Consider the following 57,671-nt stretch of genomic DNA (forward strand, 5'->3'; position numbering starts at 1 on the left):
AAATCGCGCTGGCTTGGCTGCTGCAAAAGCCGCAAGTGGCTTCTCCCATTATCGGGGCCACGAATAACGTCCAGCTCGAAGAAGCGGTCGGCGCGCTTGCGATCGCGTTAACGCCGGATGAGATCCGATCGCTTGAGGAGCTGTATGTGCCGCATCCGGTCGTCGGCGCAACGTAGAACGCCGAGGATGACGAAAGTTGAATAGCTGCGCGAAGAGAGCCTGCGATGGCGAGATGATGCGAAGAAGCGATGACGCGATGGCGCGATGGCGGTTTGGTCAGACTGCATAGAACGCCTCTGAATTGGTTGGGGGTTTAGGTTCGGCGAACAGCGAGCGGCGGTAGCTGTCGATCATTCAACGTGACTGCAGACGGACTCCTAACGGCTGCCAGCGTCGTTATTCGGCTGAAAATACGTCTCGAGAAACGCTAACGTGCGTGACAGGCGTTAGTGATCGCAAACAAGCGATTTTGCAGGGGAAAACTTCGCCATAAGCCTCCTGACAACCGTTAGCGATCTAAAGTGGGCATTTTGAGCAGATTAACCCCTGTCACAATCGTTAGCTATTCTCGACATTCCGAAGAGACCGCGACGGCGGTCTCTTTTCTATGAGGCATGGAAAGAGATTAGGCATTGACTGCCTGCGATCGCCTGCTATATTTAGGAGAAAGAGATCCGCTGCTTGGATTTCATTCAACGGCGAAGAGAGTGCCGTGAATGCCGCGGCTTATGGGGATCCACTAGCAAGCAGAGGAGCGACAGCATGCAAAGCAGCTTGAAGCAAGACGGACAAGTACCGGACAGCCTTAAAGTCGTCTTCTTGGGCGACAGCATCACCGAGAACGGAACCTACATCACGATGATGCAGGACTATTTGACCCGGCAAATGCCTCATAAGCGGGTGGAGCTGATGAATCATGGTCTGAGCAGCGAAACGGTGTCCGGGCTTAGCGAACCGGATCACCCTTTTCCGCGTCCATGCGTATTGAACCGGGTGCGCCAAGCATTGGAGCAAAGCAAACCCGATTGGGTCGTTGCCTGTTACGGCATGAATGACGGCATCTATTATCCATTCTCTAATGAACGGTTCGATGCATACAAGCAAGGCATGCTGAAGCTTATTGAAACGATCGGATCCTATGGTGCCAAGGTGATTGTCATGACGCCGCCGCCGTTTGATTCTCGATCGATTAGCTCGGACAAGCTGCTGCCGGACGGGAAGGAAAACTACAGCTATATGGAGCCTTATCAAGATTATACGTCCGTCTTACGGCAGTATGGAACGTGGATCAAAGCCGAGCTCGTCGGAGCGGTCGATCAGGTGGTTGACGTCTACGCGCCTTTGTCTGCGTTTATCGCCGAACGAAGGAATCAACAGCCTGACTTCGTATACGGGGACGGCATTCATCCGGACGGCGAAGGACATGGCGTCATGGCGAAGACGCTTTTGGAGGAATTGTTCGATTGCTCCTTCGAGGATAGACCGACGAATGAATACGAGAGAGACCGCGCATAAGGGCGGTCTTTTTCTTTTTGTAAACATGGACACGATAAGCATTGACACTTAAATATCATCTGATATATTAGAGGAGAAGAGTCACCAATCATTCCCATCTGATTGCATCCAATCCCATCGCATTCAGTCCCATCTCATCTCGTTCCATTCCATCCAGTCTTATTCCATCCCGTCCATCCCGTCCATCCCGTCCAGTCCAACTCAACGCATCCAGTCGCATCGCATCCAGTCCTATCCCTAATTTTCCCCACCTTATTCCCATCTCTCAGAAAAGAGGCTATACAGATGCTTCAAGTGACGATCAAGGAACATTCTCCATACCTCGTAACCGTGGAGCCGGACCGTGTTTATTCCGATCGGCCTTACCAATATTCAATAACGGCCGGCGTTAACGGCCAAGCGCCCGCGGCATTTGATTTGTCGCGCTTGGCATGGACGGTTCGAATTGGCGCGGCGGAAGGAAGAGGCAGCTTCGGCGATTCCGGCATCACGATTTTGCAAACGTTTACAAGCGATGGCTTGGGCGTCGCGGAGCGTATCTCGATCACGAATACGAACGCGAGCGAAGTCGCGATCGACCAAGCGATGCTGGGGTTCACGGCAGCTTTGTCCGGCCGGGCGGCTTGGCGGCTAAGCGCGATTCCGTTCTTGATTGAGCTGGACGGCACCTGTCATGACTTTACGGTCGAACAGTTGTTGGCCGGGAAAGCGAAGAACAGCATGTACGTTGACGCTTCCAGAGAGATACTTCCTTTCGAAGAGATCGGTCTCCGTTCGGAGGCGTGGGCTTGGGGCGATGGCGACCGAGGGATCGTCGTGATCAAATACAACAACGAACAGATCGAATACGCCATGGCAAGAACGGATCTCGTCGATGGCGAAGGACTGCTGCGCTTCGGCGGAGCGGGACTCGCGCTGCTGGGCGAACCGTTCGGCGTCCGAAGGCTGGCGCCAGGACAAACGTTCCACTTCGGGCAGACGCACTATTATCCGTACGAAGGATCGATCCAGACGGCTTACGGGTTGTATCGTTCATTCCAAGAGTCCCGGGGGCATACGCACGGCGCGGATTACGATCCGCCGGTGAATTGGAACGAGCTGTACGACATCGGCTGGCATCACTCGGATGCGGAGCAGCTGAAGCTGCATTATCACAAGGAGGCCTTGCTGCGGGAGGCCGAGAAGGCGAAGGCATGCGGCTGCGAGCTGTTGTATCTGGACCCCGGCTGGGAGGTCGCGGAAGGGCTCACGTTGTGGGACGACTCGCGGCTCGGCGCCGTGTCCGATCTGGTCCGCGAATTAAAGGACGATTACGGCCTGGATCTCGGTTATCGGACGATTCTGCGCGCCTACAAGCCGCATTGGCCGGAACGTTATTTCGTCGAGCATTCGTACGGACCGATGCAGCCGGAGAAGATGGAACCCGTATGGGGCTATCATTTCTGGGAGATGTGCCTCTGCGATCCGCGATTCTATGAAGAGAAGCTGAATCGGATTCTCGCGATTTCCAAGCAGGGCATCCGCTTTATGATGTTCGACGAAATGGACTGGCGCGGTCCGTGCTATAACCCGAATCATGGACATCAGGTGCCATCGACGCCGCTCGATCACGTCGAAGCCGTCTACCGGCTGGCTCATGACGTGCGCGCCGCATGCCCGCAGGTGTTGACCGAGGTGCACGACCCCGTATCCCCGTGGGTAACCTCGCTCTACGTTCCGACGTATTTCCACCAAGGCGCTCCCGGAATCGGCAGCTACGACGAGAACTGGGGCTTCGAATACATGTGGAACTGCATCGAGGACTTGAAGACGGGCAAGGCGCTGGCGCTTTATTATTACAATCTGGGCTGCAGCATCCCGCTCTATCTGCACATCACGATGGCTGCCGACAATGACAACTCCGTATTCTTCTGGTGGTGCGCCTCGACGATTCGCCACCTCGGCATCGGCGGCAAGACCAGTCATCCGAGCGTGGAGATTGCAGGCGCGTTGGCGCCGTACGACAAGGAAGCGCGCTTCGCCAATTATTGCGGGCAAATGAGCGTCTATAAGCAGCTGAAGCCGTATTTCGTGCGCGGCGCGTTCCATGGCATCGCCGAGCATATCCATCTGCACGCGCTCGCGGATGAAGCCGGCGGCGTCATTAACGTCTTTAATCTGACGGAAGAGGACACGGAGTTGACCTTTGACGTGCCTGTCGCGCTGCTCGGCGGCGAAAGTGCGCCGATGCCCGTATCCGGAGCGGAAGCGCATTGGCATTCGGACGGCGTTACGTTCAGCCTGCGCCTGGGCGCGATGTCGCCAGGCGTAATCGCAGTAGGGGAAGCGGCTGATCGTCTAACGAGATAAGTGGAGGTGCACCATGACCGGCAAAAGCTTCGAATCGCTTAACAAGGCGGATCTGGAAGGCCAGCAGGACCGCAAGGAAGCAGTTTATCGAAAGTTGAAAGTGATGATGATGCGCAGGGAGTTTACGCCGAACGAACGGATCGACGCCGCGGATATCGCCGAGAAGCTCGGCGTCAGCCGCACGCCCGTTCGCGATGCGCTGAACATGCTGGATGCCGAAGGTTTCGTCACGACGGTGCCGCGGCAAGGGATTTACGTGAAAGGCGTCTATCGCGAGGATCTCATGCAAATCTTCGGCTATCGCGAAATGGTCGAGCTGTATGCGCTTGATGTCGGCTTCGAGGCGCTGAGCCGCGACTGGGCGCGGATCGCGGAGATCATTCGCGAATTCGACAGCCTGATCGGCCAAGAGAGCTGGGACGGATTCGAATTGATGGAAGCGGACATCAAGCTGCACAAGACGATCGTCTCGTATGCCGGCAACAAGCTGATCGGCGATTCTTACGATAAGCTGAACGGCCATGTGCAGATGGCGCGCGCCTATTACTTGCAGGATTTGCATCGCATGCGGCAGTCGCATGACGAGCACCAAGCTTTCCTCCAAGCGCTGAGGGACGGCGACAAGCCAGGCGCCATGCGGCTCCTGAAGCAGCATTTGGAGATGACCCTCCATAATATCTTGAAACTCATCGAAATCTATAAAGTGTTCTGATCGAGGAGGATCCTATGGGCAAATTAACGGGCAAAACGGCGATCGTAACGGGCGGCGCGGCGGGCATCGGAGCGGCCATCGCCAACGTGTTCGCGCAGGAAGGCGCGTCGGTCTGCATCGCGGACAAGAACGAAGATGGCGGGCGAAGGGTCGTGCAGGCGATCGAAGCGATCGGCGCCAACGCGATATTCGTCCAGGCGGACGCCGGTTCCGTCTCGGACGTGAAGCGCTATATCGGCGAGACACGGGCTGCTTTCGGCGCGATTCATATTATGGTGAACAACGCGGCCGTCATTCATCAAGCGAACGTCGTCGATACGGACGAAGGAGACTGGGATCGCATCCTCCGCAACAACCTGACCAGCGTATTCCTGGGCTGCAAATACGCGGCGCGTGAGATGATTATGCAGAACCAAGGCGGCCGAATCATCAACATCTCTTCGATTCACGCGACGCTGTCCGAACCCGCATGCGGCGCGTACACGGCAGCGAAGGGCGGCGTCGAATCGTTTACCCGAACGCTGGCCACCGAAGTCGCGCCGCACAAGATCACCGCGAATATTATCGCGCCTGGAGCCACGTATACCGAGCTTACGATCCCCATGTATACCCCGGCCGTGAAGGAAGCGCTGTTCAAGCGCGTTCCCCTCCAAGATATCGCGCAGCCGGAAGAAATCGCGCATGCGGCCTTATATCTCGCATCCGACGAGTCCAGGTATATGACGGGCTCCACGTTAACGATCGACGGCGGTTACGTCATGGACGGCAGCCTGCCGAACGCCGCATATTGGGAATCCTAAAGGAGATGCCGCATGCAGGAAGCGTTAGTTAAACACGCGCAGCTGCGCGAATGGTGCATACGGAAGTTCGTCGGCGCGGGCGTAAGCGAGCGGGATGCCGCGGTCGCGGCGGACGTGCTCGTCCACGCCAATCTTAGGGGCGTCGATTCGCATGGCGTCATGCGCATGCCGCATTATATCGATACGATCGCCGCGAACGGACTCAACGTGAACCCGCATATGCGGATCCGGGATACCGGTCCGGTGACCGCGATCGTCGACGGAGACGATGGACTCGGTCACGTCGTCGCGGAGAAAGCGATGTCCCATGCGATCGAAAAAGCGAAGCTGAACGGCGTCGGCGCGGTGAGCGCCGTGAACAGCAGCCACTGCGGCGCATTGTCCTACTTCGTGAACATGGCCGCGGATCAGGGGCTGATCGGCGTCATGATGACGAACACGGACAAGATGGTCGCGCCCTTCGGCGGCAGCGCCCCTTACTTCGGCACCAATCCGATGGCGTTCGCTTTCCCGGCAGGCGATCTTCCCCCGATTATCGTCGACATGGCCACGAGCTCGGTCGCGTACGGCAAAATATTGGACGCCATTCGCCAAGGCAAGCCGATACCGCCCGATTGGGCGGTCAACGAGGCGGGCGAACCGATAACCGACCCGGCGCTGTTCAGCGCGCTGCTCCCGTTCGGCGGGGCGAAAGGGTATGCGCTCGGCATGGTCGTCGATCTATTCTCGGGTATGCTGACAGGCTCGCCGGTCGGACCGTACGTCAGCCCCATGTACGCCGACGACCTGAGCGAGCGCCGCAAGCTCGGGCATTTCATGCTCGCGATCGATATCGGCAGATTTACGAATGCCGAGTCGTATGCGGCGAACATGAAGCGGATGGTGCAGGATCTCGGGGCGATGCCGCCCGCGCCGGGCTATGCGCAGGTGATGCTGCCGGGCGAACCGGAGAGACGCAGAGCGCAAATTCGTCTTGCGGACGGGATTCCGTTAACGGAAGATTTGATCGATTATTTACGGCCTTGATTAGACATGGATATCAGTCATAAATCCTGCGTTTCCACATCTTCGGGACCTCATGCAGCAGGAGGTCTCGAAGGTGTTTTCGTTGATGCTTTCCTTTCCGTACGGACAAGCTTGCATGCCAATCGTCACTTGAATTAGTTAAGCGCGGCTGTAATAGGTTATGATGGATGCATCCCTTACACATTCATACAGGGTAATTCCTGACCAGCAGAGAGGATGAGAAGCGATGGAGACATCACGACCGATTAAATTGACTTCCTATTCCACGAAAGGCGGCTGCGGCTGCAAGATCGGACCTGCGGATTTATCCGAAGTGATTAAGCAGCTGCCTCCGGCACGCCCGAATCCGAATCTTCTCGTCGGCATCGAAACGAGCGACGATGCCGGCGTCTATAAACTCAGCGACGAGCTCGCGCTCGTGCAGACGGTGGATTTCTTCACCCCGATCGTCGACGATCCGTATTCATTCGGACAAGTTGCCGCCGCCAATGCAATCAGCGATATCTACGCGATGGGGGGCAAGCCGCTAACCGCGCTGAATATCGTGGCCTTTCCGATTCGCACGCTGGACAAGCAGGTACTTGCCGAGATATTGCGAGGGGCCGGAGACAAAATGAACGAAGCCGGCATTACGCTCGTCGGCGGACATTCCATCGACGACAACGAACCGAAATTCGGGCTCGCCGTAACGGGACTCGTGCATCCGCGGCGAATCCGTACGAACGCGGGCGCGCAGCCGGGAGATAAATTGATTCTGACGAAGCCGATCGGAGTCGGCATCTTGACGACCTCGATCAAAAAGGATCGTTTGAACGAAGAGGAAGTGCAGCGCGTCACGCAGGTCATGGCGACGTTGAACAAGACGGCTGCCGAAACGATGGAGCCTTACGACGTGCATGCCTGCACGGATGTTACCGGCTTCGGCTTGATCGGCCATTCGCTTGAAATGGCGAAAGGCAGCGAGGTGGGCATTCGCATCATCGCAGCGGATGTCCCCGTGCTGCCAAGAGTCAGAGAGCTGGCCGAAGAAGGGTTCGTTCCCGGGGGCACGAAAAATAATTTCGCGCATGTGCAGGACTCGATATCCTTTGCCGATTCGATCGACCAGATCGGTCAGTGGATCTTATGCGACGCGGTTACGTCGGGCGGCCTGTTGATCGCGGTGGCTGGCGATCAAGCGGATGACCTGCTGGATAAGCTGAAGCTTGCCGGCGTCGAAGCCGGCATGATCGGAGAGACGACAGCGGACCATCCGGGACGGATTGCAGTCATTTAAAGGAGCGGGATCGATTGTTTCAAGATATCACCATCGAAGAATTGCTGGCGCTTAAGGATAAAAAAGAAATCATCATGATCGACGTTCGTTCGCCTTCCGAATATCGGGATGCTACCATTCCGGACAGCTTGAATATTCCCTTCTTCGACGACGAGGAACGGGCGGAAATCGGAACGCTCTATAAGCAAGTGAGCGTTCGGGCTGCGAAAGACAGAGGACTCGAGATCGTTGCCGCAAAATTACCGGACTTCGTGAAACGGTTCGAGCGGCTGCCGGGGCAAAAGGCCGTCTTCTGTTGGCGCGGCGGCATGCGCAGCCATACGACCGCGACCGTTCTTGCCTTGATGGGCATCCGGACGTATCGTCTTACTGGAGGCTTCCGTTCGTACCGCAAATGGGTCGTCGATATGCTCGAGCATATCGAATTCCAGCCTCGAGGCCTCGTCGTCTCGGGGAATACGGGATCCGGGAAAACGGCCATTCTTAGACGCCTCCAGGAGGAGGGATATCCGGCGTTGGACTTGGAAGCCATGGCCGGACACCGGGGATCGATATTCGGTCATGTCGGGCTGCGAGCCAACAACCAGAAGACCTTCGAGGCGCTTCTCGTAAGCAGATTGCTGGAGCTGAAGGAGTCGCCTTATTTTCTCGTCGAGGGAGAAAGCAAGCGAATCGGCAAAGCCGTCATTCCGGGGTTCATCATGGATAAGAAGGAGAACGGCTTGCAGCTGTTCATCGAAATGCCGATCGAGGTGCGTGCTCGTCATATCATGGAAGAGTATCGGCCCTCGGAACACAAACACGAGCTGCTCCAAGCCTTCGGCCGAATCAAGGAACGCATTCACACGCCGATCGCCAAAGAAATCGATACGCTGCTGCAGGAGGATCGATTCGAAGAGGCGATTATCCTCTTGCTGGCGCATTATTACGATCCGCGTTACGCGCATGCCATGAACCGACACCATCAAGAACGCTGCACGATTCGCGTGAATTCAGTCGAAGAAGCGATAGAAGAAGTGAAGCGTTTCTTGCAAGCGGAAGAGAAAGATGGCGCGTTTGCCGAAAAATCGAATGCATAAGCGAATAGAGGGAGCGCAGCCGCCGGAGCTGCGCTCTTTTTGTCGCGAGGCAAAAAAAAAAACGGGTTGACAGTTCGGCCGAAGGGCAATTAGAATCAAGGTGCACTAGTGAGATAGTGCACTGGTTCATTGAACCAAGGAGGTGGAACGTTGCAGCTGAATTTCAACAACCCCCAACCGATCTATTTGCAAATGGTGGACGAGACCAAGCGGGCGCTCGTCAGAGGGGAGATCGCTCCCGGAGACAAAATACCATCGTTGAAGGAAAGAGCTCAAATGTCCAACATTAATCCGAACACGGTACAAAGAGCCTATCAAGAGATGGAGCGGGAAGGACTGACCGAAACGCTGCGCGGCCAAGGGACTTTTATCAAGAACGATCCGGAGCTGCTGCTGCACCTGCGTTCGGAAATGGCGCATATAGCGGTGAAGCACTTCATCGAGGAGATGCACGGCTTGGGCATAGAAGCGGCAGAGATCGAGCGCATCCTGCGCGATCAATTATCGAAGGAGAAGAAGGAGGGGTAGGACGTGGACATGGAAGCATCGGGGAACATCGTGGAGTTGTCGGGTATACATAAGCGCTATATTCTGAAGCATGCGTTGACCGGCATCGACCTCGAGATCAAGAAGGGCAGAATCGTCGGGCTGCTCGGACCGAACGGAAGCGGGAAGTCGACGCTGCTTAAAATATTGGCCGGTCTGATTCATCCGACATCGGGCACGGTACGCATCGACGGCCGCGCGCCGGACGCCAATCGCAAGAAACAGATCGCTTACCTGCCCGAGATCGATCATCTGTACGGCTGGATGACGGTCGACGAGACGCTGCGATTCATCGCCGGGTTCTACGACGATTGGCAGGCGGACAAGGCAGACGAGCTGCTCGCGACGATGAATCTGGACGGTAGGCAGAAGGTGCGCAACCTGTCCAAAGGGCTGCGCGCGCGGCTCAAGCTGATCGTCGCTCTGTCCCGCAGCGTGCCGCTCGTGCTGCTTGACGAGCCGTTCTCGGGCATCGATCCTTCGTCGCGGGCGAAGATCATCCGTTCGATCGTCAGCGAGTTCCGGACGGGCGAGCAGACGATTATCTTGTCGACGCATTCCGTCAGCGAATCGGAGCCGATGTTCGACGACGTTATGTTTCTGCAGCAAGGCAGCGTCAGACTGTTCGATTCGGCGGATAATCTGAGGTCGGACTATGGCTGCTCGCTGGAGAACATTTGGGAGAAGGTGTACGCGTAGATGGGATTTCGTCGATTGGTTCGCAAGGAAATCAGGAGCCTGTTTCCGCTTTTTGCCGTCTACGGGGGCGCGGTAACGGCGCTTCATGCGATCGTGATGTTCAAAGGAGGCCCGTTGGGCAACGAAGCGGTGCAGATCGTCGCATTGCTCCTGCCGTTCCTGTTCGCATCCGCGATCGTCATCGGCATCGGTTACTTTCAGCTCAGCACGGAATGGAAGACGAACTCGATCTACCTGCTGCTGTCGCTGCCGATCAGGGGCTGGAAAGTGCTTCTGGCAAAGCTAGGCGCGCTGCTGCTCCTTCTCGGCGCCACGCTGCTGTGGATTGCCGCCAGCTACAGCTTATTCTTGCTTCGAAGCGCAGGAACCGCGCTTTTTACGGATCAGGAATGGGGGGATCACTCATTCAGGAGCACGCTGTCGAACCTGGCGGGGAACAGTCTGTGGATGTACCTGCTGAGCGTCGTGCTGCTGGTCATGCTCGTGCAGTTTGCGTTCTTGAGCGGACAGTTGGTCGCGCGCTTCCGCTGGGTCATGGCGCTGATCGCTTTCTTCGCCGGAACGTGGGTCATCTACCGCATCGCGCCGTTCTTGTCGGATGTCCTGTCCTGGCTGCCCGATTTTAGTTTCGGGGGCAGCTTGTCCGGCATCGTCTATCTCCATTCGGGTCTGTTCGCGGCGCTCGTGCTGCTGGGCGTCGGACTCGCCTGGTTGAACGGCTACTTATTCGAGAAAGTCGTGGAGGTGTAAGGATGATACTTCGAACGAATCGCATCGTCCTTCTCCTCGCCATCGTAGTCGCCTTCGCTTGCTCCATTCTCGACATGACGTTCCTGAAAGAAGACATGTTCGAGCATTTCGCCAGAAAGCTGGTCAACGAAGAGAAGACGAGCTCGTACGAGCATGCGCATCCGGACGTGACGACATTCGCGGAAGGCCAGTATGCCGTCGATCGCGGGAAGATCCGCGAAGTGAGCTTGGCGAACCGCGACGGAGCTATCGTCGTCCGACAGGCTGAAGGCAATCGGATCCAGCTGCGCTACAAGGTGAAAGTAACGTCACGGAATAAAGAAGGAACCGAGCGCAGGCAGACGGCCGTGAAAGCCGACAAGGATCCGGCCGGCGAACGGTTGACGCTGACGGCCACCGTGGACGGCAAGCCTGTCGAGGGCGGAAGGGTCTCGGTCGACTACGAATTGCTGGTGCCTTCCGGACTGAAGCTTGACATCAAGAGCGAACGAGGCTCCGTATCCGTGCTGGGTACGAAGGGAGATCTCGGCGTTCGGTCGGACAACGGCATGCTGGAGATCCAACAAGTCGATGGACGGCTTATGGCGGACGTCGCGCACGGCAATGCGTATCTGTCGGGCATTACGGGCGGCATCGACTTGAAGAACGAATTCAGCGACGTTACGATCGAACAAGCAAAAGGCGCGGTCAAGCTGGACAGCAGCAATGGCGTCAACGCGATCGGTCCTATTGAAGGAGCGCTGACAGGCAGAGCCGGGGAAGGCACGCTCATGCTGAGGGCAGTCGGCGGAACGATTGACCTTACGGCAGTGGCCGCCAACGTCCAGGTGACCGAATTGCGGGGGAATGCGCGCATACGTCCGGAGTCGAGCGATGTGACGGTTTTGCTGGATAAGACTGGCGGCTATACGCTGGATACGGTCGTGAAGAACGGTCATATCGGTACGCAACTGCCGCTCGTCGTGAAGCGGGATCCGGCCGAAGGAAACATCGACCGGCTTCGTGGAAGCTTGGGAGACGGGAAATGGACGATCGCCATCGACGGCGTCGTGTCCGACATTCATCTATACACGCGTACGGCTGCGGCCGTAACGAACTAGGAGGCAGATTATGAACGAACCCATCGTAAGTCTTCGTAACGTAACGAAGCGAATCGGACGCAAGACGATCATTGACAACGTCTCGTTCGACGTGCCGAAAGGCGAAATTTTCGGATTCCTCGGGCCCAATGGCGCAGGCAAAACGACGACGATCCGCATGATGGTCGGCTTGATGTCCATCACCGAAGGCACGATCACCATACAAGGGAAGAATATCGCGCGCGAATTCGAGCAGGCGATCCGCCACGTCGGCGGCATCGTCGAAAACCCCGAGATGTACAAGTTCCTGAGCGGGTACCACAACCTCGTCCACTATGCGCGCATGGTGCCGGGTGTGACGAAGGATCGCATTCGCGAGGTGGTAGAGCTCGTCAAGCTGGAGGATCGGATTCACGACAAGGTGAAGAAATATTCGCTCGGCATGCGCCAGCGGCTCGGCGTTGCGCAGGCATTGCTGCATCGGCCCTCGCTGCTCATCCTGGACGAACCGACGAACGGGCTCGACCCTGCGGGTATCCGCGAGCTTCGCGATTATCTCCGTTATCTGACCCGGGAAGAAGGCATCACCGTCATCGTCTCGAGCCACTTGCTCTCCGAGATGGAGCTGATGTGCGACCGGGTGGCGATCATGATGCGGGGCAGGATTATCGACGTGAAGCGGATCGGCGAGCTGATCGGCACGAACGACGACGCGCAGACGTATCTCATCGAAGCCTCGCCAAGCGAGCTGGCGATTGCCGCCGTCCGCGAGATCGCCGGAGCGATCGCGGTGAAGCCGGTTCAAAATGGAATTGAAGTGACGACGGATCGGGACCGCATTCCGGATATTTTGGCACATCTCATACGCATGGAGGTCCGCATCTACGGCGTAACTCCGTTACGACAATCGTTGGAAGACCGGTTCTTGGAAATTACGGGAGGTGAGCGCGTTGGTTAATTTGATTCGGAACGAAAACATGAAGCTGTACCGCCGCTGGCGCACCTGGATTATGGCGGCGCTCATGATCGGCGCTGTGCTGATCGGCAGTTTCGTCGACTGGCATTACGATAATAAGGATGCCGGGGCGGACGATTGGAAAACTCAAATCACGCAGGAGAAGCAGCACTGGAAGGAAATGATCGCCGATCCGAAGACGGAGGAAGGCTCCAAAAACTACGCCAAGGATCAGCTTGCGATCGGCGAGTACAGGCTGGCGCATGACATTCGTCCGGAATCGGACACGATGTGGTCCGGCATCAACGGCTCCGCGCAGCTGATCATGCTCATCACCTTGTTCACCGTCATCGTGGCCGGCGACAGCCTGGCAGGGGAATTCTCGACCGGAACGATCAAGCTGCTGCTTATCCGTCCGGCCAGCAGGCTGAAAATTTTGTTGTCGAAATACATCTCCATGATTTTATTCGGACTTCTCCTGTTGATCGTCCTCTTCGTCGTCTCCTTGCTCACGAACGGATTGCTCTACCATTTCAAGCAGCTCGATCTGCCCTTGGTCAGCGTCGATTCCGCCGGAAACGCGATCGAGCTGAGCATGCTCGGCAATCTGTGGAAGTCGTATATGCTGAACGGCGTTTCGACGATCCTGTTCGTCACGCTGGCGTTCATGATCTCGTCGGCCTTCCGCAGCAGCGCCATGGCGATCGGCATCTCGATCTTCGCGCTGTTCGCGGGAGCGATCATCATGGAGCTGACGCAGCCTTACGCCTGGAGCAAATATATGCTGTTCGCGAACCTGGACTTGTCGCAGTATCTGAATGGGCGCCCCTACCAGGATGGGATGACGATGACGTTCTCGATTCTCGTGCTCGCCGCGTATTTCATCCTGTTCAATTTCGTGTCGTGGTTCTTCTTCACGCGCAGGGACGTTGCGGCTTAACCGATTGACCCTTCATTACCGCTTCCCGGCGTTACCGGGAGGCGGTTTTTTTTCGATTGCGTCACTGATTATTCCGCCTGGTTTCGAACGAATCGGAGGTTCTATTGCTTGATTGGGTTAAAGGTTATACTTACTAGTGAGATCGCGGAGGTAGGATTGGATTGGCTTGATCGCCATGCTGCATCCGCATGCTCTGGGTTGTTCTATATGGGAAGGAGCATTCATTCATGCAAGTGTTTACAAGCGTCTCCAAATGGTCACCGCCCCGGGTTCTCGTCACGGGCTTCGGGCTTATCATTCTCTGCGGGAGCATGCTGCTGGCCCTTCCGTTCGCGTCGTCCGACGGCTCGTTTACGCCTTACATCGATGCGTTATTCACGGCGACGACGTCGACATGCGTGACGGGACTGGTCACTGTCGATACCGGAAGCCATTGGTCGATTGCCGGACAAATCATCATCCTGGTTCTTATTCAGCTCGGCGGTCTTGGGTTCATGACGATGGCGACGCTGTTCGCGATCTTGCTTCGCAAGCGGATTTCGCTCAAGGAGCGATTAATCTTGCAGGAAGCGCTCAATCAAAGCAGCATGGAGGGGATCGTGCGGCTCATCCGCAAGATCATGGCGTATGCGCTGACGATCGAGCTCGCCGGAGCCGTCTTGTTCGCCGTTCGCTGGTCGTTCGATATGCCGATCGGCCAAGCGGTATACTTCGGCGTCTTTCATTCGATATCATTCTTTAACAATGCAGGCATCGATTTGTTCGGGCAATTCGGTACCCCCTATGTCAGCTTGACCGGCTATGCGAATGATCCCGTCGTCAACATCGTGACGATGCTGCTGATCGTGACGGGCGGAATCGGATTTATCGTCATTTCGGATCTCCTCGAATACCGCAGGACAAAGCGCTTATCGCTTCATTCGAAGGTGGTCTTGGCAGCGACGCTTGCGCTGATTCTTGCAGGTACGTTGATCATTTTCATTTTCGAGCTGTCGAACGCCAAGACGCTGGGATCGCTGCACTGGGGCGGCAAAATACTGGCCTCGTTCTTCCAGTCCGTCACGCCGAGAACCGCAGGCGCGAATACGCTCGATCTGGCTTCGCTCCGTCAGGCTACGCAATTTTTCATCGTGCTGCTGATGTTCATCGGAGCATCGCCGGGTTCGACCGGCGGCGGCATCAAGACGACGACGTTCGCGGTATTGGCGGTCGCGGTCCTTGCGATGATCAGGGGGAAGGAAGATATCGTATTATTCCGGTATCGCATTGCGCAGGAACGAGTGATAAAGGCGCTGACGATAACGATGATTTCGCTTGGATTGGTCATTGCCGTTACGATGATTCTTACGACGACGGAAGACCAGGCCTTTCTCAAAATCCTGTTCGAAACCACTTCGGCGTTCGCCACGGTCGGTTTGACGTTGGGCATCACGCCGGAGTTGTCCGCGTTCGGCAAGGCGCTGATTATCTTCATGATGTTCGCGGGGAGGCTGGGGCCGCTGACGCTCGCATACGGGATAGGGCCCCGCAAAGAGAAAGTGCTGTTCCGGCACCCCGAAGGCAAAATTACGATCGGATAGTCGCGATCAAAAATTAGTTGCAATAACATCCTATATCGCATAAGATAAAATTAGTTGCAATAGCATTCTATATGAGGAGGACGTACGCTGAGCGAACAATGGAACCGAACCGGCAGCGCCGCATCGGAGTCGCACGGACAAATCATCTCCGCCATCTACCGTCACATGCAGGTCTTAATCGCAGCTGAGCTCGAGCCTTATCGAATCGGAAGCGGACAGTATATTTTCCTGATGGCGATCGCATACGGGCAGCCCGTTACGCAGAAGGCGCTCAGCGAGAAGCTGCTCATCGACAAGACGACGACCGCCAAGGCGATAACCAAGCTGGAGGCCGAGGGTTATGTTAGGCGTGAGCCCAATCCATCCGACAACCGGTATCAATTGCTCTATCTGACCGAATCCGGGAGCGAGGCTGCGCCGAGGGTACAGGAAGCGCTGAACCGCATCAAGCACAAAACCCGGAAGGGGCTGACGGACGAAGCGTATGCCTCGTTGGTCGGCATGCTGAAGATCGTGCTTCGCAATCTGACCGAACCGGAGGAGACGTAGATGAGTTGGAACGGCGGAACTTTATTGACGAACGTGCTGCTCGGTTGGCCAGGCGTTACGACGCAGCCTCACCGGTTCGGCGGGGTCGAATTTCGAGTCCATGACCATGAGATCGGTCATCTGCACGGTGACCGCTTGTTCGATCTGCTTGTTCCCCGAACGGAACGTGGCCGGTGGATCGATGCGTCCAAAGCCCAGCCGCATCATATCTATCCCGAATCGAACTGGGTCTCCGTATATCTGAATACCGAGCAGGATGTTGCCGGCGCGATCGAAATCGCGAAATCGAACTATGAACGATTCAAGCCGAGAGGGAGAGATGCGAAATGATGATTGCCGTTCCGTTCATCGTCGTGGAGAATTGCAAGGAAGAAATCCATTATTATCAGCGCGTGTTAGGCGGCGAGGTGACGATTCTCCGAAAGCAGGGGGAGGAAGTGCTGAACGCGGATCTGGAAGTCGAGGGGGCCGTGATTAAATTCGCCGATACCCGAGCGGCCAAGCCGGCGCTGAAGGGCGATTACGTGAGAGTGTTCCTCAAGATCGAGACAGAGCATGCGTTTGGCGGCATATATGACGCATTTTCCGCGGAAGGAATCGTGAATACGGCGGTGTACGAGGCTCCGTTCAATGGTTTGCTTGCGATCGTTACCGACCGGAACGGGGTATGCTGGGTGCTGTCGTATTACCGGACCTAACGAGCGGATTGGTTATGGAGCCAAGGCTATGCTGCGCGAGACTACTTTTTGAATAACCCTTTAGATCCGGGGCAAGTCGCTCGGATCTTTCTTTTTGATAGGATGCAGTTCGCGGGGAGACGATTCATCCAGTGGGGGAGTGAACAGTTGGGAATGAACGATGAACGATGTCCGTTTACGTTTAGTAGCAAGAAATTCTAACGGTTGCGGGAGAGGTTATTTTGCTCAAAATGCTCCTTTTAGAATTCTAACGGTTGCCAGGTAGCCTTAAGGGAGGTTTGTGCGCGAGGATCGGCCAGTATGCACCGCATAAGGCCTGCTGCAAGCGTTAGCGTATTTTTGCCCCGTTTTTGGCGGAATAACGACGCTGATAATCGTTAAAATTCTGGTTCGCCTTCATCTGGCGTGCTCGGCAAGAGAGGTTTGGTAGCATTGGCGCGATGTGCGACGTGCGATGTGCGATTTGTGAAGTGCGACGTGCGATGTGCGATGTGTGAAGTGCGATGTGTGAAGTGCGATGTGTGAAGTGCGCCGATCGCCTCCGCCGTCATGCCGGCGGAGGCGATCGTTTCCTTGAGCCGGGAATACCCGTTTCGTCGAACGATTTCACGATTCGCACGATTCGAGCAAACAAATGGAAAAACGCAGCAATGTCCGCGTGCCCTGGAACCTTTTATACTGAAAGCAAGGGTGGAGCTCCCGTACAAATAGAGAAGGCGGGCTGTTTGTCATGCTCGGAAGGAGGCGAACGGAGTCAGCGGCGGCAGGAAACCGAAAGGCAAGCAAACGCATCACATACGATGAAAGGGAGTGCTTTAATGTCGATTGCAATGAATGGCAGCCTCACCTTAGGAAGAAGAACGGCTCTTATCCTGCTCGCGCTAGTTACGCTTCTAGCGGTCATGGTCATTCCGAAGCGAGCGTTTGCGGCGGATTATACGACGCAGAACTGGCAGACGGTCGAAATCTCGCTGACCAGCTCCAAGACGTACGCGGATCCGTTCGCGAACGTCGATGTCACCGCCACCTTCACCGGTCCGGGCGGAACGGTCATTACGCGGCCTGCCTTCTGGAACGGCGGCAGCGTATGGAAAATCCGCTTCGCGCCGACGAAGACCGGCGCCTGGTCGATGACGACGTCGGCGAACGATCCGACCGATACGGGCTTGAACGGCATTACGAAATCCATTCAGGTAAACGCTTACACGGGGAGTCTCGACATCTACAAGAAAGGCTTCCTCAAGGTCAGCAGCAACGGCCGCTACTTGACGTACAACGACGGCACGCCGTTCTTCTACCTCGGCGACACGCATTGGATTTTGCCGCATGAGCGGTTCTCGACTTCCAACGCGACCGGCATCGCCTCGCAGTTCAAATACGTCGTGGACAAGCGCGTCAGCCAAGGCTTCACGGTCTACCAGTCGGAACCGATCTGGCAGCCGCATGGCGGCGGCACCCATACGGGATCGGACGAGGAAGCGGTCGCCAATCTGAGCGACGGCTTCACGAGCGCCGATCTGGCCGGATTCGACAACCTCGACCGCAAGTTCAAATACATTGCCGACCAAGGCCTCGTCCATGCGAACGCGCAGGTATCCTGGGCGCAGGACCCGGCGAATTATTCCGTCTACACCGATGCTTACATGGCTCGCGTGGCGAAATATTGGGTCGCGCGCTTCGGTTCGTATCCGCTCATCTACACGATCGCGCAGGAGATCGACCGGAATATGTACGGCGCCTATAACGCGACGACGATGAGCAAATGGTATGCCGTCGGCCAGAGCATCAGCGACAACGATGCGTACGGCCAGCCGATCATGCCGCATATGGAAAACACGGGCACGTCGGTCGCTTCCAACTCGACCTGGGCGAGCAAGTCCTACCATGACGGTTGGGCGGTACAGTGGCAGGGCGACTTGACAGGCATGAGCACGGCGAAAGACTTCTACAATTTCAGTACCGCGAAGCCTTCCGTCCTGTACGAGAGCGCCTATGACGGCTTCTGGACGGATTCGACAGGTGCGCTCGGCGCTGCCTACAAAGCGTTCCAATACGGTATTTACGGCTATGGCTACGGCGCGTCCGGCGTGTGGAATGACGTCTACTCCAAGACTGGCGAGGCCGACGATTTCGGAACGGGGTACGAGCTGCCATCCCGTTACACGTGGTGGTACGACGGAGCGAACTATGCGACCGGCAGCCAGTTGACGTACTTCAAGAGCTTCTATACGTCGCTAGAATGGTGGAAGCTGGTACCGCGGTTCGACGATGCCGCATGGGGCTCGTTCAGCGATACCTCCAGATCGCTTCTGTCCTCGGACGGCAACAGCACGTACGTGACGTTCTTCTTCAACGGCACGACGAGCACCGGCACGATCAAAGGCATGGACAACGGCTACTACTACGATGCCAAGTGGTTCAACCCGCGGACCGGCGCCTACACGGCGATCAGCACGACGGCGAAATCGACCTCCGGCCAGTGGAACGTTCCGTCTAAACCGGATACCAACGACTGGGTGCTGCTGCTGAAGAAAACGTCCGCGCCGGTGCCGGCGTCGACGAATCTGGCGCTCGGCAAAACCTATGCCAGCTCATCCTCGTGGGATAGCTCGCAAACGGCGGACAAGGCGTTCGACGGCTTGCTGACCACGGACTGGCAGGCATGCAACACATGCTGGAACGGACAGACCCTGGAGGTGAATTTCGGCGCGAGCACGACGTTCAACCGCGTCGTCCTCTCGGAGTACGACAACCGCACGACGGGCTACCGCATCGAATATTGGAACGGCTCGACGTGGCAGACGGCATACACGGGCACGGGCATCGGCTCGTCGAAGACGATCACGTTCCCGTCGGTGACGGCCAGCAAGGCGCGGATCTACTTTACGTCCGGTACCGCGAACGCGCCGATCATCTACGAATTCGAAATTTACAACGATGTCGTTAACCTGGCGCTCGGCAAGACGTATGCCAGCTCCTCGACGTGGGATGGGACGCAAACCGCGGACAAAGCCTTCGACGGTTCGCTCTCGACGAACTGGCAGGCATGCAGCAGCTGCTGGAACGGACAGACGCTCGAGGTGAACTTCGGCGCGAACACGACGTTCAACAAGGTCGTGCTCACGGAATACGACAGCCGCACGACGGGCTATCGCATCGAATATTGGAACGGCTCGACGTGGCAGACGGCCTATACGGGCACGAGCATCGGCGCCTCGTTCGTGCCGAAGACGATCACGTTCTCGGCGGTGACGGGCAGCAAAGCGCGTATCTATTTCACATCCGGCACGAGTTATGCGCCGATCATTTACGAGTTCGAAGTGTACAATCAGTAACAGGCGCCATTCATGCTGGCGGAAAGTCCGGAAACCTAACCAGGTTTCCGGGCTTTTTTGTACGGACCGATGTTAACGGTTTTGCTCGCCGGCGAATAGAGTATGGGGACGATTCGGAAAGGGGAACAGCTCATGGCGACCATAACGGTAGCGGCAGTGGGAGACCTGCTGATGCGCGGGGTAATCATCGATTCGGCAAGACGCACGGACCGCGCCGGCAAGAAGGAAAGCTACGCGTTCCGGCCGATTTTCGCGAAGGTAGTCCCCCATCTCAGGAGGCCGGACGTGACGATCGGGAACCTGGAGACGACCTTATCGGGACAACGCTGGTTCAAACAAGGCGCGGGAAAGCCATACAAATACGAACGGATCAGCCGCTTCGGCAATCCGATGTTCAATTGTCCGGATGAGCTTGCCGGGACCTTGAAGCAGATCGGCTTCGATATCTTGACGACGGCGAACAATCACTGCATGGACGGCGGATCGGCCGGCTTGAAACGGACGCTGCGCGTGCTCGACCGGCACGGTCTCCGACATACGGGGACTGCCCGCACGCCAAAGGAATCCCGGCGGCTGCTCATTGTCCGCGCGAAGGGGATCAAGCTCGGCATTCTCGCCTACACCTACGGAACCAATAAGTTCTCGGTACCGGAGCCGTGGCTCGTGAACCGAATCCAAGACGAGCGAATCGTGGCGGATCTCAAGCGATTGAAGAAACGGACGGACGCGATTATCGTCTGCATGCACTTCGGCACGGAATATAAGCGCACTCCGAATGACAAGCAGCGCAGGCTTGTCCGCCTGCTGCTGAAGCATGGCGCCAACGCCGTGCTGGGCGCGCATCCCCATGTTCTTCAGACCGTCACGACGAGCATGACCCAAGACATCGACGGCAAGGTTCGCAGGCGGGTCGCCGCTTATTCGCTTGGCAACTTCATCTCGGACCGGTTGTACGGAAACGCGCACACGCTGCACGGGATGATTTTGACGCTGACCCTTCGGAAGGATCGGAGCGGGAAGACCGATATCACGAAGGTGCGGAGGCTCCGAACGACCTCCAAGCAGAGCAGCGCGAACGGGCGCTCCGTATTCCGGATCGTGCCCCGATAAGGAGAAGAGGAGCACGGGGGGACCTTTGCAGCTCTTCCCTTGAATTTCTCGTCAGCCCGAGGCTCTCGAAATTAACTTCGAGAGCCGCTTTAGGATGTTGTGCCGTTTTCGCCTTTTTTTGGACGGGCATGCCGATTAAATCCCGACGTCATTCATGGTAAACTAGCAGTGAGATTGCTAGCGAATCGGCGAAGGGGAGAAACGATGAAAACATCAGCCTTGAAGTACTTTCGATGGATCAGTTATTTGGAGGGCACTTCGTTCTTGTTCCTGTTATGCATTGCCATGCCGCTCAAATACATCGGCGATCGTCCGGAGGCCGTATCGGTCACCGGCGGTATTCACGGATTGTTGTTCTCGCTCTATCTGATTGGCATCGTCATCATGGCTATTCTGTTCCGTTGGAAGGCGCTGCGGATCGTCGGCGCCGTAATCGCCGCTTTCCTGCCGCTGGGACCTTTCGTATTCGAGCGAAGGTTGAAGGCCGGCGCATAAGAAGCGCGCGGCGCCGTACCGCGACTTGAATATCGGCAGGGCAACAGCGGCGGGTATTTGCAACCATCGTCTGCGCGCGGCGACAAGACAAGCCTAGCTTCGAGGAACATGAAAAACCAGCTGCCGTCGCAGCTGGTTTTTCGTGATTCGAACCCCTTGAGGAGGACGGATCAACCGTTAGAGAGGGAGAGCCCGAAGATAGATATCGCGAAGGCCGAGTCCGAAATAATAGGGGTCGACCCGAACGGCCAGGATGACCGCTTTGTTTATCGCGAGCTGTAGTCTTGCATGATGACCTGCAGCACTTGCTTGCCCCAATTCGCGGCTTCCGAACCCGGTTCGTTCCAAGCATGCGTGATCAGCGCTTTCCATAACGCCCAGCCGCGTGCCCGATCGATGGTATCCTCGTCGGCATCCATGCGCTGCAGGAAGATCTTGCGGCTCACGTCGTCGAAAAAGTTCCATGCCATGACAAGGTCGCTTGAAGGATCGCCGACGCCCATCGTTCCGAAATCGATAACGCCGCTCAGCCTTCCGTCCTTCGCGAGCAGATTGCCTACCGCGACATCGCCGTGCAGCCACAGCGGATCTGCTTGGAAGGTTGTCGCAAGCGACAGCTCCCAGATTTCCGTCATCAGCTTGGCATCGTATGGGCCGGAAAGCTTCGCAATGACGGATCTCGTATCGTCGTCGTAGACGGCTAGGTTGCCGCCGCGATGGAAGTTTTGAACGCCCGCCGGCACGCCTTGGCTGGCGTCGATCGCTTGAAGCTCCTTCAGAAACCCTGCGAGGTCTACGGCGAATTCGTTTAAATCGCGGACGTTGGCAGGGGTGACGGTATCGCCTTCGATCCATCGGTTGACCGACCAAGGAAGGGGATAGTCGTCGGATGGCTCGCCTTTTGCAACGGGAGCAGGAATAGGCAGGGAGAGCCGGGGTTGGAAAACAGGAAGCCAGGCCAATTCCTTCTCCACGGCGGAAGCGTAGCTGACGTGGCTCGGCAGTCGAACGGTCATCTCGCTGCCCAGCCGATAGGTTCGGTTATCGTGTCCGCTCTTTTCGACGGGCTTTATCGTCAGATCCTTCCACGCCGGGAATTGACGGTCGATTAGCCGGCGTACCAGTTCGGTCGTGATGGTAATTATTTTCTTCACCGCTTTCTGAAAGCTTCATTACGTCCATCCTAGTTTATATCACCGACTTCTTACAAGTCCTATATTGACTGTAATCGTTTTTTCCCGATGTACGTCCGTGAGCGGAGAATGCAAAGCTTGGTGTAAAAGACGATTCCGACTTATTTGATGGGCCAAGTAATCGTTCAGGTGTGATCGATGCTGCAGGCAGGAATCGCCGCGCCGCCCATCGAAGAGTTCCGAGTCCGGTAACTACCATCTAACAAAAGCGGGGAAGCGTATGAATATCGTTCTGGTCGGCATGTCGGGAGCAGGTAAAAGCACGATCGGCGTGCTGCTGGCCAAATCATTAGGCATGGACTTCGTGGATACCGATCTGGTCATTCAGCGCCGCGAAGGCCGATTGCTGCAAGAAATCATCGATCAAGACGGGATCGACGCGTTCATGGAGATCGAGGAGGACGTCGTCTCTGACTTGCGGCTGACGCAGTGCATCATCGCTACGGGCGGCAGCGTGATCTATTCCGATCGGGCGATGAATGCCCTAAAGCAGGGAGGGCGGGTCATTTATTTGCATGTCCCGTACGAGGAGATTGCAAGACGGTTGACCACTATCGCGACCAGAGGCATCGTGATGAAGAACGGGAACAGCCTCCAAGACGTATACAATGAAAGAGTGCCCCTATACCTCAAGCATAGCGATCGAACGATTGACTGCACGGAGAAGGATATTGAACAATGCGTACAGGAAATCAAAATCGAATGGTTAACGAATGCGTAAAAAAACGGTAGCCTGCGGCTTGGAACGCGGCTTTGTTTTCGGTTTCGTGGAATAGAAGCTTAACGCTTGCGGCATTGCCGCAAAATAAAAACCATTGTCCGGCGGACAATGGTTTTTTGCTGTATCGCTTGGTTTACTCCCGCTAATAAACATCTCGGGCATACCGCTTGACGAGCGACAGTTCCTGGACATACGCCGCGGCAGCGGTCTCGCTCATTCCGCCATGCTCGGCGACGATCTGCTTAAGGGCGGCATCGACATCCTTGGCCATGCAGGCGGCATCGCCGCATACATAGACATGCGCACCTTCCGTCAGCCATTGCCATACTGCCGCGCCGCACTGGAGCATGCGATGCTGGACGTATATTTTCTCCGCTTGGTCGCGGGAGAAGGCGGTTTCCAGCCGATGGAGATAACCTTCCTGCTGCAGCGTTTCCAGCTCCTCTCGGTAGTAGAAGTCGCTGGCGGCGCGCTGTTCGCCGAAGAACAGCCAGTTTTTCCCTTTGGCGCGAAGGGCTTTCCGCTCATGCAGGAAGCCTCTGAACGGTCCGATGCCGGTACCGGAACCGATCATAATGACCGCTGTGCCCGGGTCATCCGGCAGCCGGAAGTGGGCATTTTTGTGCACGAAGACGGGGACCGTCCCCTGAAGCTGCGCCCGATCCGCGAGAAAAGCCGAGCAGACGCCGACCCGGGGGTTATCGTTACAGCGGTAACGGACCGTCGAGACGGTAATATGAACTTCGTTCGGGCTTGCCTTGGGGCTGGAGGAAATGGAGTACAGCCTCGGCTGGAGCGGCTTTAGGACGGACGTCCATTCCGCCGCGCTCGCGATGATCGGGAACTCGCGGAGCACGTCTGCAGGCTGGCGGCCCCACAGCCACTGCTTCGCTTCTTCCTTGTCCTTGTTCTGCATCACCCAAGCGATTTCCTTGCTTCCGGAACGCTCTTGGACGAAGCGGAGGATCTCCGGCGTGATGCGCGAAATCTCGTAATGATAGAGAAGTGCCTCGGCCAACGGGACTTCGCCCCGGCCTTTGACGTGCACGGGACCGATCGGATCGAGTCCAAGCGCCGTCAGCATTTCTTCCACGAGATCCGGACAGTTGGTCGGCCATACGCCTAAAGCGTCGCCGGATTCATACCTCAAACCCGATTCCTGAAGATCGAATACGTATTGCCGCGTTTCCTTCTCGGAGCCGGCTTGGTTTAGAAGCTGGTTGACGGCCACCCTCGCCTGCAAGGGATGATGACGGTCGATGATGGTCGGCGTCGACATCTCCGCCGGCGGCGCCATCTCCAGGGAAGCAGCGGCTTCCGCCATGGATTCGGCTTGGCCGGCGATATCGGGCGCAGCTTGGAGCGCGGTTAACCGATGCTCGAGCTGTTCCAACCACTGGGCGAAGGTCTCTTCGTAATCCGTATCGCAATCCGTTCGCTCGATCAGCGAACGGCCTCCAAGCTCCCGCAACCGGCCGTCTAACTGGCGTCCGAAGCCGCAGAACGAATCGTAACTGGAATCGCCGAACGCGAGCACCGCGTAACGCGTGTCCGTTAGCTGCGGCATCGCGTTCCCTTGGAGCGCATGCCAGAACGCTGCGCCGTTGTCCGGCGGGTCGCCTGCGCCGAAGGTGCTTGCGGCCAGCACGAGCAGTTTCTCCTGCGGCAAGTCCGCGACAGGATAAGCATTCATGTTCATGATCCGCGCTTCGAGCCCGGCTTCCCTTAGCTTCATGGCGCAAGCTTCCGCCGCGGCTTCGGCATTGCCGGTTTGCGAGGCCCATAGGATCGTCACGCCAGGAGGCTTATCGGCATGCCGCGGACGGCTCGATACCTCGGCGCTTGCGGAGATCTCGGGCGAAGGCGCGTCGATCGCTGCCGCGTCGTCCGTCAGATAGGTCCGGGAGAAGAGGCCGGCCAGTACGCCATCGAGCCAATAACGCTTAATCGGTTCGAATGGCGCGGTAGGGGGCAGGACCGGGATGCCGTGGAGGGAGCGGGCACTACTTTCATGCAGACTGGTAATAAAGCCGGACAAGTAGACCTTCTCGTGCTTTTCCAAGGAATGGCTCTCCAAGGTGTCGATGCCGAGCATTTTCGTTAACGTTTCCAGTTGAACCATTGCATGTTCCTCCTTCATGGCCGTGCTGAACGTGCCTGTATATTCGGCGTTTGGCAATCCTCGATCATGGCCTGGGCGATCTTCCGCAGGAACGGCTGCACGAACAAGCGATACCGCGCAAAACTTGAACTCGGGCTGCATCGAGATCGGATCGATGGCATCGTTGGTCACCGCATTGATCGCGAGGTTATTCCCGTACCGATCGTTCCAATGGAAGGGAGCGAAGCAATTGCCCGGACGCACCCGGTCGGTCACGACGGCAGGGAGTACGGCAAGACCGCGGCGGGAACGGATTTCAACGGAATCGTTCTCGCGAATGCCGAGCGCCGCCGCATCCTCGGGATGCAGCTCGACGAACGGCCCCGCGTTCAATTTGTTCAAGGTGCCGATCTTGCCCGTTTTGGTCAACGTATGCCATTGATGCTGGACTCTGCCGGTATTCAGCACGATCGGGAATTCGCGGTCCGGCATTTCGGCAGGCGCCATGTAAGGACGGGCGAGGAATATCCCTCTTCCGCTCTCGGTAGGGAACAGGATGCGGGGGCGATGCCCGTCATCCGTCGCTTTCAGCGATTGGCTCACGCCGTCGTTCAAATACCGGATCGGACTCCGATCGTTCTCGCGATCCGGCGCAAAGGGCCATTGCAAGGGCTTCTTGCGCAGTCGCTCGTACGTCGCGCCACGGATATCGTAACCGGTCTTCGGATTCCAGGCCCGTTGGATCTCGGCGTAGACCTCGGCGGCGCTTGCGTAAGAAAATGCTTCCGCGTATCCCATCTCGCATGCTACCCGGGCAATGATTTCCCAATCGGGCATTGCTTCACCCGGCGGATCGACGGCCTTCTGCATCAAGGTGAGGTTGCGTTCGGAGTTGATCATGACCCCTTCGCCTTCGGACCATAAGGCACCGGGGAGCCTAATATCCGCATACGAATTCGTCTCGGTCTCGTAGAACGCATCCTGCGCGATAACAAGCTCGGCGGCTTGGAGGCCGGCGATGACTTGACTCCGGTTCGCTACGGTAGCGGCCGGATTGGTGCAGATGATCCAGCAGGCTTTGATCGTCTTCTCCTGCATGCGTCGGAACATCGAGATGGTGCCGTCGCCCGTCTCCTTGCGCAGCGTACCGTGGGGAATCTGCCATAAATCTTCGGTGAATCGGCGATCGGCATCGACCAGCACGGATCGCTGACCCGGCAGGCCGGGTCCCATATAGCCCATTTCGCGACCGCCCATCGCATTCGGCTGACCGGTCAACGAGAAGGGGCCGCTGCCCGGCCGGCATATTTTCCCCGTTGCCAGATGCAGGTTGCATATGGCGTTCGTATGCCAAGTGCCGTGCGTGCTCTGGTTTAACCCCATCGTCCAACAGGTCATCCATTCCGGCGCCTCGCCGATCCATTGCGCCGCTTGACGGATATCCGGCTCGGGAATGCCGGTGATGGCCGCGACTCGATCCGGGGGATAGTCTTCCAAGAAGGCCGGCATGACGTCCCAGCCAGACGTGAATTCCTCGATGAACGCCGGATCGGTATGACCGTTCTTGACGAGCAGATGAAGTAATCCGTTCAGCAGCGCCAGATCGGTGCCGGGCTTGATCTGCATGAACAAGTTGGCCTTATCCGCCGTGGCGCTGCGCCTCGGATCGACGACGATCAGCTTCGCGCCCGCCTTGACGCGGTCCATGAGGCGCAGGAAGAGGATCGGATGGCAATCTGCCATATTCGCGCCGATGACGAAGAACACATCGGTCCGGTCCATATCCTGATAAGAGCCGGGGGGGCCATCCGCGCCAAGCGACAGCTTATAACCGCTGCCCGCGCTCGCCATGCACAGCCGGGAATTGGATTCGATGTTATTCGTGCCGACGAAGCCTTTCGCCAGTTTATTGACGAGGTACTGCGCCTCGAGCGACATCTGGCCGGATACGTAGAAGGACAGGGCGTCCGGACCGTGAGCTTCGAGAATCGCACGCAGCCGACCCGCGGTTTCGCGGATTGCTTCCCGCATCCCCGTCTTGACCGGCTCGTTCTCTCGTGTTTTGCGAATATAGGCGAACTCCATGCGGCCCGACTCGGCGATCGCCTGCGCGCTGGTGCTGCCTTTCGTGCACAGCCGGCCGAAATTAGCCGGATGTTCCTTGTCGCCCGTCACCTTAATGACGCGGTTGTCCTGCACTTCCATCACGATGCCGCAGCCCACGCCGCAGTAGGGGCAAACGCTTTTCACTTTGCGAGTCGTCATTAAGATCACCAACGTTTACGTGACTGGCAGGTGATACGGAATCGTTCCATAACAGTCGAATTTTGGTTGCCATGTAATAAAATCTAACCTATTACGCTCAATATAGATCGCATTACGATATAAGTCAATACTTGTGTTATGTTACCTTACATGTAAACCCTTTCATCGAAAGATTCACCTTGGATTCCGCGGATGGGTGTCCGAAATGCGCCTGCTGTACGCTTGGTATACGGCTAATTAAAGTGGGATTACACGTTCTTCATCCTCAATCAAGCGCACTGCATTTTCTTGCAAGTTCACATCACCTCGTTTCGTAAAGCGAAGCAATCGACCCGAGGATACGATGTGCTCGCAATAGAAGTTCACGGGTCGACACAGGACTACCGTATGAATTGCCATTAGCCATAGACGTCATCTATAGCCCCTCTGAAATCTATGCATTACTTGTATAGGCGGCCTTTGTATTATAGTGAAATCAGCAAAATAATCCGAAAGCTAATCCTTAGCTGTTCGAGAAGGAGTCGAGCACAACGACAAAAACTTGGGCGAAGATTGTAAGCTGCAAGCGAAGTGCCGTCTTATGTGATATATGTGGAAGAAATAAACAAGCCGTGTTATCCTGACCGGGATTCACCGGCGTAGAGGAGAGTTACTTTAATGGCGATTTCATTCGATTATTCCAACGCTTTATCGTTTATTGGTCAACATGAAGTGGATTATTTCAGCGAATTCGTGGATGCGGCGCACCGCATGCTGCACGAGAAGCGCGGACCGGGTTCCGATTATATGGGATGGGTGAATCTGCCGCTAACCTACGATCGCGACGAATTCGCGCGGATCAAATCCGCTGCGGCCCGCATTAGAAGCCATTCAAACGCGCTTGTCGTCATCGGCATCGGCGGATCGTATCTCGGCGCCAGAAGCGCGATCGAGGCGTTGTCCCATACGTTCCACAACCAGATCGAAGGGAACACCGAAGTGTATTATGCCGGTCAGAACATCAGCTCGACCTACATGACGCATCTGCTCGAGCTGCTGGACGGCAAGGAAGTGTCGCTCAACGTTATTTCCAAGTCGGGCACGACGACGGAACCGGCGATCGCCTTCCGCATCCTGCGCGATTACATGGAGAAGAGATACGGCGTGGAAGAGGCGCGCAAGCGTATATTCGCGACGACGGACGCTTCCAAAGGCGCGCTCAAGAAGCTGGCCGACGAAGAAGGCTATGAGACGTTCGTCATTCCGGACGACGTGGGCGGACGTTATTCCGTTCTGACCGCCGTAGGCCTGCTGCCGATCGCGGCTGCCGGCATCGACATCGATCGGATGATGGAAGGAGCCGCGGCGGCCGCGCGCAAATACAGCCAGCCCGATCTGGCCGACAACGAAAGCTATCAATACGCAGCCGTCCGCAATGCGCTGTATCGCAAAGGCAAATCGATCGAGCTGCTTGCGAACTTCGAGCCTTCGCTGCATTTCGTGTCCGAGTGGTGGAAGCAGCTGTTCGGCGAGAGCGAAGGCAAGGATCAGAAGGGCCTTTACCCGGCTTCCGTCGATTTCACGACCGATCTCCATTCCATGGGGCAGTACGTCCAAGAAGGCCGGCGCGACTTGCTCGAGACCGTGCTGAGCGTGAAGAAACCCCGGATCGAACTCGCCATAGAGGAAGCGGACAGCAACCTGGACGGACTGAATTTCCTGGCCGGCATGACGATGCACGAGGTGAACGCGAAGGCGGCTCAAGGCACTAGGCTCGCGCATGTCGACGGCGGCGTGCCGAACCTGATTATCGAGCTGGACGAACTGAATGCCTACACGTACGGCGAGATGGTCTATTTCTTCGAGAAAGCGTGCGGAATCAGCGGCTTGCTGCTGGGCGTCAATCCGTTCGATCAACCGGGCGTCGAAGCCTACAAGGTGAATATGTTCGCCTTGCTTGGCAAGCCGGGCTTCGAAGGGCGGAAGGCAGAGCTGGAGCGTCGCCTGTCTAATTAACAACAGATCTCACGAGGAGGAATTACAATGGCAAACCAACAAATCGGCGTCGTCGGCTTGGCCGTCATGGGCAAAAATCTGGCGCTTAATATCGAGAGCAAAGGCTTCTCGGTCGCGCTCTATAACCGGTCGCCCGAGAAAACCAAGGAGCTGCTCGCGGAAGCGGCAGGCAAGAACTTCGTCGGCACCTACAGCGTCGAGGAATTCGTGCAAGCGCTGGAGACGCCGCGCAAAATTCTGATCATGGTCAAAGCCGGGCAGCCGACGGACGATACGATCAATCAACTCGTGCCGTACTTAAGCCCGGGCGACATTCTCATCGATGGCGGCAACGCGTTCTTCCCGGATACGCAGCGCAGAAACAAAGCGCTGTCGGAAGCAGGCTTCCGCTTCATCGGCGCAGGCGTGTCGGGCGGCGAAGAAGGCGCCTTGAACGGACCGGCAATCATGCCGGGCGGACAGCGCAGCGCCTACGAGCTGGTCGAACCCATCTTGACGGCTATCTCGGCCAAAGTGAACGGCGACCCTTGCTCGACGTATATCGGGGAGGACGGCGCGGGCCATTACGTCAAAATGGTGCATAACGGCATCGAATACGGCGACATGCAGCTGATCGGCGAAGCCTATCATTTGCTGAAGGATGTCTTGAAATTGTCGCCGGCGGAGCTGCATGACATCTTCACGGAATGGAACAAAGGCGAGCTCGACAGCTATCTGATCGAGATTACGGCCGATATCTTCGGCAAGACGGATCCCGATACCGGCAAACCGATGGTCGATGTCATTCTCGACTCCGCAGGCCAGAAGGGTACGGGCAAATGGACAAGCCAAAACGCGCTCGACCTTGGCGTACCGTTGTCGATCATTACGGAATCCGTATTCGCCCGCTTCATCTCCGCGATGAAAGAAGAACGCGTCACGGCGAGCAAACTGCTCAGCGGCCCTGCGGCCGATACGTTCGGCGGCGATCGCGGCGCATTCATCGAATCGGTCCGCAAAGCGCTGTACGCCAGCAAAATCGCCTCGTACGCGCAAGGCTTCGCGCAAATGCGCGCCGCGTCCGAAGCGTATGGCTGGAACCTCGATTTCGGCAGCATCGCGATGATTTTCCGCGGCGGATGCATTATCCGGGCCCGGTTCCTGCAAAATATCAAGGATGCCTACGACCGCGATCCGGCGCTCAAGAACCTGTTCCTCGATTCGTATTTCCAGGGCATCGTCCAGAACTACCAAAACGCATGGCGCGACGTCATCGCGACGGCCGTGCAGCGCGGCATTCCGGTACCGGCGTTCGCTTCGGCGCTGGCGTATTACGACAGCTACCGTTCCGATCGTCTGCCGGCGAATCTGCTCCAGGCGCAGCGCGACTACTTCGGCGCCCATACGTTCCAACGCGTCGACCGCGATGGCAGCTTCCACTTCCAATGGATGAGCGAAGTGCCTACCGCCGTGAACTGAATTCGGATGTTATAAGGTCGTAACAAGGATTTCCCCCGGGTTCTGTCGAATTTCATGCGTATAGACGCAATGAAATGACGAGAATCCTTGGGGGGCATACACGTTGAATCCGAAATTCATGCATCAACATTTCGAGGTCAGAAAACAAATCCTTTCGCTGGTCGGCGCCAAAATCGATATTTTCGACCGGGATGGAACGCCCGTGCTTTACTCGCAGATGAAAGCCTTCAAGCTGAAGGAAGACATCCGTTTATATGCGGATGACACGATGCAAGAAGAATTGATTACCATTCAAGCGCGTAGCGTCATCGATTTCTCGGCGACCTACGACGTCGTCGATACCGCATCGGGGACCAAGATCGGTTGTTTGCGCCGCAAAGGGATGAAGTCGATCTTGAAGGACGAATGGACGATTCTGGATGCGAACGAGTCGGAAATCGCGCTGGTGAAGGAAGATAACGCGTTCTTCGCGCTATTGCGAAGATTCCTGACGAATTTGATTCCGCAGCATTATATCGTGGAGATGAACGGAAGCACGGTCGCGGAGTTCAAGCAAAACTTCAATCCGTTCGTCCAGAAGCTGAACCTCGACTTCTTCGCGGGCAGCGGAGACGGGCTGGATCGCCGTTTGGGCCTTGCCGCCGCGATTCTATTGATCGCCGTCGAGGGCAATCAGGGATAGATTCATGAAGAGCATAAGACTATAAAATGAAGGAAATGCATAAATTGCAGGAAAAGCATAACTTGCAGGAAGAGCAGCGTCGTCACGATACGTGACGGCGTTGTTTCTTTTTATCGCTGCTTCGCGATCAATGAGCCATAGACTAGTCCCATTTTCAACATCGTTTCATAGAATATGATAAACAGATCGCGAGGTGATTTCATGACAATCCAATTTCTGGATCAACGTATCTCGATCCATAACGACGGCTTCGGCGGCACGGAGCCGCTTGACGATTTGCCGATCTTGATCGGCGACATCGGACTTCAAGTCGTTGCCGCGAATCCGGCGAATACGTCCAATGTCCGCGTGCTGCTGACGGGAACGGCCAACGTCGCGCTCAGCGGCTCGCCCGAAGAACCGGGTCCAACCGTAGTGTCGCTTACGGTGGAACGCGGAGGAGACGGCACGGCGGGAACAGGCGTGATGATTTTGAATCAGCAATTCGAAATCTCCGCGTTTAGCCCGTTCTTTCCAATCAGCGTATCCGCGGCTGATTTCCCGCCTGCGGCCGCGGTATTGGCCGGCGAAATCCGTTACGTGCTCTTCATCGCATCGGACGGCGACGTCGCTCTGATCCTGAACGGCCCGGTCGTATTCAACGGCGTTGCTGCCGCAGGTACAACGACTTGACAAGCTGTTTCACGGCCGCTTGAGACGAAATTCGGGACAGTGCTGGTGAGCGGGCGCTGTCCTTTTCGCTGTTTCTGCTTCGTTATACTCCTTCCGCCTCGTTGCGCTCACCCGCCTCGAATGCGAATCAAACCTTGATCGTGAGGCCACAAGAACGACAGTACAAGAGGCTTGTGGAATTTAATTTCCAATAATTCGCAACTATTGCAATGAGTGCTTCGTCTAACCAACAGAGTCAAATAGCACTGCCTGGAGACGCGCTTCGCGTTAGGCGAAAAAGAGAGAGCAGAGGAGACGAAGCATGAAATTGTCAAAATGGTTGTTGGTCTTATCGTTCTTATTGTTGCCGTTCACATCCGCGGTATCCGATTCCGCGTCCGCGGAGGGTTTGGAGCCGCTTGCTCCGCCGCCGGCTACGGACACGCTCGTCCTGAAGATGTTGAGCGCCCAGATGATCCATAACGGCGCGACGTACCAATCCGCTCAACCCGTAGCTGCCATCGATGGCAGAACCTATATCCCGTTCAGTTCCATCGCGGCCCGCTACGGCTATAAGATTTCATACGACGCCGTGAAGAAGGAATCCACCGCCAAGAGCGATCGGCATGAGCTCGTCTTCAAGATCGGCAGCGGTTTCGCCGTCCGCGACGGCGTGCAGACCAAGCTGACCGGCGTACCCTACATTTCGAAAGGGTATCTGATGGTGCCGCTGCGCTCCTGGGGAGAGATGGCGGACAGCACGATCGCGGTCGTCGGCAAGCAAATCACGCTGAAATGGTCGACGGTCGTCATTCCGCCTAAGCCGACGGCAGACTTCGAGGTTCTGCCAACTGAAATTTATGCCGGGCAAACGATGGTTACATACACGGATCATGCGACGAATACGACCGGTATGCCGTTCATGGACGAACGTTGGGACGGACGATTGGACATCTTCCCCGAACCCGGAACGTATGTCATCACGCGAGAAGTGGAAGACAGCAATGGCGTGTGGAGCGATCCGTTCTCCGTCACCGTGACGGTCAAAGCGCCGAACTTGCCGCCGGTCGCCGACTTCACGACCGACAAGACGCAGTACCGCATCGGCGAGACCATTTCCTATACGGATCTCAGTACCGATGACGAGAATGCAATAGCGCGCAGCACGTTCACGGGGGCCGACAAAGCCTTCTTCGAACCGGGCGAACACCCCGTCACGCTCGAGGTCGAGGATGAGCACGGTTTGAAGACCTCCGTGACGAAGACGGTTTCGATCTCGAACGAAGTGCTTTACACGAAGGATGAATACGATCGGTTGTTCACGGCAACGGGCGATATCTACGCCGTTGACGGCGCTGCCGTGCTGAACTACCCGGCATACAAGTATTCGATCGTCAACGAGCCGGCCCAGATGGTTCGCAGCAACAGCCCAGAGACGCTCGTCCAGGAAGGGATCTCGTACCATGCTCAATTGACGGGCAAAGTCCGGTTCATGTTCCATAACGTCAATAATATCGGGTATCCCGTCTCGGTCCATCTGCTGGCGACGAATATGGGCAGCGGCACGGCAAACTATAACAAAAGCGCTTCGGGAATGGGCGGACCGACGGCATCGCCCGAGCTTGCCGGCAAGCTGTCCACATCGCGCTATCTGAGTTCGCTGGCAAGCAATCCGACACCGGTATGGTCGACGATCCTTCCGGGGGAGACGAAGGAAATTCTGCCCGAGCTGGCCAAGGTACCGATGAAGGCGGGCGAATCGCTGAGCTCTTACGTGGACGTGTTTTCCGATCGCGAGCTGCTCTATACCGTCGTCGTTACTGCCGTGGGCAAGAATCCGGTCACGGAACTTCCGAACCTGACGGATTTGCCGAGAGACGGCAAGCATGTCAGAGGCACGTTCTACAACGCCGATCGTTCCATTACGATCGATGACCAGATCGGCGCTGCGCCGCAGCGGATCATGTTCGGCGATGTAGGGGGAGTCGATACCATTATTGACGGCATCGACGAGATGACAGGACAGCTCGAGTACAACCGGGGGAATTACGGCGTATTGTATCGCATGCACCTGTCGCATGTAGCGCCAAACACGTTGATCTCGCTGAATGCGCGAGGCGGCTTGTACACGGGGGCTTTTCTCGTTAATGACCAGCTCGTTACGGTCGCGAACAATCAAGCTTTGAGGAGCAACGCACAGTCTGCGGTTATGTATCGGACCGGGGCGAGCGAAGAAGCGGTCGACATCGTGTTTACCATCGCTTCGGGAAGCAACTTGCCGATCGCGATGACATTCACGCAGCTGCCGCAGCTTCGCCAATAGACTTGTTCTAGCGACATTGCCTGGCGACGCGTTCCAACAGACGGTAAGCCATCATACGCAAGAAGAACCGGCAGCCGATGTATCGGCTGCCGGTTCTTTGAATTTCTTGACTGTTCAGCGGGTTTAGCGAACATCTATCGCGTCGGCGCAGGGGACTTCTTATAATTCCGCTGCCGGCGCCGCCTTCACTGGCAAGCGCGCCAGGTTCTTCAAATCCCGGAACCCGATCAATCGCTTGCTGGGCTCATGCCACAGCCGGAAGTTCAAGGATGCCAGACTGGTCAGAAGCGTAATCGTTCGTACTTCCTGCAAGCTCGGATTGGTCTCATGCACGGCTTCGAGATTGTAGTTGGGAATTCGCGGGCTCAAGTGATGAATGTGATGGAAGCCGATGTTGCCCGTAATCCAGTGCAGAACGCGCGGCAATTTATAATAAGAGCTGCCGTGCATCGCGGCTTTGACGTATTCCCAATCCGCGTCCTCTTCGTAATACGAATCCTCGAATTGATGCTGTACATAGAAGAGCCAGATGCCCGCAACGCTGGAGACCATGAAGATCGTACCTTGGATCAGGAGGAATGTCTGCCATCCGACAGCCCAGCAGAGCAGGCCGCCGACAGCGACGATTCCGGCATTCGTTATATACGTGTTAATCCGCTCTTTCGCGCCTGCGCGCTTCCGGTTGAAGCGGTAGTCGATCAGGAAGATGTACACCGGTCCGATCGTGAACATAATAAACGGATTGCGATACAGCCGGTAGACCAAACGGCGCAGCGGAGAAGCGGTTAAATATTCTTCTACGGTCAGCGTCCAAATATCCCCGGTCCCTCGGCGGTCGAGATTGCCGCAAGTCGCGTGATGAACGGTGTGGCTGTACTTCCATTGCAGATACGGTACATAAGTTAGAATTCCCGTAATCGTACCGATAATGTCGTTTGCTTTTCGATTTTTGAAGAAAGATTTGTGACAGCAATCATGGAAAATAATGAACGTGCGGACGAGAAATCCACCCGCGATCATTGCTATCCCTACCGTAAGCCAAGCGGAGATTGGCGAACACAAGAAAGCGGCGAGCCAAAGCAGTACTACGGGTCCGATCGTATTGATAAGCTGCCAGATACTGCTTGTGAGTCTTGGTTTTTCATAAGCGGATATTTCTTTTCGCCAATTGCCTTGCTGGGCTTCTTTCATTAGGTTGTCATGGTCCTCTCTCGACGCTGCTGTTCTACATGCATGTTAACATCAACGGTACTACGAAAGATAGGCATAAGGCGTTCCATATAAATCTAAACGCGGTCTTGATCGCCTATTGCGATCGCATCTTTGCAAGGATCGGATCAAGAATGGATGCGCGCCGATACGATAGGATATGCTCGAGGCTTCGATGCAGCGCGGCAATTGGGCGCCGCAACCATTTTCTGGTCGGCGTCGTCTTAGTGGGTAAGACAGCATCGGCTTCACGCCGATCGAAGAAGACGAAAAGGAGCGTGAAACGTATGAATCGAAGAAGAATGGCCGCGGCGATCGCGGCTGCGGTCATGGCTGGCGTTATCCTCGCGCCGACTGGAGCGGAACGGACGTATGCGGACGGTGCTGCTCCGGCCACGCGAATAGAAGTGATGGGGAAGGCGCTTACGCCCGGCGAGGTGCCGCTGGTCGACCACGGACGGGTACTCGTGCCGCTGCGCGCGGTTACCGAGGCGTTCGGCGCGAACGTCCAGTGGGACGCCAAGACGAGCACGGTATCTGTCCGCAAGTGGAGCGTGACGGTTCGGTTCAAAGCATTCAGCAGCGCTGCCGTCGTCGACCGGGCATACCCTGGCGGCGCGAACCGGTCGACGGACAAGCTTGACGTGCCGATGAAGCTGCGCGGGAACAGGGCGTATGTTCCTCTTCGCTACCTGGCTGCTCAGTTCGGCTATGCGGCCGACTGGCATGACGGTACGGTCTTTATTGCATCGCCGCTCTCCAAGCAGAAGCATGATACACTGAATACGGGCGATCTCGCGAAGGCGCGCGAAATCGCGGTTTTGCTCGGGTACGATGCGCAGTATGCGATCAAGCCGATGACTGCGGGCAACGTCGGCGAAGCCGATGGCATAACGATGCTGTTTCCCGAAGGGGAGGCGCTTCGATTCATCCGGATCGCAGGGGATCTGGTGGAACAAGTTGAGATCGTGGACGATCATGCGGTCGTAACGTGGGGAGCCCGATTATCCGGGACGACGGCAGACCAGCTGCGCAGCTTCATGAATCGGAAGTGGACCGGCGGCGTCGGCGAAGCTCCTCGGGCGGGCGGCGATTACATCTATTACAATAGCGGCATCTTCGGGGAAACGGGATGGACGGAATACGGGATCGTCGATGCCGAGGGGGCATTTACGCAGACGGGCTACCGTCATTACGGGTTCGGCGAAACGGATACCGAGACCGGTACCTTGGAAATCGCCAAAAAAGGCGAGAAGCGAACGGACGCAGCGGGATCTTAATCAGGGTCACCATTCGTTACAGCGGGATGGCCGGACATAGCGGGAGAATGCATCGTATCGTTCGCTCCGCCGCCGTATTAGTTACGATCCAGACAAATGCAAATTCAGGCAAGGGGGACGGACATGAAGAGAATCGGCTGCTTGCACGCGCACCACTCCAATATCGATCTTATCGAAGAGGCGCTGCACGCATTCGACGTGGAGCTCGTTCACTTCGTGGAACCGGGATTGGATCGACTGAAACACGATGCCGAATTTAGTTTGCAGGATTCCGAGAAGAAGGTACTGGAGACGATAGGATGGGTCTCCCGGTGCCACGTCGATGCGATCTTGGTCACGTGCACGTACTTCACGGGGCTGCTGCACGATGACAGCCGTCAATTAGGCGTACCTGTCATCAAGATCGATGAACCGTTGAACGAACTGCTCATCGGCCAAGAAGGCAGCGCGGTCTTCGTATTCACCAATCCGGCTACGGTAGCGGGAACGATGGCGCAATTCGAACGTTTCGCGGCAGGCAAAGGAAATGGCATTTTCGCGGAAGCCAAGCTGCTGCCCGGAACGTTCGAGCTCATTATGCAGGGCAGGAAGGAAGAGTATGTTCAAGCGGTAACCGAGGGCTTGCAGCGCATCGCAATGGAGCAGCCTGAGGCTTGCATCGTTGCCGCGCAATTATCGATGGTACCTGCAGCCCGCCAGGTTGCTGCCCTGGCGGGCAATAAGGGCATCCGTATCGTGAATCAGCTGGATGCCCTAACCGGCTGCTTGGTAAAGCAGCTCTCTATTGCACGCAGAAGCCGTTAAGCTTCGGTTGATACGAGGGGGGGCAGTCGGGATCGCATCACCTACATAGTGGCAGGCGCCGGCTTGCTGGTCGGCTCGTCGGACGGAAGAGAACTGCTCATAAACGTATTGCCATCCTAACCGCGAATCTCGCGGTTATTTTTTTCGGTTTTTGTTGAAGGGGATGAAATGCTGCTCAAAATAGCGGTTATTTATTTTATTTATTTATATATTTTATTTATTTATTGCCGAGTTGTTCGGCCAAACCGATGAGAAGCCCTTCGGTTCCGCGAATATAGCAGAGCCTGTACGAATCGCCGTATTGAACCATTTCGCCAACCAGCTGAGCGCCGCGCTTCGTGAGCCGGGCTACCAATTCGTCGATGTTTTCAACGGCGAACATGACGCGCAGATAACCGAGGGCATTGACGGGAGCGGTTCGGTGGTCTGCTATCGTAGGCGGGGTGATGAATCGCGACAGTTCAAGTCGGCTGTGGCCGTCCGGAGTAACCATCATGGCAATCTCCACGCACTGTGAGCCCAGCCCGGTTACGCGACCGGCCCATTCGCCTTCGACGGTAGTTCGCCCTTCGAGCTTCAAGCCGATCTCCTCGAAGAAAGCGATGGCGTCTTCAAGGGATTCCACGACGATGCCGACATTGTCCATCCTTAGCAATTTGTTGTTTTCCATCATTTTATCTCCTTCTGTTCCAAATTGAATACCCCGAACGTCTTCATCCTGCACCCTTGTAACAATTCGGAGTTACGCTATGATCTCCTGCTTGTTCATTCTGAACTAATTAGACGAAGCGCCGTGAGGATCCGTGGGGAAATCAACTCCGAATCATGTTTTCCTTCAACATAGAACATGTGTTCCCGTGTGTCGACAGTCAATAATAAAGTCGCGGCAAGACGGCTTTTATTAGTTACTGGTATAAAAGTCGATCCCATAATCAGAATGACCTAAGCGTTATCCCGATCTTGGTTAAATTAGATATCAAAGTATAACGAAAGACAAAGATAGATAATAGTTGCCGAGCGGGGCAGCCTTTATACTATTCATGAAAGCGAATACATAACCGAAGGAGGCCAAAAGCGCCATGTCAACGCGGTCGGATAGGCAATCGTTCTGAATCGTTGATCCGATCTCAATCGTTAACCCGAACGAAACGAGACAAGCCGGCCGTATCCCTCTCTCCCCAAGACGTCCCGACAATCGAATCTGCAAAGGAAGTGTTTGCGTGCTAAGAAAGAGAAGCTTGATGTCCGCTTTGCTCTCCGCTTCGCTGCTCTTGATCGTAATCGATTCGCCCGCGCTGGCGGAAAGTTCCGCCGCCCAAGGCAGTAACGCGCAGGTTCCGGTGAAAATAAAGCTAACGACCGATATGCTCATCAACGAGACCGGACTTGGCGATGCAGGGCTGCTCGTTGACGAACAGGACGAAGCCGGAAGCACGCCTGTCAATGCCGAATACACCAACTGGCTCGTCAATAACAACCAGTCCTATCTGTACCCGGCCGGAGCCGTTATCGATTTGGGCCGGCGCTATAAGATCACCGGCGTATATTTATATGACCCCGCCGGCAGCAGCGGAGATTTCAAAGTATCGTACGGACCGCCGTTCCAGTGGATCGAGCTGTTTACCGATCCGTTGAAAGGCGACAATGTTTGGAACAAACACGACGCCGACGTGGAGACCCGTTTCCTCCAGCTGTCGAAGGTCTCCTCGGATGTTGCGATGAGCGAGATCGTCGTTTACGGCTATCCGCTGGAGGACATGCCGGCTGCCTCGCTGAAGCCCGCTCCCACGTCCTTTGCTATCCCGGTGAACGAAGCGATCGGGACGAATGCTTTCATCGACTCGCCCATCGAGCAGATGAAGGCGACGGGCGTCATTCGCGAATACCACAACTGGAGCTTCGTGGAGGAGCAGGAGGGCCAGAACAAGTTCTCGCCGTCCGCGAACAATTACTGGGATTTCGACGAATACTACAAGCAGCTGAAGGACGCCGGCATCATCGCCTCACCGGCGATTCAAGGGAACGCGCCTTACGTCAACGGCAGCTGGAACGGCCAGCCGATCAAGCAAGGTGCCGATCCGTTGGATCCCCAATCGTACTACATGCACGCTTCGCATCTGTACCAGTATGCAGCCAGATACGGAAGCAGCCCGGTTCCGCTCGATACGATCAAGGTAGCGCCAGGGCAGGAGAAGAAGACGGGGCTCGGCTATTTGAGCTATTACGAGGATTGGAACGAGCCGGACGCTTCCTGGCAAGGCGACGGCAGCGTTTATTTCTCGCCCTATGAATTTGCGGCGATGGTCAGCGCTGACTACGACGGTCACCAGTCCGCGCTCGGCGAGGCATATGGCGTGAAGAATGCCGATCCGAACGCCAAGCTCGTTATGGGCGGTCTTGCCGACCCTGGCTCGGTCGGAAACGTATCGGCGAACTCCTACATCCGCGCGATGAAATTCTGGTCCGATTATCACCGTACCGACGGCGTATTCCCCGCGGACGTGCTGAACATTCATCATTATTGGGACACGGGATGGGCCGGAAGCCCGCAGTCGCCCGAGGAAGGCCATATGAAGGAATGGCTGGAGCAATTCGTGCAGTTCCGCGACCGGTATTTGCCGGGCAAAGAGCTGTGGCTGACGGAATTCGGCTACGACACCAGCAAGGGAATGGATCCGCTCGGCTATTGGGGTTCGCGCACGAGCACGCAATCGGAGCAAATGCAAGCCGATTGGATTATCCGCGGCTTCCTGGCTTCGCTCTCGGCGGGTATCGACCGGACGACCCAATATATGATCCGCGACGCGAACGACGATCCGAACAACAACATTCAATACAGCTCCAGCGGATTCACGTCGACCCGCAATACGGGAGAGGTTCCCAAGATCTCTTATTACTATATGTACGCCTTTAAGGATGCGCTGAAGGGCATGGTGTTCGACAAGGCCGTGCAAGCGATCGATCCGAACGTTTGGATCTATACATTCAAGAGCCTGGCGGGCAGCAAGAACGCATACGTCGTATGGTCTCCGACACGAAACGGCTCGAAGGTGAACGGCTACAAGCTGCAGCTTGACGGCAAACCGTCCAGGGTAACCTCTATTGAGCTGACGGATAAGGATACGGACGGCGTGGCGAAGGAGTTGTCCGTCCAGAACGGCGCGGTCAAAGTAAACGTCAGCGAGACGCCGCTTATCGTGCTGACCGATCAGAAGGCAGCCGGCCTGAGCGATATTTCCGGCAGCGGTCCTATCGCGATTCCGGCAAAGGGCAGCGCCGAAACGCCATTATCGGCCACGGTTACGGATCAGAACGCAGCTCCGCTGGGGACTGAATCCGTCCATTGGTCCGTTACCGATTCGTCCGGCCGCAAGGCAAACGGCCTGTCGATCGACAAGAAGGGCGTACTGGCGGTGAAGTCTTCCGCCCAGGCAGGCAGCTATACGATTACGGCAAGCGCTTCCGCCAAGCCAGCCATCGAGAAATCAACGACGATTACGCTTTATAAGGCATCTGCGGCAGGTATTGAGATTAGCGGAATCGATGCGGCGGCAATCCCCGCCAAGGGAAGCAGTACAGCTGCTTATGCTGGCAAGGTTACGGATCAGCATCAGGCTGCGATGGCCGGAGAGATCGATTGGAAGGTGCTCGACGCTGCAGGACATGCGGTCCATGACGTCACCGTCGATAAGCGAGGGGTGCTCACCGTCAATAACACGGCAGCGCCAGGCAGCTATACGATCCAGGCTTCGCTTCATTCCAACGCGAGCGTGAAAGCAGCGAAGACGGTCACATTGGCGCCTGCAGCGAAGGTAGATATCGTCTCCGCTTTCGCCGATGGCGCGCTTTACAGCCAGATTACGATTCCGCCATCCGGCAAGATTACGATCACGTCGCCGTATGCCGCGAAGTCTAACAGCCAGGCCGACGGTAAAGGCGTCTCGATCGGGAATGACAGCTACGCGTATTCCGTCGTGAAGTCGGATACCGGCGCGCCCGTCGATACGATGAGCGTCGACAAGTCCGGTTACCTGACCGTCAACAGCCGCACCGCTCCAGGCATGTATAAGCTTACGGCCGTATCCAAGACGAACCCGGCGGTAAGCGGAACATACGAGCTCAACCTGTTCAAGCTCGCCGGCGCTTCGATCAGCTCGGGGCCGGATACGATCGCGATTCCCGAGCATGACTATGCGCTCGTCAAATACGGCGAATCGACGCAGGGCGTGGCGCTCGGCATTCCCGCCTACGACAATATGTTCAACGGCAACTCGTGGAATTACTTGTACAAGTGGGAAATTTTCGACGCTCAAGGCAAGCCGGCCCAAGATCTGACGTTTAATGCCAAGCCGGATCCGAACAATACGCTGAACGTCTCGTCCAAAGCGAAGCCCGGCGTCTATACGATCCGAATCACGTCGACGATCGATTCGTCCATTACCGCCAAGAAAACGATCACGCTTACCGGAAAGTAAGCGGGTATTAGCTCCAGCGCATACGCAATAATTAATTCAGATGCAAGCGAAATCGCAAAAAGCAAACGAAAGCGCAGAAGCAGAGCGCCAATGCCAATGCAAATGCAAACGAAGCCCTCCCCGGTCGGGAGGGCTTTTCGTTCATTGCATGCAGCGCGTCATCTACTAGATCCAATACGTCGAATCCGATGAATCTTCGGTTCGAACCCATTGATCTAATGCGGTGCTCCTTCAAACTCGATTCCGCAAGGTCCGGGGCTTTCATTCTTCTGCACGCTGACGATTTCCCCATGGCGGTCATGCAGGCTGTCATAGATGTGATGGCCGAGCCGATGCGTGGATTCGCCAACGTAGTGGCAGATGAAGGAACGGCGGAAGCGGTCCGCGGAATAATTGGGATATGAGCCGTGAATGGTGCTGCCGTTGAAGAACAGCACGTCGCCGGCCGCCATATTCGCCGGGACGATCCGGCTGCCTGCGGGCAGATCGACTTCGTCGCGGAAGAAAGAGACGGAGGGGTCTGCTTCGTGCGGGCACTGGATGTCGAGGAACTGGGTTTGCGGCACCACGACAAGACCGCCGTTCTCCTCGTCGCACGCGTCGATCGCGGTCCAAGCGGCAATGCAGGTACCCGGTTCCACGCGCAGATAATAGTTGTCCTGGTGCAGCGCTTGTCCTCGCGAGCCCGGCGGCTTGTAATAGAACATGCTTTGCGCGGCGAGCGGTTCCTCGCCCATCATGTCGGCGAGAATATCCACGATCCGCGGGTCGAGCATATAGGATTTTGCCAGTTCGATAACGCGGTGCGGATAGAGGATCCGCGGATACATCAGCAGGGGATCGCCGTTCGCCTCTTCATAGGAAGCGGGTTCAAAATAGCCCGGAAGCGCGCCGTTCGCCTGAATGTCCATGAACGTATCCCGGATGGCCCGAATATCCTCGCTGTCGAACAACCCCCGGACGATCAAATAGCCTTCCTCCTTGAATTGTCTTTTCTGTTCGTCGGTCAGACGGATGGGCTTATGGGGAGCTTGTATGCCAAGACATCCTTTCTCGTTGAGATTTGGTCCTATCTAGCATAAAATAGGCGGTACATGGAAGAAATGAATGCGTTTGCTAAAATGCTATACGATTTTACTGCCGGATGAAGGAGGCGGAATGGCATTGAACGAGCATTTATATCGCTCCGATACCGAGACGGAATCGCCAGAGGTCGGCGTGCTGCTCGCGGATCACTTTCGCCGGCCTTTCGGCTTCCAGGGACATCGTTCCAAGGGGACGGGGGACTGGCTCATCGTCTACACGATTCATGGAAGCGGTTCCTTTCGCGTGGACCGGGAGGTGCATGTCTGCGGAGCGGGAGATGTCGTAATCTTGTCCCCGGGCGTGCCGCATCACTATGCGTCCAACGAAGCCGGCGAATGGGACATCTTATGGACGCATTTCGTGCCGCTGCCGGATTGGATGCCATGGCTTGCGCTGCCGCGGACCGAGGAGAGGCTGATCTGCCTCCATCTTCGCGGCGACGAGATTCGCGGCAGGATCGAGCAGACGTTCCATCGGCTGATCCGCGATGCCTCCATGTCGGCGCCGGTAAACCGCGAGCTTGCTAAGCTGGCGCTTGCGGAGGTGTTGGTGCTGCTCTATCACTACAACGGCGAACAGGAGAGCGACCGCGTCATGGACGAACGGATCAGCCAAGTGATCCGATACTTGTCCGAGCATCTGCATCTCAAGCACCGTCTGTCCGACCTCGCCGCGATGGCAGGCTTGTCGCCCTCCCGCTTCTGCCATCTGATGAAGGAGCAAACCGGCGATACGCTTACCGAACGACTGACCAAGATGAGACTCGCGAAAGCCGCAAGATTGCTGGAACTAACATCGCGCCGAATCAACGAAATCGCGTTCGACGTGGGATTCGAGACTGCCTATTACTTTAGCCGGCTCTTTACCGGCCACTTCGGCATCAGCCCAACGGCCTATCGGCAGCGAATGTGGCAGCGACAGAAGACATCGCTCTGAAGGAGGCGGAAGCGCCATGAATCGGCTCAGGCACCTGCTCCTGCGCGCCGAACGCGAAACTTAGGCATGTCCGGCATGATAATGGAGTCATGGCATCGGCACCTCGCGGCATATATTGATTTGATGGCGATCAATATTAGAATGGGAGGTTGTCCGGTCCTGATTCGATACAGCAGCAAAGCAGGTATTCTATCGATCGTTCTCTTGTTAGTCTGGAGTGTTCTCTTTCTGCCTCGCGCAAATGCCGAGACGGGCAAAAACGAGCTGCTCATCATAAATAAGAAAACGAATCAATTGGCTTTCTTCGTCAACGGGGAACTCGTCAAAACCTTCTCCGTCGCCACCGGCAGGAACAGTACCTTAACGCCCGAGGGAAGCTTCACCATCGTAAACAAGATCAAGAACAGGCCGTATTACAAGGAAAAAATTCCCGGAGGCGACCCTCGCAATCCGCTGGGCGATCGATGGTTGGGGCTTGAAGTGAACGGGACGCACGGAACGACCTATGCGATCCATGGCAATAATAATGCGTCATCCATCGGAAAATACGTAAGCGCGGGCTGCATCCGGATGAAAAACGACGAGATCCATTGGCTGTTCCCCCAAATCGAGCTCGGCGCCAAAGTCGTCATCACGACCTCCGCGCTCTCGATGGTCAAGATCGCGGAGGACCATGCGTATCCGGTCGTGCAGCCCTACGAAGGCAAATTGGTGCTGAACGGCGAACCGACGACGCCCGTTCATCCGCTGATTCTAGCAGACGCTCAAGTGTTCATCCCCATGCGGGACGTCTTCCAAATGCTCGGCGCCAAGGTACAGTGGAATGCAGCGGCCAAGACGGTCACGGCCGTTATCGGCGATCGAACGATTACGCACGCGCCGCTCAGTGGGGAAGTCGATATCGACGGTTCGATCCTGGCGATTACGCCCTCCAGAATAATGGCGAATACCGTCATGCTGCCGTTACGGGCGATCTCGGAGCTCATCGGATATCGCGTGGAATGGGACGGCAAGGCGCAAGAAATCCGCATCGGCCGATAAACGGATAGGGGCAGGAAGCCTGGGAGCGAATCCCGGGCTTTTTGCGCATGCAGCAGGCTGCTTCTCGGAAGCGGGACGATGGAAAATGGATGGAATTAGCAATACTGGGGAACGACTATACCAAATGACCGACAAGGATGTATGTCCTCATGAAGCCCTTCCATCTTCAAGCCGCAGTCCCCGGACTCGAACCGTCCAGCGATCTCGTGAGCAGAACGTTGAACGTCAATCAAGAAAGCGCGCAGTTGATTTACTTGTCGACGCTGTGCGATAAGCAATATATTCAATCGTCGATCATGCAGGCATTCGACGCCTGCGGCAATCTGGCGGAATTCAACGCCAAGCTGACGATGATCGCCGGGTTCGAACGAATCAAGAACGGCAATCTGCAGGCAGAGAAGCTGCTTCACGGTTTTGCGCTCGTCGTGTTCCCGGATGCGATCTGCGCGATCGAAGCCAAGAAAGCCAGCTTGGCCAAGCCGTCGGAGACGTCGTCCGAAAGCATTATCCAAGGGCCGCAGAAAGCGTTCTCCGAAGATCTTGAACAGAATGTGCAAATCATCCGAACCCGGTATCCGTCGAAGAATTTGAACGTGGAGTACACGGAAATCGGGACGGAGAGCCGCACGCAATTAGCGATCCTGTACGACAAAGCGAAGGTGGACCCCGATATTCTGCTTGATCTGGACAAGCGTCTCGCGGGCGTGGAGGCGGCCGTCGTTCAGGCCTCGAATCAAGTCCAGATGCTGCTGACGAGCCGATTCGAATTCTTCCCGACGGCATTGGTCACGGACCGGCCGGATCGGACGGCGCTGAGCCTCAGTAAAGGCAAGGTCATTCTCCTTCTGAACGGTACGCCGTTTTCGATTAACTTGCCCGCGGTCTTTTACGATTTCATGGTCTCGATGGACGACGCGTATCAATCCCCTTGGCTGACGAGGCCGCTGCTGATTCTCCGTTATATGGCCGTATTCATTACGACCGCGCTGCCGGCCTTATACGTGGCGGCGGTTTCGTACAATCCCGAGTTCTTCCAGACGCAGCTGGCCATCGAAATCGCGGGGAGCCGCGCAGCCGTGCCCTATGCGTCCTTCTACGAGGTATTCTTCATGCTGTTCATGACCGAGGCGTTGACCGAAGCAAGCATTCGGCTGCCCAAGCATATCGGTTCGACGGCGACGACGGTCGGCGGGCTGATTCTGGGTCAAGCGGCGCAGGAGGCGGGTCTCGTCAGCAGCATCATGATCATCATTGCGTCCTCCGTCGCCGTCTCGAATTTCGTCATCCCGATCAATACGATGAGCTACTCGATGCGGCTCATCAAATTCCCGCTCGTCATCTGCGCGATGTATTTCGGATTGGTCGGCGTCGTGACAGGCATATTCTGTTTCATCGTGTACGCGGCGAGCTTGCGAAGCTTCGGCCGGCCGTATTTGAAGCTGTTTATCGGGGAAGCCAAGAAAAGCAGGTGAGAGACGATTGTCGCGTTATTTCTTCTACTTGATGTGCGTTTCCATGCTGATCCATACGATCCTGTTCATTCCGCGGGTGCTGATCGACGAGCGGTTCGACGGCGCGATCCCGTCCTTGTTCATCGGCCCCGTGATCGGATGCGTCCTGATGGTGGTATTCACCCGGTCCATGCAGCAATTCAAAGGCAAGGGCCTGCCTGAAATCGCGGCGATGTTCCTGCCCAAGGCGGCCGCCGTCCCCTTAATGCTCGTGTTCGGGCTGGTAACGATGACGTCCGGTTGTCTCATATGGATCCATTGCGCATTCATCATGTCCAAGTACTTGAACCCGGATATGGCAATCTATGTTCTTCTTAGCTTGTTCGTGATCGTAACGTGCTTCGGTGCCCTGCAATCGACGAAGACGGTGCTGTTCAGCCTGGAAATCATTCTCATTCTGAGCGTGCCGCTGCTTCTGACCTTGTTGGTGCACAGCATTTTCAGCGAAAACATGAATTACGACGCGGTCAAAGCCATGATCGACTACTCGTGGATCATGCCTTCTTGGAAATCGGTGTCGGCGTCGTCATATACTTTCGCAGGCTATATCGGACTCGCTGTCTTCAACCGCGAGTTCAAGGACGGGAAGCCGATCCGTTTCCTGTGGCTGATCCCGTTTCTCGGGCTCGGACTTATGCTGGCTTCCTTTTTTATTCCAATCGGCTACTTAGGCACGGCCGGCATCGACGATTACATTTACACGTGGGTATCGACGATCGATGCGATTCGCATGAAATACGTGTTTATCGAACGCGTCATATCGGTCTATCTGCTCATTCTGCTGATGATGACGTATGTATTCACCATGATCACATGGCATCTGGGATCGCAGGTGATCGGCAGCTGTTTTCGCAGCTACGACCCGCAAACCGCCGCATGGCGATCGAAGCTTCCCAGCCTCGTGATCTGCGTGGTCATCGGGATCGGGACCGTCCTCGCCGGGAGCCGAATCAATGAAATCATGTTGTTCCAAGCAGTTTCGTCGTGGATGATCTTTCATTTGCCGTTCGATGCCGCGTTCGTGATGATCGTGTTTATTTGGAGCAAGAGCAAACGGAGGATACAGCAGTGAAGCGGGGTTGGATCTGGAAGGGAGTGCTGATTCTGTCGTTGCTATGGCTGCCGGGATGCGGGTTCAAGGATATCGATCGGCGCTTCTTCGTGATGGCGATCGGCATCGATAAATCCAATCACGCGAATAAACCCTATCACGTGACCTTGAAGCTGGCGATTCCGTTCACGAAAATCCAGCCCGGCAAGACCAATGCGTACCAGCTCGTCAGCGACGACGGGAGCACGATTACGGAAGCGGTCCGCCATATGAAATCCAAGGTGGATAAGGAACTCGACTTCTCGCAAGCGAAAATCATCGTCATCGGCAAAGCGATGAGCGCGGAGATCCTGCAGAAAGGAACGCTCGATTGGTTTCTGCGGAGGAGGGACATTCAAAGCGCCGCTTACATGGCCTTAGGGGATCCGACGGCCGAGGATGTCCTGAACGTCAAGACCGGCTCCGAGCGGTTTCCGGGCGATAGTTTATTCTTAAGCTTCGATCAGGACGGGACGGAATCTTCGTTTATCGCGACCGAATATTTATTCGATTTTCACCGCAGAGTGACCGAGAAGGGGCTCGATCCGTATATGCCGGTCATTCGGCCCATGGATAGCGCCTATTTGATCGATCGCGTCGCCGTGTTCGACAAGAAGCGGCTGAAGGCCATATTAAGTCCGGAAGAAACGAGAATCTTCAATGCGTTAACGACCGATTTTCAACATTTCGATATCGAGACGAAGTCGAAGACGCTTCAGTTCGCCATCGCCGTGCAGCATTTCAAGTATACGTACACGATCGATCCTTCTGCGCCGGCGCTGCATATGAACATTCGCATCGTCGGCGAATCCGAGGAGTCGACCGAAACGTTATACAAGCAGCCGTGGTCGTATTATGAACGGCTTGCCGAACGACAGTCGCAGACGCGCTATATGCATCTCTTGCAAAAGCTGCAGGCGCTCCAAGTCGATCCCGTCGGGTTCGGACTTCGGTATCGCGCGACGCGCTACCAACGCGACAAGGATTGGACGGCTTGGGAAGCGATGTATCCGAAGCTGACCTTCCATGCGAAGGTGCAGATCCGAATCAAGAGTTCGGGCGGCATCAAATAATGATCGGAATTGGCTGCGGCTTGCGATCGAAGCGGCGCCGGCGACGCAAGCTTCGTCAACTAGGGGAAGTTCTTAACGCTCCCCTGGTTGCAGACGCTCCTCTGGCTGCAAACTCCCTGACAGAAGCTTCTCTACCCGCGACGCCGTATCGGTATCGCGGTCAGGCACGTTGATCGTCATCGTCAGATGCGGCGCATCGGTTACGACGAACGACAGCTGATCGAATACGAGCCGTCCGGCGATCGGATGATGGTTGATCTTCTTGCCTTCGGGTCCGCTCAGTACGTCGTGCTGCGGCCACCAGGCCCGAAATTCCGGACTTGCGGTGTTCAACTCGGCAATTATCGACATCCACCAGGAATCCCCCGGATCGTTGGCATAATGGGATCGGAACGTGGCCAAGCGGTGCCGGGCATGCGATTCCCAATGATGCTGCAGCATGCGGCGGACGTACGGGGAGGTGAACGTTCGCCAGAGGCTGTTGCGTTCCCGTTCGGACATCGACGCGTAATCGCCGTAGATCAGAGCGGCCGCCTTATTCCACCCCACGACATTCAGCTTCGGATCCATCACGTAAGCGGGACTGGTTCCCTGAAGCTCCAAGAACTGCGTCAGGACGGAGCCGATGCCGACGGACGCCGGCGGCTGTTCGGCCGGCAGCTGCTGCAGCGCAAGCAAGTACAGATGCTTCCGCTCGTCGCCGTTCAGCTGCAAAGCCGCCGCGAGACTGTCAAGCACTTGCGCGGACACCTGGATATTCCTCGCCTGTTCCAGCCACGTATACCAATCCGCGCTGACGCCGGCAAGCAGCGCGACTTCCGCGCGCCGCAGCCCCGGCGTTCGCCGCCTTCCGCCGCTTGAGAGCCCGGCTTGTTCCGGCTGCAGGCGGGCGCGCCTTGTTCGCAGGAACTGCGCGAGCTCCTGTCTTCTCTCCTGACCCGATGGTTCCACTCGCCTTCGCACCTGCCTTTCTGTACATGGCTGAACATAGGAGCAGCGCTCCTAGGATAAGCCGTAATCTATTTCCCGTTGTCGTTTCATTATACACTTTCCTCGCAAGCGCGAGAGACGTAGAAGATACGAGAGTGGGAGGATGGACAACATGCAGCAAGGGATCGCAATCGGGACGCCGAGTCGTCAATCGAAGCCGCTGCTAATGCTGGGGCTGGCGCTGGGCTATTTCATGGTACTCATGGATACGACGGTGGTAAATATCGCCTTGCCCGCGATTCAGGACGATTTGGGCGGCGGAATGGAAGGTTTGGAATGGGTCGTGAACACGTATACGATCGTGTTCGCGGGTTTGTTATTGGGCATGGGAGCCTTGGCGGATAAATGGGGCGCGAAACGCATCTATCTCGGCGGCTTGTTCGTATTTCTCGCTGCTTCCGGGCTCTCGGCCGCCGCACCGACGATCGGCGTGCTGATCGCCTGCCGGGCGGCGCTCGGCGTCGGCGGAGCGGTTCTTATGCCCGCGTCGCTGACGCTGCTGGCGCATGCGTTCACCGGGCGGGCCGAGCGGGCCAGGGCAATGGGGATATGGGCGGCATCCACGGGCGTGGCGATGGCGGCCGGGCCGGTAGTCGGCGGCTTGCTCGTCGACGCTGCCGGTTGGCGAAGCATTTTCCTGCTGCAGGTCCCGCTCGCGCTCGCCGGGCTGCTGGTCACGGCAAGGTATGTCGGCGAAACAAGCCGCAATCCGGGGCGCGGCTTCGATTGGGCGGGACAGTTGAGTGCTTTTGCCGCGATCGCGGCAGTATCCTTCGTTCTGATGGAAGGCCAGACGTACGGGTGGCTCTCGCCTCTGATTCTGGCGGTCGTGTGCGCGGCCTTACTAAGCGGCTGTGTATTTATCCGTTCGCAATCGAGAGGAAGAGCGCCGATGCTGCCGCTTCGGATGTTTCGGAATCCGGCCGTCTCGGGAGGGATGGCGGCGGGGATGGCCATTAATCTGGCGCTGGCCGGCCTATTGTTCATGCTGCCCTTGTATGCGCAGCGAACGCGTGAATTATCGGCTGGCGCGGCCGGATTGCTGCTCCTGCCGATGATGCTTCCGCTTGCGTTCAATCCCATTCTTACGGGACGAATCGTCGGGAGAATCGGACCGAGAGTCCCGATGAGCGCCGGTTTTGGCTTGACGGCCGCCGGCACGGCCGCCCTGATGACGCTGGGCGGGGAAGCGGACGGAGCGCTCGCGATCGCCGGCTTGCTCTTGGTCGGCTTCGGCGTCTCGCTGACGATACCTTCCTTGATGACGGCCGTCATCTCATCCGCTGCCAAGGAACAGGCTGGCGCGGCCAGCGGCGCATTGAACGCCAGCAGGCAGCTAGGAGCAGCGGTCGGCGTCGCGATCGCCAGCATGATCGTAACCGGCCAATCGGATTTCGCGGCAGGGATGCACGTCGTGCTTCTCGCGATGACCGCCGTGTTAATCGGCGGCGGCTTGCTGTCGCTCGCATTCATCAAGGAGGAGCGTCGCGGCGATTAGCCTTGGTGATCCTTTGACTCATCGATCCGTCTGCCGTGCCTCTGTCGCAAACTCGTACGAAAGGTGACATCAAATTGAAGTTACCATTCTTCCTCCGATGTGCTATCTTCATTCTGTGAAGCTATGCACGATGAAGTCAATATTCCACACTTTCATAGAGAAGAGGGACACGACAATGAGCAACAAGCTGCGAATCGGAATCATCGGAACCGGAGGTATTGCCAAAGCGCATATTTCCGCTTACAAGAAATTGCCGTACGTCGAGATCGTCGGCGTCGCGGACGTCATTCCGAGCAAGGCGGCGACATTCGCCGAGACGGAAGGCCTAACGGAAGCCGCATCCTTCGACAGCCATAACGAGCTGTTGAAGCTGGAGCTGGACGGCGTAAGCATCTGCACGCCGAACGTCTCTCACCATATTACTACCGTCGACGCGCTGCGCGCGGGCAAGAACGTGCTTCTGGAGAAGCCGATGTCCGTCACGCTTCAAGAAGGAATCGAGATGACGCAGGCCGCGAAAGAAAGCGGAAAGATGCTGACGCTGGGCTTCCAGCCCCGCTATGACCCGAACATGAAGCTGCTGCAAACGATCGTGCAGTCCGGACGCCTCGGCAACGTGTATTACGTCGAGACGGGAGGCGGACGCCGCCGCGGCATGCCCGGCGGTACGTTCATCAGCAAGAAGCTTGCCGGCGCCGGCGCGATGGCCGATATCGGCTGCTACTCGCTGGACATGGCACTGAACACGCTCGGCTACCCGCGTCCGCTTACGGTCTCGGCCTTTACGTCGAATCATTTCGGCTCCAACAATATCTACCATCCGGAAGCGAGCAATTTCGAAGTAGAAGATTTCGGCGTGGCGATGGTGCGATTCGAGAACGATCTCGTGCTGCAGTTCAAGATCTCGTGGGCGATGCATATGGATACGCTCGGAGCGACGATGTTCCTCGGCACGGACGCCGGCCTGAAGGTAACGCCGGCCGGAATCGGTCCTTGGTCCGGCGTGTGGGACGGCTCGGTCGGCTCCATCACGTTGTTCCATGACGAATTCGGCGCCCACACCGCGACGCCGATTCCGACGATCGAGCATAAATTGAACTTGTTCGACCAGAAGGTCCATGATTTTGCCGAAGCGGTCCGCGATGGTCGTCCGGCTCCGATCCCCGGCGACCAGATTCTCATTCAGCAAGCGATTATCGACGGCGTGCTCCGGTCCGCGGAATCCCGCCGCGAGGTATCCGTCGAGCTGCCTCAATAATGAACGGTTAATACCGGTTCGCTGCTCTGGCGAACCATGCCGCATAAAGAAGCTGCCTCTTGCGAGGCAGCTTCTTTATGCGATCACCTTCGTCCGCTTCTCGATGAAGTCTTGTCTAGCGGATTGGAATGGAATATGCTGGAACCGAGAAGACAACCATATCGGAGGCGTATCGTCATGACGATTAAAGTGGGCATTGTCGGAGCAAGAGGACTCAGCACCCTGCAGGGTTTCCGGTGCATCGAAGGGGCTGAGGTCGTCGCTTTGTGCGATTTGGACGGCGATTTCCTCGCAGCGACGGCCGCCAAGGAAGGAATTCCGCGGACTTACCGCATCTACGAGGATATGCTGGATTCGGATATCGACGCGGTCATTATTTCGACTCCGATGCAGCTGCATGTGCCGCAGGCGATCTTGGCTCTTCAGGCGGGCAAGCATGTCTTGAGCGAAGTCACCGCGGGCGTGACGATGGACGAGCTATGGTGGCTGAAGGAAACCGCGGAACAAATCGACCGCGTGTACATGATGGCCGAGAATTACTGCTATATTCCGGAAAATCAGCAAATTCTAGGCATGGTGAAGGCCGGCTTGTTCGGCGACGTCTACTTCGGCGAAGGCGAATATATTCACGATGTTCGCAGCTTGGCATTCAGGCCGAGCCGCAGTCAACCCGGCGAGGGAGTCAAGCCGACTTGGCGCAGCTACTGGCAGCTCGGCAAACGGGGCGCGTTCTACCCGACGCACAGTCTTGGCCCGGTCATGCAGTGGTTCGGCGAAGATCGGATCCGTTCGGTCTCGTGCTTCGGCACGGGCTGGCACACGGACACCCGTTTCCGTCAGGAGGACACGTCGATCACGCTCTGCCAGATGGAGAGCGGCAAGCTGATCAAGCTGCGGATCGACTGCATCTCGAGACGGCCGCATAATTTGAATTACTATACGCTGCAAGGGACGAAGGGCTGTTATGAAGCGCCGCGGGGGCTGGGCGATACGCACAAGATATGGCTCGAAGGCATGGGAGACCGAGAGGACGAGATGCAGTGGCGTCCGCTTTCGGAATACGCCGAATATTTGCCGGAACGTTATCGGAACGTGACGGAGGAGCAGAAATCGGCAGGGCACTGGGGAGGCGACTATTTCATCGTCGAGGATTTTGTGGCGGCGGTGAAGGGAGAACGCAAACCGGCCATCGACGTGTACGACGCTTGCGAATGGACGGCCGTCGCCATGCTGTCCGAGCTGTCCGTGATGAACGGCGGCCGCGCGATGGAGATGCCGGATTTCCGCAAGAGCGCTTCCCGCGGGGAGCAGATCATCAAGCTTTGAGCGGAATACCGCGTAGAATGCCAAATCCATGAAGAAAGCCGCGTTCCATCATGGACGCGGCTTTTTGACTAGGGGACGGACATGCGAACAGGGAAAGGTTGCGTTAAACGGTAGGTACCGTGCCGCCGTCGATCGTATGTTCGCTGCCCGTAATGGATGCCGCCCGATCGGATACCAGAAAGGCGGCCAGCTCGGCGACTTCCTCGGGCAGCCCGGGACGTCCGATCGGTATGCCTCCGAGGGAGTTCATGAGCTCGCCCAGCGCGGCTTCGCGGCTGCCCGCGACAGTCGCGATGCGGTCGATCATGCGATCCGCCGCTTCCGTTTGAATAAAGCCCGGCGCGATCGTGTTGATGCGAATCCCTTTCGGCGAGAATTCCTTGGATAAGCCTTTGCTGTAGGTCGTCAATGCCGCTTTGGAAGCCGCATACGCCAAAGTCGTCTCGTACAGCGGTAGCCTTCTCTGGATGGAGCTGACATGAATGATCACGCCTTTGCCTTGCTCGACCATGAGCGGAAGCAAGCTTCTGTCCAAGCGAACGGAGCCGAGCAGATTCATGTTCAAGGTTTCCAGCCAGTCCGCTTCGGTTAATGCCAGTGCTCCGCCCGGCGGGGTCGAAGCGCCGCCTACCGTATTGATGAGGATATCGATGCCGCCCAGCTTTTCATTTACGGCTTCGACGATCCGCGCCGTGCCTTCCGGCTTCGTAATATCGGCTTGCACGTAATGAACGCCTTCAATAGATTGTTCTGCAGGAATCGTGCGGGCAGTGGTGAGCACCTCTGCACCGGCATCGGCCAGCCGCTTTACGATCGCATAGCCCATACCTTTCGTTCCGCCGGTTACTAGCGCGCGTTTTCCTTGGAATTCAGTTTCGTAAGATGCAAGCTTCATGATGGTATTCCTCCCTGTACGGTTGTGATGAGAATGATGAACGCGTTACATGTGCCAGCTTACCTCCATTAGAATAATAAATCTAATTGATAATAATAATAAAATACATGACTTATATTCATATATATTTAGGTTACGATCTCAGCCATGCTTGCCTGAACGCTAATTGAGCAGGTATGATGGCACCAACAATATGCTGCCAGACAGTCAGGAGGAACACCTAATGGAGCTCACGCAATTAGAATATTTCTTGGAAGTGGCCCGCACGGAGCATCTGACGAAAGCCGCCGAAACGTTGTCCGTGACGCAGCCCGCGTTAAGCCATTCCATATCGAAGCTCGAGGCCGAGCTCGGCGTGCCGTTGTTCGAACGGAAAGGCCGGAACCTGCAAATTAATCGCTACGGTTCCATGTTTGCCAAGCGCGTCGAGAAGATATTGCAGGAGGTGGACCGGGGGAAGAAGGAAATTGACGAATGCGCGAATCCCGAATCGGGCGTTATCCATCTGGCTTACCTGAATATACTCGGCGTCGGATTCATTCCGCGATTGATACGCGACTATCAGCGCGCGAATCCGAAAATCACCTTCGAGCTGACGCAGGGGGACAAAGGCACGATACTGGAGCGGGTCGAAAGCGGGTATTCGGACTTGTTGATTACCTCGGAGAGACCCGCAAGCGAAGCTTATGAATGGATACCGATGATCTCGATGCCGCTGTATCTTGTCGTCTCCGCCGATCATCCGTTTGCGGATTACGAAAGTATCGGCTTGAAGGAAATCACAGGCGAGCCGTTCGTGGGTTTGAAGGATAACTGCGGCTTGAAGGATTCGCTGCTCGCTCGCGTCCATCATCAGAATTTCACGCTCGCGCCCACGTACGATGCGGAGGATCTTCCCACCGTGGCAGGATTCGTTGCGGCCGGACTTGGCTTATCCGTGCTGCCGAAGGCGGCAGGCCTGAACTTGGAGGGGCTGCGTTGGATTCGGATCGAAGATGAAGGCTGGGCGTGGGAAGTCGGACTGCATCTCAAAAAGGAAAGGTTTCTGACCCCGGCAGCCCGTAATTTCGTCAGCTTCATCGAAGGGCAAGCCGGGGCGGGAGGTTCGTTCTCTGCCTGAACTGAAGGTCGTTTCGTGGTTTTCGAGCAATGAGGCAGTATAAACCCGGCATTCCAGCTCCGCGTATGAAGAGGCCGTGCGTCACCGTATGAATGGAGCTTCTTGTCGCGGCGTTTTTCATTCAGTTGCTTGAAGAACGTATGCCTGGCGGCAAGTTGTTCAATTCAGGGTGGGCCCCCGGCATCGGACATTCTTATTCGAAACCGCCGAATGGTGGAGACAAAAAGAACGCGACATGAAGGTGCTAAAAATTAGCATTGACACTCTACCTACTAAAAGGTAGAATAACCTCATGAACAACAGCAGCACGCATGACGCAGCGATGAAACGAATCATGCTCGGTCCATTGTACAGGAGGTGCCCGAGTTGAGATAGCGAAGCCGTCAAGCACGATAAGGGAACGTGAGACGCGGCACGAAGCGGAATGCAAATGGAGGAAGAAAGAACGGGAATTCAAACTAATAAATCTACCTTTTTATAGGTAGAAAAAAGGAGAATGAACATGAATCAGTCCAACGTACAAGGTAAAGTAGCGGTAATTACAGGCGGAAGCAGCGGCATGGGGAAAGCAACGGCGATCGAAATGGTGAAACGCGGAGGCAGCGTAGTCATTAACGGGCGTCGCGAACACGAGCTTGCCGAGGCAGCGCGGGAAATCGATCCGTCAGGCGCGCATGTCGCTTACGTGGCCGGGGATATTTCGGATCCCCAAACCGCTGATCGTCTGATCGCGGAAACACTGTCTCGTTTCGGCCGCATCGATACGCTCGTTAACAATGCCGGCATTTTCGTATCGAAACCTTTTACGGAGTACACGGTGGAAGATTTCAATGCGGTATTGTCGACGAACGTAGGCGGATTTTTCCACCTCACGCAGCGCGCGGTTACCGAAATGCTTAAAGCAGGTAAGGGGCATATTATCAACATCACGGCAAGCGGAGCGTCAGACCAGCCGATCAAAGCCGTCCCGGCCTTGCTTGCCGCATTGACTAAAGGCGGCTTGGGCAACGCGACGAAATCGCTGGCGATCGAATATGCGGACAAAGGCATTCGCGTGAATGCAGTCGCGCCAGGGGTCATCAAGACGCCGATGCATCCGTCGGAATATCATGACTTCTTGAACGGCTTGCATCCGATCGGCCGAATGGGCGAAGCCCAGGAAATCGTCGACGCGATCCTTTATCTGGATTCCGCTCC

The 57,671-nt window shown here is 56.4% G+C and carries 46 protein-coding genes and 1 pseudogene (2 of these 47 running past the window's edge); 40 read left to right on the forward strand and 7 right to left on the reverse strand.

From position 1 onward, the window contains the following. The 21 genes from GT003_RS10205 to GT003_RS10305 all read left to right on the forward strand — a co-directional run. Window positions 1–176: the 3' portion of an aldo/keto reductase gene (locus tag GT003_RS10205; RefSeq protein WP_161697100.1), read on the forward strand. It extends 805 nt beyond the left edge of the window; 176 of the gene's 981 nt are visible here — the last part of the coding sequence; its start codon lies beyond the left edge, outside the window; it ends in the stop codon at window positions 174–176. A 586-nt stretch (window positions 177–762) separates the two neighbouring features. Then, entirely contained in the window at window positions 763–1,515 is a 753-nt protein-coding gene (locus tag GT003_RS10210) for an SGNH/GDSL hydrolase family protein (RefSeq protein ID WP_161697103.1), read from the forward strand. A 285-nt stretch (window positions 1,516–1,800) separates the two neighbouring features. Further along, complete coding sequence (locus tag GT003_RS10215) at window positions 1,801–3,864, forward strand: alpha-galactosidase (protein ID WP_161697105.1); 2,064 nt, start codon at window positions 1,801–1,803, stop codon at window positions 3,862–3,864. Between the two features lie 13 nt (window positions 3,865–3,877). Beyond that, complete coding sequence (locus tag GT003_RS10220) at window positions 3,878–4,576, forward strand: GntR family transcriptional regulator (protein WP_161697107.1); 699 nt, start codon at window positions 3,878–3,880, stop codon at window positions 4,574–4,576. A gap of 14 nt (window positions 4,577–4,590) precedes the next feature. Next, a complete protein-coding gene (locus tag GT003_RS10225; RefSeq protein ID WP_161697109.1) occupies window positions 4,591–5,376 on the forward strand; it encodes an SDR family NAD(P)-dependent oxidoreductase in 786 nt (261 codons plus the stop codon). Window positions 5,377–5,388: 12 nt separating this feature from the next. Then, window positions 5,389–6,402, forward strand: coding sequence for an Ldh family oxidoreductase (locus GT003_RS10230; RefSeq protein ID WP_161697111.1), 1,014 nt, complete (start codon window positions 5,389–5,391; stop codon window positions 6,400–6,402). A gap of 226 nt (window positions 6,403–6,628) precedes the next feature. Further along, a complete protein-coding gene (selD, locus tag GT003_RS10235; protein WP_161697113.1) occupies window positions 6,629–7,678 on the forward strand; it encodes a selenide, water dikinase SelD in 1,050 nt (349 codons plus the stop codon). A 14-nt stretch (window positions 7,679–7,692) separates the two neighbouring features. Continuing rightward, a complete protein-coding gene (gene mnmH, locus GT003_RS10240; protein ID WP_161697115.1) occupies window positions 7,693–8,757 on the forward strand; it encodes a tRNA 2-selenouridine(34) synthase MnmH in 1,065 nt (354 codons plus the stop codon). Window positions 8,758–8,907: 150 nt separating this feature from the next. After that, window positions 8,908–9,285, forward strand: a complete 378-nt coding sequence (locus GT003_RS10245) for a GntR family transcriptional regulator (RefSeq protein WP_239565747.1) — start codon at window positions 8,908–8,910, stop codon at window positions 9,283–9,285. A gap of 9 nt (window positions 9,286–9,294) precedes the next feature. Next, complete coding sequence (locus tag GT003_RS10250) at window positions 9,295–10,002, forward strand: ABC transporter ATP-binding protein (protein ID WP_239565765.1); 708 nt, start codon at window positions 9,295–9,297, stop codon at window positions 10,000–10,002. After that, window positions 10,003–10,752 carry a hypothetical protein gene (locus GT003_RS10255; RefSeq protein WP_161697119.1) on the forward strand — a complete coding sequence of 250 codons (750 nt, stop codon included), beginning with the start codon at window positions 10,003–10,005 and terminating at the stop codon, window positions 10,750–10,752. It begins immediately after the preceding gene. 2 nt (window positions 10,753–10,754) lie between these two features. Further along, complete coding sequence (locus GT003_RS10260; RefSeq protein ID WP_161697120.1) at window positions 10,755–11,852, forward strand: DUF4097 family beta strand repeat-containing protein; 1,098 nt, start codon at window positions 10,755–10,757, stop codon at window positions 11,850–11,852. 10 nt (window positions 11,853–11,862) lie between these two features. Continuing rightward, entirely contained in the window at window positions 11,863–12,789 is a 927-nt protein-coding gene (locus tag GT003_RS10265) for an ABC transporter ATP-binding protein (protein ID WP_161697122.1), read from the forward strand. After that, window positions 12,782–13,726 (forward strand): ABC transporter permease, encoded by a 945-nt coding sequence (locus GT003_RS10270; protein WP_161697124.1) that lies wholly within the window; start codon window positions 12,782–12,784, stop codon window positions 13,724–13,726. Before GT003_RS10265 ends, GT003_RS10270 begins: the two co-directional genes overlap by 8 nt. A 227-nt stretch (window positions 13,727–13,953) precedes the next feature. Next, entirely contained in the window at window positions 13,954–15,306 is a 1,353-nt protein-coding gene (locus tag GT003_RS10275; RefSeq protein WP_161697126.1) for a TrkH family potassium uptake protein, read from the forward strand. Window positions 15,307–15,471: 165 nt separating this feature from the next. Continuing rightward, a complete protein-coding gene (locus GT003_RS10280) occupies window positions 15,472–15,855 on the forward strand; it encodes a MarR family winged helix-turn-helix transcriptional regulator (protein ID WP_161697128.1) in 384 nt (127 codons plus the stop codon). Further along, window positions 15,856–16,185: a luciferase domain-containing protein gene (locus GT003_RS10285; RefSeq protein ID WP_161697130.1), complete on the forward strand. Its 330-nt coding sequence runs from the start codon at window positions 15,856–15,858 to the stop codon at window positions 16,183–16,185. It abuts the gene before it with no gap. Continuing rightward, window positions 16,182–16,553, forward strand: coding sequence for a VOC family protein (locus GT003_RS10290; protein ID WP_239565748.1), 372 nt, complete (start codon window positions 16,182–16,184; stop codon window positions 16,551–16,553). The genes GT003_RS10285 and GT003_RS10290 overlap by 4 nt, the downstream gene beginning before the upstream one ends. An 818-nt stretch (window positions 16,554–17,371) precedes the next feature. Further along, entirely contained in the window at window positions 17,372–19,888 is a 2,517-nt protein-coding gene (locus GT003_RS10295) for an apiosidase-like domain-containing protein (RefSeq protein WP_161697132.1), read from the forward strand. A gap of 132 nt (window positions 19,889–20,020) precedes the next feature. Next, window positions 20,021–20,998: a CapA family protein gene (locus GT003_RS10300; RefSeq protein WP_161697134.1), complete on the forward strand. Its 978-nt coding sequence runs from the start codon at window positions 20,021–20,023 to the stop codon at window positions 20,996–20,998. Between the two features lie 204 nt (window positions 20,999–21,202). Further along, window positions 21,203–21,493: a DUF3817 domain-containing protein gene (locus tag GT003_RS10305; protein WP_161697136.1), complete on the forward strand. Its 291-nt coding sequence runs from the start codon at window positions 21,203–21,205 to the stop codon at window positions 21,491–21,493. A 266-nt stretch (window positions 21,494–21,759) separates the two neighbouring features. Here GT003_RS10305 and GT003_RS10310 read toward each other — a convergent pair whose 3' ends face one another. Beyond that, entirely contained in the window at window positions 21,760–22,638 is an 879-nt protein-coding gene (locus GT003_RS10310; RefSeq protein ID WP_161697333.1) for a phosphotransferase, read from the reverse strand. A 268-nt stretch (window positions 22,639–22,906) separates the two neighbouring features. Here GT003_RS10310 and GT003_RS10315 point away from each other — a divergent pair. Beyond that, a pseudogene (locus GT003_RS10315) lies at window positions 22,907–23,320 on the forward strand (shikimate kinase); the annotation flags it as partial. A 229-nt stretch (window positions 23,321–23,549) separates the two neighbouring features. Here the strand turns inward: GT003_RS10315 and GT003_RS10320 are convergent. After that, window positions 23,550–27,773: a bifunctional nitrate reductase/sulfite reductase flavoprotein subunit alpha gene (locus tag GT003_RS10320; protein WP_161697140.1), complete on the reverse strand. Its 4,224-nt coding sequence runs from the start codon at window positions 27,771–27,773 to the stop codon at window positions 23,550–23,552. A 657-nt stretch (window positions 27,774–28,430) separates the two neighbouring features. On the opposite strand from GT003_RS10320, the gene GT003_RS10325 reads away from it, so the two are divergent. From GT003_RS10325 to GT003_RS10345, 5 genes are all read left to right on the forward strand, one after another. Beyond that, complete coding sequence (locus tag GT003_RS10325; RefSeq protein ID WP_161697142.1) at window positions 28,431–29,768, forward strand: glucose-6-phosphate isomerase; 1,338 nt, start codon at window positions 28,431–28,433, stop codon at window positions 29,766–29,768. A 27-nt stretch (window positions 29,769–29,795) separates the two neighbouring features. Further along, window positions 29,796–31,226 (forward strand): NADP-dependent phosphogluconate dehydrogenase, encoded by a 1,431-nt coding sequence (gene gndA / locus GT003_RS10330; protein ID WP_161697144.1) that lies wholly within the window; start codon window positions 29,796–29,798, stop codon window positions 31,224–31,226. Window positions 31,227–31,329: 103 nt separating this feature from the next. Continuing rightward, window positions 31,330–31,908 carry an LURP-one-related family protein gene (locus tag GT003_RS10335; RefSeq protein ID WP_239565749.1) on the forward strand — a complete coding sequence of 193 codons (579 nt, stop codon included), beginning with the start codon at window positions 31,330–31,332 and terminating at the stop codon, window positions 31,906–31,908. A 201-nt stretch (window positions 31,909–32,109) separates the two neighbouring features. Next, a complete protein-coding gene (locus GT003_RS10340) occupies window positions 32,110–32,580 on the forward strand; it encodes a hypothetical protein (RefSeq protein WP_161697146.1) in 471 nt (156 codons plus the stop codon). Window positions 32,581–32,881: 301 nt separating this feature from the next. Beyond that, window positions 32,882–34,882: a copper amine oxidase N-terminal domain-containing protein gene (locus GT003_RS10345; protein WP_161697148.1), complete on the forward strand. Its 2,001-nt coding sequence runs from the start codon at window positions 32,882–32,884 to the stop codon at window positions 34,880–34,882. A gap of 159 nt (window positions 34,883–35,041) precedes the next feature. Here the strand turns inward: GT003_RS10345 and desA are convergent, their stop codons facing one another. Next, complete coding sequence (gene desA, locus GT003_RS10350) at window positions 35,042–36,073, reverse strand: Delta(5) desaturase DesA (RefSeq protein WP_161697150.1); 1,032 nt, start codon at window positions 36,071–36,073, stop codon at window positions 35,042–35,044. Between the two features lie 305 nt (window positions 36,074–36,378). Between desA and GT003_RS10355 the strand changes: the two genes are divergently transcribed. Next, window positions 36,379–37,371, forward strand: a complete 993-nt coding sequence (locus GT003_RS10355; RefSeq protein ID WP_161697152.1) for a copper amine oxidase N-terminal domain-containing protein — start codon at window positions 36,379–36,381, stop codon at window positions 37,369–37,371. Between the two features lie 123 nt (window positions 37,372–37,494). Further along, complete coding sequence (locus GT003_RS10360) at window positions 37,495–38,175, forward strand: hypothetical protein (RefSeq protein WP_161697154.1); 681 nt, start codon at window positions 37,495–37,497, stop codon at window positions 38,173–38,175. Window positions 38,176–38,392: 217 nt separating this feature from the next. On the opposite strand, the gene GT003_RS10365 is transcribed toward GT003_RS10360, so the two are convergent. Next, window positions 38,393–38,845 (reverse strand): VOC family protein, encoded by a 453-nt coding sequence (locus tag GT003_RS10365; RefSeq protein WP_161697156.1) that lies wholly within the window; start codon window positions 38,843–38,845, stop codon window positions 38,393–38,395. A gap of 550 nt (window positions 38,846–39,395) precedes the next feature. Here GT003_RS10365 and GT003_RS10370 point away from each other — a divergent pair. After that, the gene (locus tag GT003_RS10370; protein ID WP_161697158.1) at window positions 39,396–42,650 is read left to right on the forward strand and encodes an Ig-like domain-containing protein; all 3,255 of its coding nucleotides are present in this window, start codon (window positions 39,396–39,398) and stop codon (window positions 42,648–42,650) included. 215 nt (window positions 42,651–42,865) lie between these two features. Here the strand turns inward: GT003_RS10370 and GT003_RS10375 are convergent, their stop codons facing one another. Continuing rightward, entirely contained in the window at window positions 42,866–43,687 is an 822-nt protein-coding gene (locus GT003_RS10375; protein WP_420831429.1) for a phytanoyl-CoA dioxygenase family protein, read from the reverse strand. 127 nt (window positions 43,688–43,814) lie between these two features. On the opposite strand from GT003_RS10375, the gene GT003_RS10380 reads away from it, so the two are divergent. The 5 genes from GT003_RS10380 (at window position 43,815) to GT003_RS10400 (ending at window position 49,387) form a co-directional block, all read left to right on the forward strand. Then, the gene (locus GT003_RS10380) at window positions 43,815–44,672 is read left to right on the forward strand and encodes a helix-turn-helix domain-containing protein (RefSeq protein ID WP_161697160.1); all 858 of its coding nucleotides are present in this window, start codon (window positions 43,815–43,817) and stop codon (window positions 44,670–44,672) included. A gap of 75 nt (window positions 44,673–44,747) precedes the next feature. Beyond that, window positions 44,748–45,713, forward strand: coding sequence for a L,D-transpeptidase family protein (locus GT003_RS10385; protein WP_161697163.1), 966 nt, complete (start codon window positions 44,748–44,750; stop codon window positions 45,711–45,713). Between the two features lie 149 nt (window positions 45,714–45,862). Next, window positions 45,863–47,185 carry a spore germination protein gene (locus GT003_RS10390; protein ID WP_161697165.1) on the forward strand — a complete coding sequence of 441 codons (1,323 nt, stop codon included), beginning with the start codon at window positions 45,863–45,865 and terminating at the stop codon, window positions 47,183–47,185. Window positions 47,186–47,192: 7 nt separating this feature from the next. Continuing rightward, window positions 47,193–48,296 (forward strand): GerAB/ArcD/ProY family transporter, encoded by a 1,104-nt coding sequence (locus GT003_RS10395; protein ID WP_161697167.1) that lies wholly within the window; start codon window positions 47,193–47,195, stop codon window positions 48,294–48,296. Beyond that, window positions 48,293–49,387, forward strand: coding sequence for a Ger(x)C family spore germination protein (locus GT003_RS10400; protein WP_161697169.1), 1,095 nt, complete (start codon window positions 48,293–48,295; stop codon window positions 49,385–49,387). The genes GT003_RS10395 and GT003_RS10400 overlap by 4 nt, the downstream gene beginning before the upstream one ends. 72 nt (window positions 49,388–49,459) lie before the next feature. Here the strand turns inward: GT003_RS10400 and GT003_RS10405 are convergent, their stop codons facing one another. Further along, on the reverse strand, window positions 49,460–50,338 hold the full coding sequence (locus GT003_RS10405; protein WP_161697171.1) for an MmyB family transcriptional regulator: 879 nt from the start codon (window positions 50,336–50,338) through the stop codon (window positions 49,460–49,462). A 151-nt stretch (window positions 50,339–50,489) separates the two neighbouring features. On the opposite strand from GT003_RS10405, the gene GT003_RS10410 reads away from it, so the two are divergent. The 3 genes from GT003_RS10410 (at window position 50,490) to GT003_RS10420 (ending at window position 54,459) form a co-directional block, all read left to right on the forward strand. Then, window positions 50,490–51,875 (forward strand): MFS transporter, encoded by a 1,386-nt coding sequence (locus tag GT003_RS10410; RefSeq protein ID WP_161697173.1) that lies wholly within the window; start codon window positions 50,490–50,492, stop codon window positions 51,873–51,875. Window positions 51,876–52,050: 175 nt separating this feature from the next. After that, window positions 52,051–53,133 carry a Gfo/Idh/MocA family protein gene (locus GT003_RS10415; RefSeq protein ID WP_161697175.1) on the forward strand — a complete coding sequence of 361 codons (1,083 nt, stop codon included), beginning with the start codon at window positions 52,051–52,053 and terminating at the stop codon, window positions 53,131–53,133. Between the two features lie 177 nt (window positions 53,134–53,310). Then, window positions 53,311–54,459, forward strand: coding sequence for a Gfo/Idh/MocA family protein (locus GT003_RS10420; protein ID WP_161697177.1), 1,149 nt, complete (start codon window positions 53,311–53,313; stop codon window positions 54,457–54,459). A gap of 103 nt (window positions 54,460–54,562) precedes the next feature. Here GT003_RS10420 and GT003_RS10425 read toward each other — a convergent pair whose 3' ends face one another. Continuing rightward, window positions 54,563–55,354, reverse strand: coding sequence for an SDR family oxidoreductase (locus GT003_RS10425; protein ID WP_161697179.1), 792 nt, complete (start codon window positions 55,352–55,354; stop codon window positions 54,563–54,565). Window positions 55,355–55,577: 223 nt separating this feature from the next. Between GT003_RS10425 and GT003_RS10430 the strand changes: the two genes are divergently transcribed. Next, on the forward strand, window positions 55,578–56,474 hold the full coding sequence (locus tag GT003_RS10430) for a LysR family transcriptional regulator (protein ID WP_161697181.1): 897 nt from the start codon (window positions 55,578–55,580) through the stop codon (window positions 56,472–56,474). Window positions 56,475–56,976: 502 nt separating this feature from the next. Next, window positions 56,977–57,671 carry the 5' portion of an SDR family NAD(P)-dependent oxidoreductase gene (locus GT003_RS10435; protein ID WP_161697184.1) on the forward strand. The gene runs 58 nt beyond the window's last position, so only the first 695 of its 753 coding nucleotides appear in the window; the start codon lies at window positions 56,977–56,979; its stop codon lies beyond the right edge, outside the window.

It is taken from the genome of Paenibacillus sacheonensis, from assembly GCF_009909195.1.
GTDB lineage: Bacteria > Bacillota > Bacilli > Paenibacillales > Paenibacillaceae > Paenibacillus_Z > Paenibacillus_Z sacheonensis.

Excerpts from the sequence above, each read along its gene's own strand:
- GT003_RS10250 (WP_239565765.1), top strand. The coding sequence starts at position 9,295 with ATGGAAGCATCGGGGAACATCGTGGAGTTGTCGGGTATACATAAGCGC.
- GT003_RS10230 (WP_161697111.1), top strand. The coding sequence starts at position 5,389 with ATGCAGGAAGCGTTAGTTAAACACGCGCAGCTGCGCGAATGGTGCATA.
- GT003_RS10415 (WP_161697175.1), top strand. The coding sequence starts at position 52,051 with ATGAGCAACAAGCTGCGAATCGGAATCATCGGAACCGGAGGTATTGCC.
- GT003_RS10260 (WP_161697120.1), top strand. The coding sequence starts at position 10,755 with ATGATACTTCGAACGAATCGCATCGTCCTTCTCCTCGCCATCGTAGTC.
- GT003_RS10285 (WP_161697130.1), top strand. The coding sequence starts at position 15,856 with ATGAGTTGGAACGGCGGAACTTTATTGACGAACGTGCTGCTCGGTTGG.
- GT003_RS10215 (WP_161697105.1), top strand. The coding sequence starts at position 1,801 with ATGCTTCAAGTGACGATCAAGGAACATTCTCCATACCTCGTAACCGTG.
- gndA (WP_161697144.1), top strand. The coding sequence starts at position 29,796 with ATGGCAAACCAACAAATCGGCGTCGTCGGCTTGGCCGTCATGGGCAAA.
- desA (WP_161697150.1), bottom strand. The coding sequence starts at position 36,073 with ATGAAAGAAGCCCAGCAAGGCAATTGGCGAAAAGAAATATCCGCTTAT.
- GT003_RS10295 (WP_161697132.1), top strand. The coding sequence starts at position 17,372 with ATGTCGATTGCAATGAATGGCAGCCTCACCTTAGGAAGAAGAACGGCT.
- GT003_RS10280 (WP_161697128.1), top strand. The coding sequence starts at position 15,472 with ATGCAGGTCTTAATCGCAGCTGAGCTCGAGCCTTATCGAATCGGAAGC.
- GT003_RS10325 (WP_161697142.1), top strand. The coding sequence starts at position 28,431 with ATGGCGATTTCATTCGATTATTCCAACGCTTTATCGTTTATTGGTCAA.
- GT003_RS10385 (WP_161697163.1), top strand. The coding sequence starts at position 44,748 with ATGATAATGGAGTCATGGCATCGGCACCTCGCGGCATATATTGATTTG.
- GT003_RS10390 (WP_161697165.1), top strand. The coding sequence starts at position 45,863 with ATGAAGCCCTTCCATCTTCAAGCCGCAGTCCCCGGACTCGAACCGTCC.
- GT003_RS10225 (WP_161697109.1), top strand. The coding sequence starts at position 4,591 with ATGGGCAAATTAACGGGCAAAACGGCGATCGTAACGGGCGGCGCGGCG.
- GT003_RS10290 (WP_239565748.1), top strand. The coding sequence starts at position 16,182 with ATGATGATTGCCGTTCCGTTCATCGTCGTGGAGAATTGCAAGGAAGAA.
- GT003_RS10265 (WP_161697122.1), top strand. The coding sequence starts at position 11,863 with ATGAACGAACCCATCGTAAGTCTTCGTAACGTAACGAAGCGAATCGGA.
- GT003_RS10300 (WP_161697134.1), top strand. The coding sequence starts at position 20,021 with ATGGCGACCATAACGGTAGCGGCAGTGGGAGACCTGCTGATGCGCGGG.
- GT003_RS10340 (WP_161697146.1), top strand. The coding sequence starts at position 32,110 with ATGACAATCCAATTTCTGGATCAACGTATCTCGATCCATAACGACGGC.
- GT003_RS10210 (WP_161697103.1), top strand. The coding sequence starts at position 763 with ATGCAAAGCAGCTTGAAGCAAGACGGACAAGTACCGGACAGCCTTAAA.
- GT003_RS10255 (WP_161697119.1), top strand. The coding sequence starts at position 10,003 with ATGGGATTTCGTCGATTGGTTCGCAAGGAAATCAGGAGCCTGTTTCCG.
- GT003_RS10275 (WP_161697126.1), top strand. The coding sequence starts at position 13,954 with ATGCAAGTGTTTACAAGCGTCTCCAAATGGTCACCGCCCCGGGTTCTC.
- GT003_RS10305 (WP_161697136.1), top strand. The coding sequence starts at position 21,203 with ATGAAAACATCAGCCTTGAAGTACTTTCGATGGATCAGTTATTTGGAG.
- GT003_RS10220 (WP_161697107.1), top strand. The coding sequence starts at position 3,878 with ATGACCGGCAAAAGCTTCGAATCGCTTAACAAGGCGGATCTGGAAGGC.
- GT003_RS10365 (WP_161697156.1), bottom strand. The coding sequence starts at position 38,845 with ATGGAAAACAACAAATTGCTAAGGATGGACAATGTCGGCATCGTCGTG.
- GT003_RS10430 (WP_161697181.1), top strand. The coding sequence starts at position 55,578 with ATGGAGCTCACGCAATTAGAATATTTCTTGGAAGTGGCCCGCACGGAG.
- GT003_RS10410 (WP_161697173.1), top strand. The coding sequence starts at position 50,490 with ATGCAGCAAGGGATCGCAATCGGGACGCCGAGTCGTCAATCGAAGCCG.
- GT003_RS10355 (WP_161697152.1), top strand. The coding sequence starts at position 36,379 with ATGAATCGAAGAAGAATGGCCGCGGCGATCGCGGCTGCGGTCATGGCT.
- GT003_RS10345 (WP_161697148.1), top strand. The coding sequence starts at position 32,882 with ATGAAATTGTCAAAATGGTTGTTGGTCTTATCGTTCTTATTGTTGCCG.
- selD (WP_161697113.1), top strand. The coding sequence starts at position 6,629 with ATGGAGACATCACGACCGATTAAATTGACTTCCTATTCCACGAAAGGC.
- GT003_RS10425 (WP_161697179.1), bottom strand. The coding sequence starts at position 55,354 with ATGAAGCTTGCATCTTACGAAACTGAATTCCAAGGAAAACGCGCGCTA.
- GT003_RS10360 (WP_161697154.1), top strand. The coding sequence starts at position 37,495 with ATGAAGAGAATCGGCTGCTTGCACGCGCACCACTCCAATATCGATCTT.
- GT003_RS10320 (WP_161697140.1), bottom strand. The coding sequence starts at position 27,773 with ATGACGACTCGCAAAGTGAAAAGCGTTTGCCCCTACTGCGGCGTGGGC.
- GT003_RS10420 (WP_161697177.1), top strand. The coding sequence starts at position 53,311 with ATGACGATTAAAGTGGGCATTGTCGGAGCAAGAGGACTCAGCACCCTG.